49 protein-coding genes (1 of these 49 cut by a window edge) are annotated in these 57,048 nt (G+C 72.2%); 24 read left to right on the forward strand and 25 right to left on the reverse strand.

The features are described 5' to 3' along the window. Positions 1 to 469, forward strand: partial view of a polyphosphate kinase 2 gene (ppk2, locus tag ACBJ32_RS39495; RefSeq protein ID WP_375131106.1) — the 3' portion only. The gene continues 326 nt to the left of window position 1, outside the view; 469 of the gene's 795 nt are visible here — the last part of the coding sequence; its start codon lies off the left edge, out of view; it ends in the stop codon at positions 467 to 469. A gap of 13 nt (positions 470 to 482) precedes the next feature. Here the strand turns inward: ppk2 and ACBJ32_RS39500 are convergent, their stop codons facing one another. Together ACBJ32_RS39500 and ACBJ32_RS39505 are read right to left on the reverse strand one after the other, a co-directional pair. After that, the gene (locus tag ACBJ32_RS39500; RefSeq protein ID WP_375131107.1) at positions 483 to 1,772 is read right to left on the reverse strand and encodes an ArsB/NhaD family transporter; all 1,290 of its coding nucleotides are present in this window, start codon (positions 1,770 to 1,772) and stop codon (positions 483 to 485) included. Between the two features lie 103 nt (positions 1,773 to 1,875). Further along, the gene (locus tag ACBJ32_RS39505; protein WP_375131108.1) at positions 1,876 to 2,496 is read right to left on the reverse strand and encodes an L-threonylcarbamoyladenylate synthase; all 621 of its coding nucleotides are present in this window, start codon (positions 2,494 to 2,496) and stop codon (positions 1,876 to 1,878) included. 161 nt (positions 2,497 to 2,657) lie between these two features. Here ACBJ32_RS39505 and ACBJ32_RS39510 point away from each other — a divergent pair, with 161 nt between their 5' ends. Then, the gene (locus tag ACBJ32_RS39510; RefSeq protein ID WP_375131110.1) at positions 2,658 to 3,194 is read left to right on the forward strand and encodes a signal peptidase II; all 537 of its coding nucleotides are present in this window, start codon (positions 2,658 to 2,660) and stop codon (positions 3,192 to 3,194) included. A 13-nt stretch (positions 3,195 to 3,207) separates the two neighbouring features. On the opposite strand, the gene ACBJ32_RS39515 is transcribed toward ACBJ32_RS39510, so the two are convergent. Both ACBJ32_RS39515 and ACBJ32_RS39520 read right to left on the reverse strand, forming a co-directional pair. Further along, positions 3,208 to 4,380: a macrolide family glycosyltransferase gene (locus ACBJ32_RS39515; RefSeq protein WP_375131111.1), complete on the reverse strand. Its 1,173-nt coding sequence runs from the start codon at positions 4,378 to 4,380 to the stop codon at positions 3,208 to 3,210. Positions 4,381 to 4,433: 53 nt separating this feature from the next. Continuing rightward, positions 4,434 to 5,090, reverse strand: a complete 657-nt coding sequence (locus tag ACBJ32_RS39520) for a CatB-related O-acetyltransferase (protein ID WP_375131112.1) — start codon at positions 5,088 to 5,090, stop codon at positions 4,434 to 4,436. An 82-nt stretch (positions 5,091 to 5,172) separates the two neighbouring features. Here ACBJ32_RS39520 and ACBJ32_RS39525 point away from each other — a divergent pair, with 82 nt between their 5' ends. Continuing rightward, entirely contained in the window at positions 5,173 to 5,805 is a 633-nt protein-coding gene (locus ACBJ32_RS39525; protein WP_375131113.1) for a TetR/AcrR family transcriptional regulator, read from the forward strand. Here ACBJ32_RS39525 and ACBJ32_RS39530 read toward each other — a convergent pair. Further along, positions 5,779 to 6,405: a TetR/AcrR family transcriptional regulator gene (locus ACBJ32_RS39530; RefSeq protein ID WP_375131114.1), complete on the reverse strand. Its 627-nt coding sequence runs from the start codon at positions 6,403 to 6,405 to the stop codon at positions 5,779 to 5,781. The genes ACBJ32_RS39525 and ACBJ32_RS39530 overlap by 27 nt on opposite strands. A gap of 68 nt (positions 6,406 to 6,473) precedes the next feature. On the opposite strand from ACBJ32_RS39530, the gene ACBJ32_RS39535 reads away from it, so the two are divergent. From ACBJ32_RS39535 to ACBJ32_RS39565, 7 genes are all read left to right on the forward strand, one after another. Next, the gene (locus ACBJ32_RS39535; protein ID WP_375131115.1) at positions 6,474 to 7,244 is read left to right on the forward strand and encodes an SDR family oxidoreductase; all 771 of its coding nucleotides are present in this window, start codon (positions 6,474 to 6,476) and stop codon (positions 7,242 to 7,244) included. A gap of 103 nt (positions 7,245 to 7,347) precedes the next feature. Further along, positions 7,348 to 7,686, forward strand: coding sequence for a YciI family protein (locus tag ACBJ32_RS39540; RefSeq protein ID WP_375131116.1), 339 nt, complete (start codon positions 7,348 to 7,350; stop codon positions 7,684 to 7,686). A 38-nt stretch (positions 7,687 to 7,724) separates the two neighbouring features. Next, the gene (locus ACBJ32_RS39545) at positions 7,725 to 8,846 is read left to right on the forward strand and encodes an RNA polymerase sigma factor (RefSeq protein ID WP_375131117.1); all 1,122 of its coding nucleotides are present in this window, start codon (positions 7,725 to 7,727) and stop codon (positions 8,844 to 8,846) included. Between the two features lie 117 nt (positions 8,847 to 8,963). Then, the gene (locus ACBJ32_RS39550) at positions 8,964 to 9,092 is read left to right on the forward strand and encodes a hypothetical protein (RefSeq protein WP_375131118.1); all 129 of its coding nucleotides are present in this window, start codon (positions 8,964 to 8,966) and stop codon (positions 9,090 to 9,092) included. Continuing rightward, positions 9,080 to 9,223, forward strand: a complete 144-nt coding sequence (locus ACBJ32_RS39555) for a hypothetical protein (RefSeq protein WP_375131119.1) — start codon at positions 9,080 to 9,082, stop codon at positions 9,221 to 9,223. Before ACBJ32_RS39550 ends, ACBJ32_RS39555 begins: the two co-directional genes overlap by 13 nt. Positions 9,224 to 9,351: 128 nt before the next feature. Further along, positions 9,352 to 9,945 (forward strand): PadR family transcriptional regulator, encoded by a 594-nt coding sequence (locus tag ACBJ32_RS39560; RefSeq protein ID WP_375131120.1) that lies wholly within the window; start codon positions 9,352 to 9,354, stop codon positions 9,943 to 9,945. Continuing rightward, positions 9,942 to 11,417, forward strand: coding sequence for an FAD-dependent monooxygenase (locus ACBJ32_RS39565; protein ID WP_375131121.1), 1,476 nt, complete (start codon positions 9,942 to 9,944; stop codon positions 11,415 to 11,417). Before ACBJ32_RS39560 ends, ACBJ32_RS39565 begins: the two co-directional genes overlap by 4 nt. Positions 11,418 to 11,449: 32 nt before the next feature. Here the strand turns inward: ACBJ32_RS39565 and ACBJ32_RS39570 are convergent, their stop codons facing one another. The 3 genes from ACBJ32_RS39570 to ACBJ32_RS39580 form a co-directional block, all read right to left on the reverse strand. Then, a complete protein-coding gene (locus ACBJ32_RS39570) occupies positions 11,450 to 11,941 on the reverse strand; it encodes an extracellular solute-binding protein (RefSeq protein ID WP_375131122.1) in 492 nt (163 codons plus the stop codon). A gap of 394 nt (positions 11,942 to 12,335) precedes the next feature. Continuing rightward, complete coding sequence (locus ACBJ32_RS39575) at positions 12,336 to 13,361, reverse strand: glycoside hydrolase family 99 protein (RefSeq protein WP_375131123.1); 1,026 nt, start codon at positions 13,359 to 13,361, stop codon at positions 12,336 to 12,338. Positions 13,362 to 13,559: 198 nt separating this feature from the next. Next, the gene (locus ACBJ32_RS39580; RefSeq protein WP_375131124.1) at positions 13,560 to 15,506 is read right to left on the reverse strand and encodes a substrate-binding domain-containing protein; all 1,947 of its coding nucleotides are present in this window, start codon (positions 15,504 to 15,506) and stop codon (positions 13,560 to 13,562) included. Between the two features lie 780 nt (positions 15,507 to 16,286). Here ACBJ32_RS39580 and ACBJ32_RS39585 point away from each other — a divergent pair. From ACBJ32_RS39585 to ACBJ32_RS39620, 8 genes are all read left to right on the forward strand, one after another. After that, positions 16,287 to 20,015, forward strand: a complete 3,729-nt coding sequence (locus ACBJ32_RS39585) for a carbohydrate-binding protein (protein WP_375131125.1) — start codon at positions 16,287 to 16,289, stop codon at positions 20,013 to 20,015. Between the two features lie 74 nt (positions 20,016 to 20,089). Continuing rightward, positions 20,090 to 20,554, forward strand: coding sequence for a cupin domain-containing protein (locus ACBJ32_RS39590; RefSeq protein WP_375131126.1), 465 nt, complete (start codon positions 20,090 to 20,092; stop codon positions 20,552 to 20,554). Between the two features lie 48 nt (positions 20,555 to 20,602). Continuing rightward, entirely contained in the window at positions 20,603 to 21,076 is a 474-nt protein-coding gene (locus ACBJ32_RS39595) for a hypothetical protein (protein WP_375131127.1), read from the forward strand. Next, positions 21,073 to 21,939, forward strand: a complete 867-nt coding sequence (locus ACBJ32_RS39600; protein ID WP_375131128.1) for an alpha/beta fold hydrolase — start codon at positions 21,073 to 21,075, stop codon at positions 21,937 to 21,939. Before ACBJ32_RS39595 ends, ACBJ32_RS39600 begins: the two co-directional genes overlap by 4 nt. A 171-nt stretch (positions 21,940 to 22,110) precedes the next feature. Further along, positions 22,111 to 22,626: a DUF2243 domain-containing protein gene (locus ACBJ32_RS39605; protein ID WP_357893363.1), complete on the forward strand. Its 516-nt coding sequence runs from the start codon at positions 22,111 to 22,113 to the stop codon at positions 22,624 to 22,626. Further along, positions 22,623 to 23,531 (forward strand): cytochrome c oxidase assembly protein, encoded by a 909-nt coding sequence (locus ACBJ32_RS39610; RefSeq protein WP_375131129.1) that lies wholly within the window; start codon positions 22,623 to 22,625, stop codon positions 23,529 to 23,531. Before ACBJ32_RS39605 ends, ACBJ32_RS39610 begins: the two co-directional genes overlap by 4 nt. Positions 23,532 to 23,792: 261 nt before the next feature. After that, the gene (locus tag ACBJ32_RS39615) at positions 23,793 to 24,707 is read left to right on the forward strand and encodes an iron-containing redox enzyme family protein (RefSeq protein WP_375131130.1); all 915 of its coding nucleotides are present in this window, start codon (positions 23,793 to 23,795) and stop codon (positions 24,705 to 24,707) included. A 187-nt stretch (positions 24,708 to 24,894) separates the two neighbouring features. After that, positions 24,895 to 26,589, forward strand: coding sequence for an FAD-binding oxidoreductase (locus ACBJ32_RS39620; RefSeq protein ID WP_375131131.1), 1,695 nt, complete (start codon positions 24,895 to 24,897; stop codon positions 26,587 to 26,589). Positions 26,590 to 26,664: 75 nt separating this feature from the next. On the opposite strand, the gene ACBJ32_RS39625 is transcribed toward ACBJ32_RS39620, so the two are convergent. Then, positions 26,665 to 26,991, reverse strand: a complete 327-nt coding sequence (locus tag ACBJ32_RS39625; RefSeq protein WP_357893354.1) for a hypothetical protein — start codon at positions 26,989 to 26,991, stop codon at positions 26,665 to 26,667. Between the two features lie 95 nt (positions 26,992 to 27,086). Between ACBJ32_RS39625 and ACBJ32_RS39630 the strand changes: the two genes are divergently transcribed. Beyond that, positions 27,087 to 27,527 carry a hypothetical protein gene (locus ACBJ32_RS39630; RefSeq protein WP_375131132.1) on the forward strand — a complete coding sequence of 147 codons (441 nt, stop codon included), beginning with the start codon at positions 27,087 to 27,089 and terminating at the stop codon, positions 27,525 to 27,527. An 11-nt stretch (positions 27,528 to 27,538) separates the two neighbouring features. On the opposite strand, the gene ACBJ32_RS39635 is transcribed toward ACBJ32_RS39630, so the two are convergent. The 3 genes from ACBJ32_RS39635 to ACBJ32_RS39645 all read right to left on the reverse strand — a co-directional run bounded on the left by ACBJ32_RS39635 (position 27,539) and on the right by ACBJ32_RS39645 (position 31,694). Continuing rightward, entirely contained in the window at positions 27,539 to 27,910 is a 372-nt protein-coding gene (locus tag ACBJ32_RS39635) for a hypothetical protein (RefSeq protein WP_375131133.1), read from the reverse strand. Further along, positions 27,882 to 29,522, reverse strand: a complete 1,641-nt coding sequence (locus tag ACBJ32_RS39640) for a hypothetical protein (RefSeq protein WP_375131134.1) — start codon at positions 29,520 to 29,522, stop codon at positions 27,882 to 27,884. The genes ACBJ32_RS39635 and ACBJ32_RS39640 overlap by 29 nt, the downstream gene beginning before the upstream one ends. 228 nt (positions 29,523 to 29,750) lie before the next feature. Then, entirely contained in the window at positions 29,751 to 31,694 is a 1,944-nt protein-coding gene (locus ACBJ32_RS39645; RefSeq protein WP_375131135.1) for a hypothetical protein, read from the reverse strand. Positions 31,695 to 31,896: 202 nt separating this feature from the next. On the opposite strand from ACBJ32_RS39645, the gene lgt reads away from it, so the two are divergent. Continuing rightward, complete coding sequence (gene lgt / locus ACBJ32_RS39650) at positions 31,897 to 32,736, forward strand: prolipoprotein diacylglyceryl transferase (protein ID WP_375131136.1); 840 nt, start codon at positions 31,897 to 31,899, stop codon at positions 32,734 to 32,736. Positions 32,737 to 32,950: 214 nt separating this feature from the next. Here the strand turns inward: lgt and ACBJ32_RS39655 are convergent, their stop codons facing one another. From ACBJ32_RS39655 to ACBJ32_RS39710, 12 genes are all read right to left on the reverse strand, one after another. Next, positions 32,951 to 33,337 (reverse strand): hypothetical protein, encoded by a 387-nt coding sequence (locus ACBJ32_RS39655; protein WP_375131137.1) that lies wholly within the window; start codon positions 33,335 to 33,337, stop codon positions 32,951 to 32,953. 143 nt (positions 33,338 to 33,480) lie between these two features. After that, a complete protein-coding gene (locus ACBJ32_RS39660) occupies positions 33,481 to 36,312 on the reverse strand; it encodes a TIM-barrel domain-containing protein (protein WP_375131138.1) in 2,832 nt (943 codons plus the stop codon). Then, on the reverse strand, positions 36,309 to 39,581 hold the full coding sequence (locus ACBJ32_RS39665) for a TIM-barrel domain-containing protein (RefSeq protein ID WP_375131139.1): 3,273 nt from the start codon (positions 39,579 to 39,581) through the stop codon (positions 36,309 to 36,311). Before ACBJ32_RS39665 ends, ACBJ32_RS39660 begins: the two co-directional genes overlap by 4 nt. A gap of 14 nt (positions 39,582 to 39,595) precedes the next feature. Next, positions 39,596 to 41,911, reverse strand: a complete 2,316-nt coding sequence (locus ACBJ32_RS39670) for a TIM-barrel domain-containing protein (protein ID WP_375131140.1) — start codon at positions 41,909 to 41,911, stop codon at positions 39,596 to 39,598. Then, complete coding sequence (locus ACBJ32_RS39675) at positions 41,908 to 43,083, reverse strand: glycoside hydrolase family 15 protein (RefSeq protein WP_375131141.1); 1,176 nt, start codon at positions 43,081 to 43,083, stop codon at positions 41,908 to 41,910. The genes ACBJ32_RS39670 and ACBJ32_RS39675 overlap by 4 nt, the downstream gene beginning before the upstream one ends. A gap of 42 nt (positions 43,084 to 43,125) precedes the next feature. Beyond that, a complete protein-coding gene (locus ACBJ32_RS39680) occupies positions 43,126 to 44,391 on the reverse strand; it encodes an ABC transporter substrate-binding protein (protein WP_375131142.1) in 1,266 nt (421 codons plus the stop codon). Between the two features lie 12 nt (positions 44,392 to 44,403). Next, complete coding sequence (locus tag ACBJ32_RS39685) at positions 44,404 to 45,210, reverse strand: carbohydrate ABC transporter permease (RefSeq protein WP_375131143.1); 807 nt, start codon at positions 45,208 to 45,210, stop codon at positions 44,404 to 44,406. Beyond that, entirely contained in the window at positions 45,203 to 46,144 is a 942-nt protein-coding gene (locus ACBJ32_RS39690; protein ID WP_375131144.1) for a carbohydrate ABC transporter permease, read from the reverse strand. Before ACBJ32_RS39690 ends, ACBJ32_RS39685 begins: the two co-directional genes overlap by 8 nt. A 70-nt stretch (positions 46,145 to 46,214) precedes the next feature. Then, positions 46,215 to 47,465 (reverse strand): ROK family protein, encoded by a 1,251-nt coding sequence (locus ACBJ32_RS39695; RefSeq protein ID WP_375131145.1) that lies wholly within the window; start codon positions 47,463 to 47,465, stop codon positions 46,215 to 46,217. A gap of 171 nt (positions 47,466 to 47,636) precedes the next feature. After that, positions 47,637 to 49,100, reverse strand: coding sequence for an MFS transporter (locus tag ACBJ32_RS39700; protein ID WP_375131146.1), 1,464 nt, complete (start codon positions 49,098 to 49,100; stop codon positions 47,637 to 47,639). Between the two features lie 72 nt (positions 49,101 to 49,172). After that, complete coding sequence (locus tag ACBJ32_RS39705; protein ID WP_357893324.1) at positions 49,173 to 49,661, reverse strand: MarR family winged helix-turn-helix transcriptional regulator; 489 nt, start codon at positions 49,659 to 49,661, stop codon at positions 49,173 to 49,175. 354 nt (positions 49,662 to 50,015) lie between these two features. Continuing rightward, the gene (locus ACBJ32_RS39710; protein WP_375131147.1) at positions 50,016 to 52,064 is read right to left on the reverse strand and encodes an ATP-binding protein; all 2,049 of its coding nucleotides are present in this window, start codon (positions 52,062 to 52,064) and stop codon (positions 50,016 to 50,018) included. Positions 52,065 to 52,567: 503 nt separating this feature from the next. Between ACBJ32_RS39710 and ACBJ32_RS39715 the strand changes: the two genes are divergently transcribed. From ACBJ32_RS39715 to ACBJ32_RS39730, 4 genes are all read left to right on the forward strand, one after another. Next, on the forward strand, positions 52,568 to 54,031 hold the full coding sequence (locus ACBJ32_RS39715) for an MFS transporter (protein ID WP_375131148.1): 1,464 nt from the start codon (positions 52,568 to 52,570) through the stop codon (positions 54,029 to 54,031). After that, positions 54,028 to 54,858: a carbohydrate deacetylase gene (locus ACBJ32_RS39720; protein ID WP_375131149.1), complete on the forward strand. Its 831-nt coding sequence runs from the start codon at positions 54,028 to 54,030 to the stop codon at positions 54,856 to 54,858. The genes ACBJ32_RS39715 and ACBJ32_RS39720 overlap by 4 nt, the downstream gene beginning before the upstream one ends. Positions 54,859 to 55,181: 323 nt before the next feature. Then, a complete protein-coding gene (locus ACBJ32_RS39725) occupies positions 55,182 to 55,574 on the forward strand; it encodes a hypothetical protein (protein ID WP_375131150.1) in 393 nt (130 codons plus the stop codon). A gap of 76 nt (positions 55,575 to 55,650) precedes the next feature. Further along, positions 55,651 to 56,379, forward strand: coding sequence for a PEMT/PEM2 family methyltransferase (locus ACBJ32_RS39730; protein ID WP_375131151.1), 729 nt, complete (start codon positions 55,651 to 55,653; stop codon positions 56,377 to 56,379). Here the strand turns inward: ACBJ32_RS39730 and ACBJ32_RS39735 are convergent. Further along, positions 56,369 to 56,935 (reverse strand): hypothetical protein, encoded by a 567-nt coding sequence (locus tag ACBJ32_RS39735; protein ID WP_375131152.1) that lies wholly within the window; start codon positions 56,933 to 56,935, stop codon positions 56,369 to 56,371. The genes ACBJ32_RS39730 and ACBJ32_RS39735 overlap by 11 nt on opposite strands. Between the last annotated feature and the right edge of the window lie 113 nt (positions 56,936 to 57,048).

Genomic DNA, 57,048 nt, shown 5'->3' on the forward strand with positions numbered 1-57,048 from the left:
GCGGGTGATGGGCTTCTGCACCCAGGAGGAGTACACCCGGTTCCTGCACCAGTGCCCGATCTTCGAGCGGTTGCTGGTGGAGGACGGGATCCTGCTGCGCAAGTACTGGTTCTCGGTCAGCGACGCCGAGCAGGAGCGCCGCTTCCGCGCCCGGCTGGAGGACCCGATGCGGCGCTGGAAGCTGTCGGAGATGGATCTGGAGTCGATCACCCGCTGGGAGGAGTACTCGCGGGCCAAGGACGAGATGATGATCCACACCCACATCCCCGAGGCGCCGTGGTACGAGGTGGAGAGCGAGGACAAGCGGCGGGCCAGGATCAACATGATCTCCCACCTGCTCTCCACGGTCCCGTACGGCGAGGTCGAGCGCGCGCCGCTGGAGATCCCGGACCGGCCCGCCCCGACGGGGTACCGGCGCCCGCCGAGGGTGGAGACACCGGTGCCCGACGTGACGGGCGACCTCGCCTGACCGCGTACCGGTCTCACAGGTAGCGCAGCCACAGGTACGGCGTGCACAGGGCGATCGTCACCACGGTGACGACCAGGCCGTACCTGGTGAACTGCCAGAAGCTGATCGGGGTGCCGTTGCGGGCGGCGATGCCCAGGACGACCACGTTGGCCGCGGCTCCGACGGCGGTGGCGTTGCCGCCGAGGTCGGCGCCGAAGGCCAGGGCCCACCAGAGCACCTGGGCGTGCTCGTTGCCGCCGTTGGCCTGGACGAGGTCGGCGACGATGGGGCTCATGGTGGCCACGTACGGGATGTTGTCCACGATCGCCGACAGCCCGCCCGAGGCCCACAGCAGCAGCATCGTGGTCAGGCCGAGCTGCCCCTGGGTGGCGTCGGCGGCGAGCCGGGACACCTGGCCGATCACGCCGGTGTGCACCAGCGCGCCGACCATGACGAACAGCCCGGCGAAGAACACCAGGGTCGGCCACTCGACCTCGCCGATGGCCTCCTCGGTGGTGACGCGGGTCGCGGCGACCAGCACCCCGGCGCCCAGCACGGCGACCACCGACGGCTCGTAGTGCAGCACCGGATGGAGCACGAACGCGGCCATGACCAGCGCCAGCACGGCCATCGACTGCCACAGCAGCCGCCGGTCGGCGATCGCCTCGCGCTCGTTGAGCGCCATCACCTCGGCCGCCCGCTCGGGGTCGTAGCGGAAGTGCTCGCGGAACAGCAGCCGGCACAGCCCGACGAAGACGACCATGAGCACGATGACCATGGGCGCCATGTGGGCGAGGAAGTCGTTGAAGCCGAGCCCGCCCCGGCTGGCGATGATGATGTTCGGCGGGTCGCCGACCAGGGTGGCGGTGCCGCCGATGTTGGAGGCCATGGCCTCGGCGATCAGGTACGGCGCCGCGGGCAGCGCCAGCCGCTCGCACACCAGGAACGTCACCGGCGCGATGAGCAGCACGGTGGTCACGTTGTCCAGCAGCGCCGACGCCGACGCGGTGATCACCACCAGCAGCACCATGAGCCGGTAGGGACGCCCGCGGGCGCGCTTGGCCGCCCAGATGGCCAGGAACTCGAAGACCCCCGTCTGCTTGAGCACCCCGACGATGACCATCATGCCGAGCAGCAGGAAGATGACGTTCCAGTCGATGCCGGTCTCTTCGGAGAAGAACGCGGCCCCGGCGTCGGTGGCGTGGATCAGCAGCATGATCCCGGCGCCGCCGAGCGCCGCCGCCACCCGGTGCACCTTCTCGCTGGCGATCAGCCCGTACGCGAGCAGGAAGACGGCCACCGCCACCCAGGAGAGCGCTGTCACGCCGGCACCCCCGGCGGTGCGCAGGCGGGGGAGGGGGTGTCCAGGTCGCGGGCGCGCATCGGTGGCCTTTCGTGATCGACGGCGACGACGTCGCCGACCGGCTCTACTCGAAGAGGGAGGGGTCGCCCGTCCCTCTCCGCAGGATCTCGGGCTCGTCCTGCGACAGGTCGATGACGGTCGTGGGGGTGGCGCCGCACTCGCCGGCGTCGATGACGGCGTCCACCACGTGGTCGAGCCTCTCCTTGATCTCCCAGCCCTGGGTCGGCGGATCGGTCTCGTCCGGCAGCAGCAGGGTGCTCGACAGCAGCGGCTCGCCGAGCTCGGCCAGCAGCGCCTGCGTCACGACGTGATCGGGGATCCGGACGCCGACCGTCTTCTTCCTGGGATGCAGCAGCCGGCGCGGCACCTCCTTGGTCGCGGGCAGGATGAACGTGTAACCGCCCGGGGTCGCCGCCTTGACCAGCCGGAACACGGCGTTGCTCACATGAACGAACTGTCCGAACTGGGCGAAGTCCCTGCAGATGAGGGTGAAGTGATGGTCGCTGCCGAGGCCGCGGATCTCCCTGATCCGGTCGAGGCCCTCCTTGTTGCCCAGCCGGCAGCCCAGGGCGTAACAGGAGTCCGTCGGGTACGCGATGAGCCCGTCCGAGTGCAACAGCTCGACGACCTGGCTGATCAGGCGGGGCTGCGGGTTGTCCGGGTGGAGGTCGAAGTACTTGGCCACACCTGGGATCCTAGAAGCGGCCCGCCTCGGCGCGGCACACCAGGTGCCGGATTCCCGCGATGGCCGATCATGCTTCAGTCGCGGCTGAGGGCGCCACCAGGCGGCTGATCCATCTGGCCGGTACATTCGACGCGAATCAGTCAGGGGAATGTGAGGTCGAGATGCCGGAGAACCGCAGCGCACGCGACACGGGCCGGAGCGTGCGGCCGTACGGGTGGATGCTGGTGCTGGCCGCGACGGTCCTGCTCGCCGACCAGGCGTCCAAGCTGTGGGCGGTCTCCGCGCTCTCGGACGGCCGGAACATCCCGGTGATCCCGGGCCTCATCGAGCTGCGGCTGCTGCTGAACTCCGGCGCCGCGTTCTCGATCGGCGAGGGGGTGACCTGGGTGTTCACTCTGACGACGGCCGCGGCGGTCGCGGGCATCCTGTACACCGGGCGGCGCCTGCGCTCCCCGGCCTGGGCGGTCGTGCTCGGCGGGCTGCTGGGCGGCGCCACCTCCCACCTGCTCGACCGCCTGTTCCGCCCGCCGGGCTTCGCCCAGGGCCACGTCGTCGACTTCATCGGCTACGGCGGCCTGTTCGTCGGCAACGTCGCCGACATCGCCCTCACCCTGAGCTGCGCCCTCCTCCTGCTCCTCACGCTGCGCGGCATCCCCCTGGGGGCCGCCGTCGCCAAGGAGGGACAGCCGTCGTCCTGACCGCCGCGGGCGGTCAGGGCAGCAGCTGCTCGACGAGGTCGGCGGCGCGGGTGGTGCCGCCCTCCGCGCGCGCGTCCGCCTGGAGCCGGGCCGAGCGGCGGGCCACCTCCGGGTCGCCGGTGAGGTCGAGCAGGGCGGCCCGCAGGGCGCCGGCCGTGGCCTCCGGGGTGTCGATGCGGCGGGCGACGCCCAGCTCCACGAGCCGGTCGGCGTTGACGAACTGCTCGGCGGCCTGCGGAACGGCGATCATCGGGACGCCCGCCAGCAGCCCCTCGCCGCAGCCGCCCATGCCCGCATGGGTGACGAAGGCGTCCGCCTGCTCCAGGATCGCCCGCTGCGGCACCCAGGGATGCACCTCGACGTTCGCCGGGATGGCGCCCAGCTCGCCCGCGTCGGTGTACTTGCCGATCTGCAGCACGACGTGCCAGCCCGGCAGGTCGCCGAAGGCGGCCAGGCACTGCCGGTAGAACTCGGGCTGCCGGGTGTAGGCCGAGCCCAGGGAGATCAGCAGGACCTTCCCGGCACCGGCGGGACGGGTCCACCCGCCCTCCTCGCGGCGCGGGGCGAAGCAGGGGCCGACGAAGGTCACCGTGCCGGTGTCGACCTGGTCGGCGTGCGGTTGCATGGCCCGGGTGATCAGGGCCAGGGCGCGGGCGGGGACGCCGGAGAAGCTGTCCACGTCGGTGGTGGACGCCCCGGTGCCGGCCAGCCACCGCGCGAACCTGGCCCGGTAGGCGTCGGCGCCCGGCAGCCGCCGCAGGTGCGCCGCCACGTCCTCGTCGTAGCCCTTCCAGGCCACGAACGTCGGCGACAGTTGCAGCAGGGGGCGGCCCTGGGCCTCCGCGAGGGCGCGTGCGGCGTAGGCGCCGATGTCGTACAGGTAGAGGTCGGCGGGGTCGTGGTCGTAGGCGGCGCGCAGCTGCGGGAGGGCCTGTACGGCGTCGTCGAGGAACAGGCCCATCGCGGCGATGGGGTCGTCGGGCCAGTTGTTGTCGGCGACCGGCAGCACCGAGGTGCAGGGGATGAGTTCGGCGCCGGTGGCGGTGATGAGGCCGGCGACGGCGGGGTCGTTGGCGTAGGTCACCCGGTGGCCGCGGGACACCAGCTCGCGGATGATCTCGAGGCTGGGCAGGACGTGGCTGACGATGGGGATGCCGACCATCGCGATGTGGGCACGGCGGGACATGGAAGATCACTCATTTCGGGTTCGCGGCGGCCGGCCACCGGTGCGGGCGGGCTTCACGGGCGGCGGATGCCCGGGGCGGCGGCCTCCAGGTCGGCGACGCTGCCCGACATGATCGTCCGGACGTGCTCGGTGATGTGCTCCACCGGCCAGTCCCACCAGGCCACGGCCAGCAGCCGGGCGACGTCCTCGGCGCTGTAGCGGGTGCGGATGAGCCGCGCCGGGTTGCCGCCGGCGATCCCGTAGTCGGGCACGTCGGCGGTGACCACGGCGCCGGCGCCGATGATCGCGCCGTGCCCGATCCGCACGCCCGGCATCACCGTCGCGCCGTACCCGAACCAGACGTCGTTGCCGACGACGGTGTCCCCCCGGTTCGGCAGGCCGGTCAGCAGGTCGAAGTGGTGTGCCCACGAGCCGCCCATGGTGGGGAAGGGGAAGGTCGAGGGGCCGTCCATGCGGTGGTTGGCGCCGTTCATGATGAACCGCACGCCCGTGCCCAGCGCGCAGAACTTGCCGATGACCAGCTTCTCCGGCCCGTAGTGGTAGAGCACGTTGCGCGTCTCGAACGCGGTCGCATCGTCCGGGTCGTCGTAGTAGGAGAACTCCCCGACCTCGATCAGCGGGGACTTCACCAGCGGACGGAGCAGCACCACCCGCGGCTGCTCCGGCATCGGGTGCAGCACGGCCGGATCGGCGGGAACGAGCGGGTTCATACAAGTGACTCCGTTAATGCGACAAGATGTACATTAAGATGGTGGCATGGCGCCGTCCGATGAGCAAGCCGGAGACCGAGCGATGACTTCCGAGAGTGCGCCGCCCAGGCGCCGCCCGGGCGGCCGCACCGGCCGCATCCGCGCGCAGGTGCTCGACGCGGTCCGCGCCGAGCTGGCCGAGCGCGGCTACGACGGGCTCAGCCTGGACGGCGTCGCGGCCCGCGCGGGCGTGCATCGCGCCACGGTGTACCGGCGCTGGCGGGACGTCGGCGGCCTGCTCGCCGACGTCCTGGAGGCGACGACGAGCGACGACGACTGGCAGCCGCAGGACACCGGCTCCCTGCTGGGAGACCTGTCCGCGCTGAACCACGAGAACCTGGCCGCCATGACCGCGCAGCCGTCGATCGCGGCCGCCCTGATCGCCGCCTCGTTCCGTTCGGAAGAGGCGGCCCGCGGCCTGCGGCGGCTCTGGGAGGACCGCTACGCCCGCTGCGAGATCATCGTCGGCAGGGCCGTGCGGCGCGGCGAGCTGCCGCCGGACACCGACGCGCGACAGCTGCTCGTCGCCGCCACCGCGCCGCTCTACCACCACCTGGTGCTGCTGCGCACGCCGCCGGACCCGGAGCTGCCCGGCCAGGCCGCCAGGGCCGCCGTCCTCGCCGCCTTCGCCGGCGCCTTCGTCGGGCGCTCACCGGCCGGCGACGTCCCCGGGTGAGAGCGGGCTCTCGCCGAACACGGCGGCGAGGGCCTTCGCGATCAGGCCGGGCAGGTCGCTCCGCCCGTCGTCCTCGGCCCAGCGCACCAGCGCCGTGTGCAGGGCGGCCAGGCAGGCGCTGGCCGCCGCCCGGGCGTGGAAGGCCGTCTCGGGATCGGCGGCCTCCTCCCCGAGGGCGTCGATGATCGCCTGCTGCAGGGCGTACTGGTTGTCCAGGTGCTTGGCCCGCAGGGCGGGCGTCGAGATCATCAGCCGCAGGCGGGTGAGCAGGAACGCCCTTCCCCGGTCGTCGCCGGTCAGCGCCGCGGCCGAGCCGATGAGCGCGCCGCCGATGCGGTGGACCAGCGGCAGGTCCGCGGCCGGCGCGGCGACGACGCGCTCGGCGACGAGCCGGCCATGCTGGTCGGCCAGCACCAGGTCCTCCTTCGTGGGGAAGTGCCGGTACACGGTCATGGGCGACACGCCCGCGGCTTCGGCGACGTCGTTCACGGTCGTCGCGTCGTATCCCCGCTCGGCGAACAGCCGCACCGCGTGCCCCTGGATCAATTGCTGGGTCTGGGCACGCCTGCGCGCTCGCAGCGTTGAGTGCTGATCCGCCATGTGATAGACACTACCGCAGTGATAGTGACTACCACTTCGGTAGTGACTAGCGGAATGGGGTGGTGGGTGTGAACGGCAGGACAGCTCTGGTGACCGGAGCGTCGCGCGGCATCGGGCAGGCGATCGCGATCCGGCTCGCGGCCGGGGGAGCGATGGTCATCGTGCATTTCGGGACGGACAAGGACGGCGCGCGTGCGACGGTCGAGGAGATCGAGCGCGGCGGCGGGCAGGCGGTCGCCGTCGGCGCGGAGCTGGGCGTGGACGGCGACGTCGAGACGCTCTTCACGGGGGTCGAGGCGGCCCTGGCGGGCAGGCCGCTCGACATCCTGGTCAACAACGCGGCGGCCCCGCCCGCGGGGCCGATGGGAGCCACGACGCGGGCCGAGTTCGACCAGCTCTACCGCGTGAACGTGCGCGCGCCCTACTTCATCGTCCAGCGGGCGCTGCCGCTGCTCCGCGACAGTGGCCGGATCATCACGATCTCGTCCGTGGCGACCCGGATGGCCAACCCCGCCCAGACGTCGTTCGCCATGACCAAGGGCGCGGTCGAGACGATGAGCATGACCCTGGCCAACGAGCTCGGAGCCCGCGGCATCACGGTGAACGCGGTCGCTCCCGGCGCCACCCGCACGGCCGCCAACGGGCCGGTCTTCGAGGCGCCCGGCGTGGCGGACCTCATCGCCGGGTCGACGGCGCTCGATCGCCTGGGGGAGGCCGGTGACGTGGCCGACGTCGTCGCGTTCCTCGCCTCCGACGCCGCGCGCTGGATCACCGGCCAGGTCATCGACGCCAGCGGCGGCCTGTTCCTGGGGCCGCGCCTCAGCACAGCCGGAGTCTGAGCAGCCCGGTCCGGCGCTCGGGGAAAATGCCGGCGGGTGTCCCCTGCGCGGCGGCCGGTTCGTCGTACAGGAGAGAGCCCGTGTTGTCCCCATGGAGGTCGCCTTGCAGTACGCCCTGATCATCTACGACGAGCCCGGTCACCTCGACGCCCTGCCGGAGGCGGACCGCGAGGCGGCGTACGCCGAGTACCACGCGCTGGCCGAGGACCCGCGCTACGCCGGCGGCGCGCAGTTGCAGCCGGTCGAGACGGCGACCAGCGTGCGCGTGGCCGGCGGCCGGACGTTGGTGACCGACGGGCCGTTCGCCGACACCAAGGAGGTGCTCGGCGGGTTCTGCCTGATCGAGGCGGCCGATCTGGACGAGGCGATCGAGCTGGCGGCGCGCGTCCCCGCCGTCAGGCTGGGCGGCGTGGTGGAGATCAGGCCGGTGGTGCGGCTCTGAGCGCGCTGGAGGAGGTCTTCCGGGACGAGTGGGGCCGGGTGCTGGCCTCGCTGGTCGGGTTCCTCGGTGACTTCGACCGGGCCGAGGAGGCCGTGCAGGAGGCGTTCGCGATCGCGGCGGAGCGCTGGCCCGCCACCGGCATGCCGGACAAGCCGGGCGCGTGGCTGGTGACGACGGCCCGGAACCGGGCGATCGACCGGGTGCGCCGGGAACGCGCCCTGGCCGGGAAGGTCCACCTGCTGCACGCACCCGAGGCCGTCATGGAGGAGTTCGACGACACAGTGATCAAGGACGAGCGGCTCGAGCTGATCTTCGCCTGTTGTCACCCGGCGCTGCCGCTGGACGGGCAGGTGGCGCTCACGCTGCGGGCGCTCGGCGGCCTGGACACCGCCGAGATCGCCCGGGCCTTCCTGGTCTCGGAGGAGACCATGAAGCGGCGGCTGTCCCGCGCCAAGGCCAAGATCAGGGCGACCGGGATCCCGTTCGCCGTTCCCGCCGCGCACCGGCTGCCCGACCGGCTCGACGCGGTGCTCGCCGTCGTCTACCTGATCTACAACGAGGGGTACCGCGGCCGGATCGACCTCGGCGCGGAAGCCCTGCGCCTGGGCCGGCTGCTGGCCGCGCTGCTGCCGGACCAGCCGGAGGCGCACGGCCTGCTGGCGCTGATGACGATCCACCACGCCCGGCGGCGGGCCCGCTTCCGCGATGAGGACCTCGTGCTGCTCGACGATCAGGACCGGTCGCTGTGGGACCAGCGCCAGATCGCCGAGGGCCGCGCGGTGCTCGACCGTGCCATCGCGCTCGGCGGGCGGGGCGCCTACGTCGTCCAGGCCGCGATCGCGTCGCTGCAGGCACGCGAGCGGATCGACTGGCCGCAGGTCGCCGCGCTGTACCGGCGGCTGGCCGGCCTCACCGGCTCCGCGGTGGTCGAGCTCAACCGCGCGGTGGCGCTCGCCCAGGCCGGCGACCCCGCCGCCGCGCTGGGGGTCGTCGACCGGCTCGACCTCGACGGCTACCTGTACTTCCACTCGACCCGCGGCGAGCTGCTGCGGCGGCTCGGCCGGGCCGCCGAGGCCAGGGCCGCCTACGGCAGGGCGCTGGAGCTGGCCACCTCGGCCCCCGAGCGGCGCTTCCTGGCCCGCCGGCTCGAACAGCTCTGAGAGCGTGGAAAGCTCGCCCCCGCGGCCGCCGGGCTCTGCGCCGCCGCCGCGCTGCTCGCCGTCCCGTCCACCGCGTCCGCGCAGTCGTCCGGCGTCACGGGGGCCCAGGCGCTGAGCGTGCACCGGAAGTCCGCCTCGTGCGCCTCGCCCCGCGGACAGAAGATCAACGTCTCGTGGGGCGACGGCAACGTCTCCACCACCGTGTACTTCAACAACCACTGCAACCAGAAGCGGTGGACCAGCTGAAGTCCGTCAAGCAGAACCACGACTACTTCTGGAAGTGCTTCCCGGTCAACCCGCGCACCAGCGGCAAGAAGAAGATCGGCAATTCCAACCTGGACCAGGTCGTCATCACCAGGAAGCGGACGAACTGCTAGCTGGCCGCCGCAACCGGAAGGGCCCCGCCGCCGGCGGGGCCCTTCCGGTTGACAGGCCTTCACGCCTCCCTAATACTCGGATCCGAGCAATAGGAGGCAATCGATTGGAAACGAGTAATCGACGTCCGGTGTCGAACGCGCTGGGCCTGGCCGTGCTCGGGCTGCTCATCGAGTCCCCGCTGCACCCGCACGCCATGGCGGCCACCTTGCGGGAACGCGGCCAGGACCGGGTGTTCAAGGTGACCACGGGCTCGCTGTACGACGTCGTCCGCGCGCTGGAGCGGGCCGGGTGGATCGAGGCCCGGGAGACCGTCAAGGTCGGCGCCCGGCCCGAGCGCACCGTCTACCAGCACACGGCGCTCGGGCGGGCCGAGTTCGCCCGCTGGGTGGAGGAGCTGATCCGCGTCCCGTCCGCCGAGTACCCGAAGTTCCTGTCCGCGGTCGGCTACCTGGGCGCGCTGGGCCCCGGCGGCGCCGTGGACGCGCTGCGGGACCGCGCCGCGCGGGTGCGCGCGACGCTGGAGGAGCACCGGCGCGAGCACGGCGAGCTGCTGGCCGGCGGCACGGTGCCGCGCCTGTTCGTGGTCGAGGTGGAGTACGCGATCCGCATGCAGGAGGCCGAGGTCGGCTGGATCGAGGAGATCGTGGCCGACATCGAGACGGGCCGGCTGGCCTGGCCGGACGCGTCCGGCTGGGTGCGCGCCGGGGAGGAGGATCGATGAGCGGCGACGGCACGATCATGGTGGCGGGCGCGGGGCCGGCCGGGCTGATGCTGGCGGCCGAGCTGACGCTCGCCGGGGCCGAGGTGACGGTGCTCGACGGGCTGCCGGAGCGCTCGCCGTACTGCAGGGGGTTCAACCTCAACGCCCGCAGCCTGGAGCTGCTCGACCGGCGCGGCATCGCCGGGCGGTTCCTGGCCGAGGGGCCGACCGTCCCGGCCGGCATGTTCGCCGACCCCGCCCGGCCGCTGGACCTGACGGTGATGGACACCGACCATCCGTACGTGCTGGGCATCGCGCAGACCCGCGTCGAGGAGCTGCTCGAGCAGTGGCTGGCCGAGCTGGGCGTGCCGGTGCGCTGGGGGCACGCGGTCGTCGATCTGGAGCAGGACGCCGACGGCGTCGAGGTGACCGTCGAGTCAGGCGGCCGGCGGCGGCGCACGCGGGTCGCCTACCTCGCCGGCTGCGACGGCAGCCGCAGCCTGGTGCGCAAGCGCGCCGGGATCGGCTTCCCCGGCACGCCCGCCACCGGTTACGGCGTGCTCGCGGACGTCGAGCTCGCCGACCCCGCCGCCCTGCCGTTCGGCATGACCAAGGGCGAGCGCGGCACGGTGTTCGTGATCCCGCGTCCCGGCTACGTCCGGATCGTGCTCGACGACCCCGAGCCGCCCGCCGACCGCGACGAACCCGTGACGCTGACCTACTTCCAGCGGCTGCTGGACGACCAGCTCGGCCGCCGGGTGGAGCTGCGCGAGCCGCGCTGGCTCACCCGCTTCGGCGACGCGGCCCGGCTGGCGGACCGCTACGTCGCCGGACGGGTGGTGCTGGCGGGCGACGCCGCGCACATCCACCCGCCGACCGGCGCCATCGGGGTGAACGTGGCGCTGGCCGACGCGGTCAACCTCGGCTGGAAGCTCGCCGCCACCGCGCTCGGGCACGCGCCCGACGGGCTGCTGCACAGCTACCACGACGAACGGCACGAGGCGGGCGAGCGCCTGCTGCGCACCATCCGCGCCCAGGCGGCCCTCGCCGGCCACGACCCCGCCCTCGCCCCGGTGCGCGACCTGTTCGGCGAGCTCGTCGACCGGGTGCCCGGCGCCGGCAAGTACCTCGCCGAGCTGGCGACCGGCGTGAGCACCCGCTACGACCCGAAGATCCCCGGCGACCACCCGTGGCTCGGCCGCCTGGCCCCCAACCTGGAGCTGACCCTCGACGGCCGCCGCACCAACGTCGCCGAGCTGCTGCACCCGGCCCGCCCGCTCCTGCTCCGCCTCGGCGACCGGCCCCTGCCGGCGGCCGGCGGCCGGGTGGACACCCACGACGCCCGCTGCCCCGGGCAGCCCGGGCTCGAAGGGCTGCTGATCCGCCCCGACGGGCACACCGCCTGGGTCTCCACCACCGCCGACCCCCAGCCCGACGCCACCCTCGCCACGGCCCTGTCCACCTGGTTCGGGGCCGCTTCCCGGGTGGGCTGAACAGGAGACAGCCCAGGGCCGCGGCCACCCGCTCACCCCTTGATCGCCCCCGCCAGCCCGTTGACGAAGTAGCGCTGCAGGAGCAGGAAGAGGGCGATCACCGGGAGCACGATGATCAGCGACGCCGCCGTCACCTCGTTGTAGCGCGGCACCTCGCTGGAGACGAGCGACTCCAGCGAACCCCCGCGTGGTGCCCTTGGCGAACAGCGCGTGGAACCGTTCCTTGCCGAGCAGGGCGAAGGCGAGCGGCTGGTAGATCCAGTTGAAGCCGGTCTGGGAGACCTTGAGCCCCGGCGACAGCCGCCCTGCCCCCTGGCGCTCGTGGTCTCCAGCGCCTTGACGAACTCCTCCCACGATCTCGGCGGCGTGGCGGGGTCGAGCCCGGCGGCGCGGAGCTTGTCCTTGTTGGCGTAGACGATGCCGAAGGCGCCCGCGGTGAACGGCACGCTGAAGCGCTGCCCGGCCTTGCCGTTCTTGATCGGCGAGTCGGCGGCCACCGAGTCGATCTTCTGCTGGGTGAGCACGCCGCTCTCCCTCGTGGTGGGCAGCAGGCGCTGCTCCCAGGCGTCGTGACGTCCGCCGAGAGATCCTGCAGCAGGCCGGACGCGCCCATCTCGTAGTCCTCGCCCGACGCGTGCACCTCGAGCACGTCCGGCAGGCCGCCGGTCTGCGCGGCGCTCTGCACCTTGCTGACGAACACGTCGCCGGGGTGACCGCCTCGACCGTGACGCGGATGCCGGTCTGCGCGGTGAACCGCGCCGCCGCCTTGTTCAGGGCGTCGGCGTGCGACTTCTTGAACGTCCACATCCGCAACGACTGCCCGCCCTGCTCCCCGCCCTGCTGCTGCCCGCCGGCTCCGCCCGAGCAGGCGGCCAGCCCCGGCACGACCGCCACGGCCAGGACGAGCGCGCACCCTGGTCACCGGCTCTGCCTCTCGAACGTCTCCACCCAGTGCCGCGTGCGGTCCAGGTAGGCCGTCTCCGCGGCCCTGCCCTGCTTGCCGTAGGCGCCGTGGAAGGTCTGGTAGCCGTGGCCGGCGGGCGGGGCGGCGTCGGCCGGCTCCAGCACCGAGCCCTCGTGCCACTCGTTGAAGGAGGTGACGGACACCCAGGCCGGCGAGCCGCCGATGGCCGGGTCGAGGGCGTTGGACCACTGCCGGTCGTAGGCGGCGCCGTCGTCGCGGGCGATCGTCGGCGTGGTGTTGCCGGGCACGGCGCGGTCGTCGACGTAGCCAGGGGCGACCGAGGGCGCCCAGATCAGCCCGTGGGCCCTGGCGTAGTCGCCGGCCTGCTTCCAGCCGGGCGCGGTGGCGCCGGCGATGCCGTCGTAGGTGTACATCCCGTTGAAGTGGGCGATCTTCGTGGTGTCGGTGGTCTGGGCCAGGATGACGTTGTCGTCGTTGACCGCGTCGAGCGCGGACCAGTCGGCGATCTGCAGGCTCCAGAAGACGTAGAAGACGTTGAGGAAGGCCGGGTGCGCGCCGTAGGTCCGGTTGAGGTAGCGGATGTCCTCCACGGTGGAGGCCGCCGTGCGGCCCTCGTACGGCTCCAGGTGCCAGGCGACCTTGATGCCCCTCTTCGCCGCGGCGTCCATGACCTTCGCCGCCAGGCCCTCCTCGTAGCTGCCCCGGCCCCACCAGCTGTGCACGATGACGCCCGCGCCGGTCCTGGCGATCCACTTCATGTGCTGGGCCAGGACGCGGGGGTCACCAGAGTCGTAGGGACCGAGGGCGGGGTAGAGGTCGGCGCCGACGTCGTCGGGCGGGGTGTGGCCGCCCTGCTGCCAGTGGCGCCAGCCGCCGCTGGCCTCGGGGGTGCCGTACCAGGGGTAGTAGAACAGGTGCACGTTGCTCGACAGCCTGGCGGCGGCCGATGGCGCCTGGGGGAGCCAGGCCAGGGCTGCCAGGAGGAGGACGAGGGCGAGGCTCCGACGTTTTGCGGTCATGGCGTCCCTTCGGGGAGAAGGATGGTCCACGGGCGGCCCTCGCCTCGTGGAGGCCGGACCTAGCGGCGCAAATCGTTAAGATGACTCCGAAATCTACACGCGACGCATGCGGTGTCAAGAGTCCGCCCCGGCCGGATCGGCGAGCTGTGAGGTTGCGGACACTCAGGCGGCTGGCGTGGCCGGTCCGGCGGTGAGGGCTCAAGCGGAGCGGCGGCGGACCAGGCGGGCGGGGACGACGAGCTCGGTGGACGGCACGTCGATGGCGCCGCGCAGCCGTTCGAGCAGCCGCGTGGCCGTGGCCCGGCCGATCTCACGGGCCGGGTTGGCCATGGTGGTCAGGCCGGGGGAGACCATGCCGGCGGCGTCGATGTCGTCGAAGCCCATCACGGCCAGGTCGTCCGGGACGCGCAGGCCGCGCCGCGCCGCCACGTCGAGGGCGCCGATCGCCATGACGTCGTTCGCGCACAGGACGGCGTCGGGCGGCTCGGGCAGCTCCAGCAGCCGCGCCACGCCCTCCGCGCCGCCCGCGCGGCTGAACTCGGTGTGCGCCACGAGCGCCTGGCCGGCCGGCACGCCGGCCTCGGCGAGGGCCGCGCGGTAGCCGGCGACGCGCTCGGCCGCCGGGCCCTCGGCCGCCGGGCCGCACACGAACGCGATCCTGCGATACCCCCGGTCGAGCAGGTGGCGCGTGGCCTCGGCGGCGCCGCCCTCGTCGTCGCTGTGGACCACGTCCACGCCCCGCTGGGCCAGCCGGCCGCCGAGCCGCACCACCGGGATGCCGGCCTCGATGACCGGCAGGAGGTCCTCGGCGTGGGTGTGGAAGACCGCGAAGGCCAGCCCGTCGACCTGGCGGGCGATCATCTGCTCGATCGCGGCCCGCTCCGCCCGCCGCACGCCGTCGGTGTTGCTGATGATCTGGTCGTAGCCGGCAGGGCCGAGTACGTCCTGCAGGCCGCGCGCCAGCGCCGGGTAGAAGGGGTTGGTGATGTCGGGGATGATCAGGCCGACGGTCTGGCTGCGGCTGGTGCGCAGGCCCCGGGCCAGGACGTTGGGCCGGTAGCCGAGCTCCTCGATGGCCCGCAGCACGCGCCGCCGCGTCTCCTCGGCCACCGGGCGGCGGCCGTTGAGCGTGTGCGACACGGTCGTCGCGCTCACCCCGGCCAGGTCGGCCACCCGCCTGATGCTCGGCCGCTCGCCCCTGACCGCACGCGGCTGCCCGCCGGGGCCTCGGAGGAGCCCTGCTGCGCCGGGGCCTTCGGCCACCTCGCGTCCCTCGGGGAGGCCCGCGGTCGCGCCGCCGTGCCGGGGGAGACCCGCGGGCGCTCCGCGTCCCTGGAGGAAGCCCTCGAAGGCGCCGCCCAGCACGGCGTAGGCCTCCTCGAGCGTGCGCACGCCCCGCGCGACGGCCTCGGCGGGCGGCACCCGGCCGGCTGCCTCCAGCAGGATCGACTCCCACACCTGTCGCAACGGCCCCAGCGCCGCCGCCGCCAGGATCCGCGCCCTGAGCCCGCTCGCCCCCTCGGCCACCGACCCGATCAGCGGCCCGGTCGCCGGCCCGGTCGCCGGCCCGGTCACCGGCCCAGTCACCGGCCCCGCCACTCGCGCTGCCACCGGCCCCGCCACTCGCGCTGCCACCGGCCCCGCCACTCGCGCTGCCACCGGCCCCGCCTCTGGCCCAGGCACCGGCTCGGCCAGTGGCCCTGTGGCCGGCTCGGTCAGCGGCTCGGTCAGGGACTTGGCCAGGAAATCGGCCAGTGCGTGCTCGCGGCCCGCGAACAGCTCGCGGCCGTACGCGCGCAAGGTGTCGCTGTCGCGGTACACCCGTCCGAAGAGCGCCAGGTCGCCGACGGGCTCGGCGCGCAGCAGCCCGCTGAGCGCGACCGCCGTCCGCCCGCCCCGCCGGTGCCGCACCACCTCGGCGGGGTCGCCCGCCAGCAGCGGCTCGTGCTCGTAGAAGAGCTGCTCCTTGACGGGGAAGTAGTTGAAGACGGTCTTGGCCGACACGTCCGCCGCCTCGGCGACCTCGTTGACCGTCACCGCGTCGAACCCCCGCAGCGCGAACAGGCGGAGCGCGGCGTCGGCGATGGCGCGCCGCATCTCGGCCTTCTTCCGCTCACGCCGGGCCGGGGGCTGCTGGGTGGGCATGCCGAGATCTTACATCGACACGATCCTTTCAGTCGCTAGAACTTTTTGGGTGCCTCCAGCCCTCCGTCCGGCGTGCGCACCCTGGCCACCTGCAGCGGGATCTCCTCGTCCACGGGCACGTACGCCGGGTGCAAACACCCTTCCCGCCCAGGCGTGCCCGAGTGCCGACAGGCTGCTGGCCAGGGCGGCGCGCCGCACTCCCGCCCGAGCGGCCTCCTCCAGCACCACGAACGTGGCCCGGGTGTTGTGGCCCGGCCGACGTTCCCGGCCGCACCCGTGACCAATACCCGACGCGGAGAGTCGGTCATGTGCTCCCCAGGGCACAAATCGATTTGTGAGCGCAGCATGCCGAGTCGGAGGGCGGATGTCAAGGTGCGTACAGCGACTGTAAGTTTCGCGCGGCAGCACAGATGCGCCCGCCCGGCACGGAGGACGGCACCCACATGCGGTGGCCCCCATGGTCGGCGGCAGGGGGCCGCCGCAACCATCCGTCGATGCCAGGCGGGCGTGCGTCTGGATTAAAGGCTCTCCGGCCCCGCCCGTGCAAGAGGGTGGAGCGCTCCAGCCGTCAATTTGCGCTAAATGATCGACATTTTGCATATCTCCGTCGCCTGTCACCGTTCAGTCGCTGAACGGTCAAGCTCTTGACAGCCATATTTCGTCGCGGTAAGCAACTCGTTAGATCCCGAATCGCCCGACAAATCGTCAAGCGCAACCCCACAGCAAAGCGCGGTCGGCGCGCGCCTTGCCTGACGTCCCCCCGGTCAGGAAAGGAAGCCCATGTCTGCGTGGCCGAGGCTGCTCGTCGCGGCGTCACTGGTGTTCACCGGTGCCGCGGCGATCGACATCCCACCCGGCGACTACCAGCACGTCCAGCTCGCCCTCGGACCGTCCGAACTGGGCGAGCCCATGTCGCTCACCGTCCTGCCCGACAGGTCCGTGCTGCACACCGCCCGCGACGGCACGGTCCGCCACACCGACGCCTCCGGCGCCACGAAGGTGGCGGGCAAGCTCGACGTCTACACCCACGACGAGGAGGGGCTGCAGGGCATCGCCGCCGACCCCGGCTTCGCCGCCAACCGCTTCGTCTACCTCTACTACTCGCCCAGGCTGAACACCCCGCCCGGCGACGCCCCCGTGACCGGCACCGAGGCCGACTTCGCGCCGTGGAAGGGGCACCTGAACCTGTCGCGCTTCACGCTCAAGGCCGACAACACCCTCGACCTGGCCAGCGAGCAGGTCGTGCTGGAAGTGCCCAACGACCGCGGCCAGTGCTGCCACGTGGGCGGGGATATCGACTTCGACGCCGCCGGCAACTTGTACCTGACCACCGGCGACGACACCAACCCCTTCGAGTCCGGCGGCTACTCCCCGCTCGACGAGCGCACCGGACGCAACCCGCAGTTCGACGCGCAGCGCTCCTCCGGCAACACCAACGACCTGCGCGGCAAGCTGCTGCGCATCAAGCCGCAGCCCGGCGGCGGCTACACCGTCCCGGCGGGCAACCTCTTCCCGCCCGGCACGGCGGGTACCCGGCCCGAGATCTACGCCATGGGCTTCCGCAACCCGTTCCGGATGTCGGTCGACAAGCAGACCGGCACGGTCTACCTGGGTGACTACGGCCCCGACGCGGGTGGCGCCGACCCCGGCCGCGGGCCCGGCGGCCAGGTGGAGTTCGACCGCATCACGGCGCCCGGCAACCACGGCTGGCCGTACTGCACCGGCACCAACACCGCCGCCGAGACCTACAACGAGTACACCTTCCCCAGCGGCCCCTCCGGCGCCAAGTACGACTGCGCGGGCGGCCCGGTCAACAACTCCTTCCGCAACACCGGCCTGGCCCGGCTGCCCGCCGCCCAGCCGAGCTGGATCAAGTACGGCGACGCCGGCTCGCCCCCGGAGTTCGGCGGCGGCTCGGAGTCGCCCATGGGCGGTGAGGTCTACCGCTACGACGCCGGCTCCTCCTCGACGGTCAAGTTCCCGCAGTCGCTGGACGGCCGCTACTTCGCCATGGAGTTCGGCCGCCAGTGGATCAAGGCGATCGAGGTGGACGGAGACGGCACGCCCGGCCTGATCGAGGACTTCCCGTGGGACGGCACGCAGATCATCGACTCGCAGTTCGGCCCCGACGGCGCCCTGTACGTGCTGGACTACGGCACCGGCGGCGGCAACCAGGCGCTGTACCGGATCGAGTACCTCGGCGGCGCGAACCGCAACCCCGTCGCCAGGGCCGGCGCCGACAGGACCTCCGGCAAGGCGCCGCTGACCGTGGCCTTCTCCTCCGCGGGCAGCTCCGACCCCGAGGGCGGCGCCCTCACCCACACGTGGGACCTCGGCGACGGCACCTCCTCCACGCAGGCGAACCCGACCCACACCTACACGGCCAACGGCACGTTCCGGCCGACCCTGACCGTACGCGACCCGCAGGGCCTGACCGGCACCGCCAGCCTGGTGATCACCGTCGGCAACACCGCGCCCACCGTGACGCTCACCACCCCGGCCGACGGGCAGCTCTTCTCCTACGGGCAGGCCGTGCCCTTCCGGGTCACCGTCACCGACCCCGAGGACGGCGCCGTGAACTGCGCCGCCGTCAAGGTGACGTACCTGGTGGGCCATGACAGCCACACCCACTCCATCACCTCGAAGAGCGGCTGCGAGGGGTCGATCACCATCCCGCCCGACGGCGAGCACGACGCGGCGGCCAACCTCTACGGGGTCTTCGACGCCGAGTACACCGACCAGGGCGGGCTGACCGGCCACAGCGTCCGCACCCTGCAGCCGGCGCACCGCCAGGCCGAGCACTTCAGCGCCCAGCAGGGCGTCCAGATCGCCAACCACGGCGGGGCCGAGGGCGGCGCGACCGTCGGCTTCACCGACGACGGCGACTGGATCTCCTTCGAGCCGTACCTGCTGGCGGGAGCCACCCGCGTGACCGCCCGGGTCTCCTCCGGCGGCCCCGGCGGGACGATCGAGGTGCGTGCCGGCTCCGCGACCGGGACCCTGCTGGGCACGCTCACCGTGGCCAACACGGGCGGCTGGGACACCTTCACCGACGTCTCGGCCGGCCTGAACGGCGCCGCCCCCACCGGCCCGACCAAGCTGTTCCTCGTCTTCAAGGGCGTGACGGGCCAGGGCAACCTGCTGGACGTGGACGCCTTCACCTTCTCCTCGGCGGCCACGACCGTCGAGGGCGAGGCGTACACCTCCAGCGCGGGCGTGCAGGTCGCCGACCACGCGCCGGCCAGCGGCGGCAAGACGCTCGGCTACGTGGACAACGGCGACTGGGCCGGCTACGCGAACGTCACGACCGCCGAAGCCACCCGCTTCTCCGCCCGCGTCTCGTCCGGCGGGGTGGGCGGCACGATCCAGGTCCGCTCGGGCTCGGCCACCGGCACCCTGCTCGGCTCGGTCACCGTGCCCGTCACCGGCGGCTGGGAGAATTTCCAGAACGTCTCCACCACGCTGACCGGCTCCGCCACCGGGCCGCTCTTCCTGGTCTTCACCGGCGGCAGCGGCAACCTCTTCGACATCGACACCATCACCCTGGACGGCGGCGGCACGGCGCCGCCGCCGTCGGACAAGGTGCACGTCTTCTACTACCCCTGGTACGGCTCCCCGCAGGTCAGCGGCGGCTGGCGGCACTGGCAGCAGGGCGGGCGCACCCCGCCCGACGACATCGGCGCCGACTTCTACCCCGCCCTGGGCGCGTACGACTCCGGGGACTTCGCCGGCGCGGTGGCCCAGCACATGAAGTGGATCAGGCAGTCGGCCGCCGGGGTGCTGGTGCTGAGCTGGTGGGGCCGAGGCAGCTACGAGGACGGCCTGGCCCGCGGCGTCCTGGACGCGGCGGCCAAGGAGGGGCTCAAGGTGGCCTGGCACCTGGAGCCCTACTCCGGCCGCACCGCCGCCTCCACCGTGGAGGACATCCGCTACATCAACCAGGCCTACGGCGCGCACCCGGCCTTCAGCGACGCCTTCTACGTCTTCGAGAGCCTGCGCATCACCGACTGGTCCGCGCTCGACGCGGTCAACGACGACAACGTCATCCTGGCCCAGACCACCGACACCACGAAGATCGCCCACTTCAACGGGATGTACACCTACGACGCGATCGCCGGCGCCACCGCGCCCGGCTGGCAGCAGGCCGCCGACCACGCGCGGCAGCACGGGCTCGTGTGGGCCCCGTCCGTGGGGCCCGGCTACCTCGACGACCGCGCGGTGCCCGGCAACACCACGCCCACCCTCGCCAGGGACAACGGCGCCACCTACGACAAGGAGTGGTCCAACGCCCTGGCGACGGGGCCCACGTGGGTGTCGATCACGTCGTTCAACGAGTGGCACGAGGGCAGCGTGATCGAGCCCGCGGTCGCGCGGGCCGGCTACCAGAGTTACGAGGGCGCCTACGGGCGTACGGGCGCCGCGGCGCAGACCGCGTACCTGGACCGGACGGCTTACTGGGTGGGCCGGTTCGCGGCGGCCGGCGCGCGCGCACCCCGCGGGAAGGGCTGACGGCCTGCACGAATCGTGAGCGGCCGGGCACGCGTCGGCAGGACGCCGGGCCCGGCCGCCGCGAGACTGGCGGTATGACACCACCTCCCGCATCGCGGATCCGGACGCCGGCGATCACCACTCCGGACACCCAGCAGACCGTGTCGTTCCTCGGCGAGCTCTACCGCCTGCGCGTCACCGGCCACGACACCGGCGGCGCGTTCGCGGTCGTGGAGACCACGGGCCGCCGCGGGCACGGCAGCCCGATGCACGTGCACCGGGCCGCCAGCGAGACGTTCGTCGTGCTCGAAGGCGAGCTGCGGGTGATCGTGGACGGCCGCGAGCACCCGGCCGGCGCCGGCTGCGCCGCCGTGCTGCCCGCCGGACGGCCCCACGGGTTCGTGGTGACCAGCGACTCCGCCCGGTACCTGACGCTGCACCACGGCCCGGCCTTCGCCGACTTCCTGGTCGAGGCCGGCGCGGACCCGGACCAGGCCGCGCTGGGAGAGATCGCGGCGCGGCACGGGATCGACATCGTCGGACCACCCCCTCTGCCGTGAACACGACTACTTGACGGACGATAGCAAGTACTTGCTATCGTCCGTCAAGTGACGACGACCGACGAACACGTCGAGCTGGTGGCCGCGCTGGTCCGGCTGCTGGAGACCCGGGTGCTCGACCCCCTGGAGATTCTGCTGGCCTCCGGCGAGCTGCTGGACCCGATCAAGGACCGCCTGCGCATCGAGGCCGAGGTCTGGGCGGCACAGCTGCTCGGCCGCGACCGCCGGCAGGCCACGCTGACCGCCGCGAGGCTGATCGCGGTGCTGTCCCCCGGCGACGAGCCCTTCGACCCGCCCGAGCAGTGGTGGCGAACCCCGCTGGGCCGCGCCGTGGCCCGGGGTGCCGGACACCCCTCCGCGGCGGCCGTCTCCTACTCCACGGCGGGCGCCATGCTCGGCATCACCCGCCAGGGCGTCCACGACCTCGTCAAACGCGGCAAGCTCGACAAACACCCCGAGGGCGGCGTCACGACCTCCTCCATCCACGCCCGGCTCAACCGCCCGAAGGAGAATGCCCAGTGACCCCCTCCGACCTCGTCCTCGGCGACCGCCCGGTCCGTCTGGCCGTCCGCGACCACGGCGGCGACGGCGCCCCCGTCCTGCTGCTCCACGGCCTCGGCGGCACCCTGCTGCACTGGGACGAGGTCGCGTCCCTGCTGACAGGCTCCCACCGCGTCGTCGCGATGGACCTGCGCGGCCACGGCCTGTCGGGCGATGGCCCGTGGGAATGGGAGGCCGTCCTGGACGACGTCCGCGCCGTCGTCGACCACCTCGGCCTCGATGAGCCCCTCGTGGTCGGCCACTCCCTCGGCGGCATGGTCGCCGTGCGGTGGGCGCTGCGCCACCCGGACGGGCCCGGCATCGTCAACCTCGACGGCCTGCGCTCGGCCGAGACCGAGCCGCGGCACTACGCCGGCCTCGGCCACGAGGACCTCCAGGCGCTGCTCGCCGAGCTGAAGGCCGTCTTCGACGCGCAGGCGGCGGCGATGGCGCAGCCGCTGCCGGAGGCGCACGCCGCCATGTACCCGCAGCGGGCGCTGCTCACCACGGACGAAGGTGTCTTCGTACGGCCGGGCGCCGCGCTGGCCGGGCAGGTCAGGCACGACCCGTACTTCCTGGACAGCGTCCCGCCCATCGCGCGGATCCGCTGCCCCGCCCTGTTCGTCCTGGCCACGCGGAACCTGCCCGGCCTGCCCGGCCGCGTCGGCGAGCTCATGCCCGCGCTGCGCGCGGGCATCCGCCGCGACCTGCTGCCCCTCCTCGCCGACCGGCCGCACCTGCGCGTGCTGGAGCTGGACGCCAGCCACAACATGCTGGCCGAGCAGCCGGGCGAGATCGCGCGGGCGGTGCTGGGGTTCCGCGCCGAGACCACCGGCCGTCCCTAGCCGGCACCGGCCCTTCCTGGCGGCATCGGCCCTTGCTGTCCGGCCGCCTCTCCCGCCAAGCAGGCCTGCGGAGTCGGCAAGGATCCCGGCTGGGCCTGAGGCACCCGGGCGTGTCGCGAACCTGGCGGGGTAGGCCACCGCCCGGACGCGAAGCACGCGAAAGGGAGCCTCATGGCCACGCGCAACGCCATCGCGCTGCCCGGGACGATACTCGGAGTCGGTCTCGGCGGCTTCGTCGACGGCATCCTGCTGCACCAGCTCCTGCAGTGGCACCACATGCTGAGCAGCACCGACACCGACAACCTCGGCATCAGGTACTACCCGGTGGACACCGTGCCAGGGCTGCGGATGAACACGCTCTGGGACGGCCTGTTCCACACCTTCACCTGGCTGGCGGTGCTGATCGGGCTCGGCCTGCTCTACTCCCGCGTCACCGCCTCCAGGGGCCGGATCTGGCGGTCGCGGAACCTCTGGGGCTGGATCCTGGCCGGCTGGGGCCTGTTCAACCTCGTCGAAGGCGTGATCGACCACCACCTGCTGGGCATCCACCACGTCCGCACCGGCCCCGGCCAGCTCTGGTGGGACCTGGGCTTCCTGCTCCTCGGCGCGCTGCTGGTGCTCGGCGGCTGGGCGCTGCAGCGCGGCGGCGGGGAGCTCGACCTGTGCCGGCGGGACGAGCGGACGTGACGGCGCACCACGCTCACGCCGGCGCGGTGACGCCTGCCCTGCTGCTCCTGGCCCTGGTGGCCTACCTGATACCGGCGGCCCGCGCCGCCTCCTGGAAGGGGTGGCGCTCGGCGATGTTCGCCGCCGGGCTCGCGCTGGTGGCGGCGGCCGTGACGGGGCCGATCGCCGCCTGGGCCGCGACCGACTTCCGCGGCCACATGGTGCAGCACCTGCTCATCGGCATGCTGGCGCCGCTCGGCCTGGTGCTCGGCGCGCCGATGACCCTGCTGCTGCGCTCCCTGCCCGCCGCCCACGCCCGCCGCCTGGCCCGGCTGCTGCGCCACCGCGCCGCGCACGCCGTCGCCAACCCGGTCACCGCGCTGGTGCTGAGCGCGGGCGGCATGATCGTCCTGTACTGCACGCCGCTCTACCGGCACGTCATGACGAACGGCCGGCTGCACGCGGCCGTGCACGTGCACTTCCTGCTGTCGGGCTGCCTGTTCGCCTGGGTGATCGCCGGGCCCGACCCGGCCCCGCGCCGCCCGTCCGTGGTGGCCCGGCTGGTGGTGCTGGGGGTGGCGATCGCGGCGCACAGCGGGCTGTCCCAGCTCATGTACGCCGGGATCGCCGTGGACCTGCCCGTGCCCGAGGAGCAGCGGCGCGGCGCCGCCGAGATCATGTACTACGGCGGCGACCTCGCCGAGCTACTCCTGGCCCTCGCCCTGGTGGCCGGGTGGCGCCCCCACCCCGCGGCACGACGGCGGGTGGCCGGCACCGGCAGGCCCGGCCAGGACAGCCCGTTCTTCCGCGACGCGGACACGGTCGCCGCCGCCCTGCTCGCCGCCCCTGACCAGGCGAAGCAGCCGCGGTGGCCGTCGTTCGCGCAGAGGAGGCGAGGCGGCCGCGGTGCCGGCGTCCGGCCCTGAGAGCACCACGCTGAGGCGGTGGCCGTCGCCCTGCCCTGAGAGCACGGTGGGGAGGCGGCGGGCGCCACCTCGTCCGGCCGGGCCTCCCCGACCGGCCGTCTTCGACCGGCCCTGCAAGGTGGGCCGTTTGAGCGGGCAGGAAGGTGGGCCGTTTGAGCGGGCAGGGGCAGGGCAGATGACCGCGACCAGCAGGTGAGCTGCCGGCGCTGGACGCACATGCCCGTTGCGGCACAGCCGGGACCCGAGCGGAGGAGGTTCGTGATGCGTCTGCCCGTCGCCCGCGGCCCGATCACGGCCGAGCTCTTCGCCCGCCTCGGCGGCCCGCCGGGAGAGCTGGACCCGCCGCTGGTCACCCCGCCACCGGCCGCGGCACTCGACGACGGCGACCTCCAGCTCGCCCTGTTCGCCTGCTACGAGCTGCACTCGCGCGGCTTCGACGACGTGGACGACCTCTGGGAGTGGCAGCCGTCGCTGCTGGCCACCCGCCGCGAGCTGGAGCGCTCCCTGGAATCCGCGCTCGCGCTCGCCGTCGCGCGCCCGCCGGCCGTTCCGCCGCAGGACGTCCGCCACGCGCTGGCCGAGCTGGTGGCCAAGGACGAGGCGAGCGCCCCCTCGCCGGCGGCCCAGCTCCAGCGCGAGGCCGACCTGGGACGGTACCGCGAGCTCGTCGTACACCGCTCGATCCACCACCTGAAGGACCCGCACACGTGGGCGCTCCCGCGCCTGCCCGGTGACGCCGAGGCGGCCCTGCCCGTCGACCACGGCGGCGGGGCGCAACTGTTCAGAGCCACCATGAGAGGGCTCGGCCTGGACGACACCTACGGCGCCTACCTGCCCGACGTGCCCGGGATCACGCTGGCCGTCTCGAACGTCATGTCGTTGTTCGGGCTCCACCGGCGGCTGCGCGGCGCGCTGTCGGGACACCTCGCGGCGCTGGAGCTGACCTCCTCACCGCCCGGCCACCACACCGCCCTCGACCTCTGCGCCGGCCTGGCCGCCCAGGAGCCGTCGCTGGCCGGCGACATCCTGCACGGCGCCGCCTGCGCCCTGGCCCTCGAACGCCGCTGGGCGGAGCACGTCATGGATTGCTGGCGGCACGGCCTCAGCTCCCTGGAGATCCGGGAACCGGTGAGGCACGACGACCCCGAAGGGGAGACGGTGGCGGCGACGAGCTGAGGCCGGTTCCCCGGCGTTCGGCGGGGTGGACCAGCCGTTCCGGGGGAGGGGATCAGCCGTTCGGCGGAGGGGATCAGCCGTTCGGTGGGGCCGGGATCTCAGCCGCCGATTCATGACATCGGCTGATGTGCGCTCTGATGCCGGATTGCGAGGCTGGCGACCTCCGATCCGAAGGGGAGCGAACCACATGCCAGAAGCGAACCAGCCCGCCACGAACCCCGCGATGAGCCGCCGCGGGATGCTGACCGCCGCGGGCGCCACCGTTCTGGGCGCGGGGATGACAGGCGACGCGTCGGCGGAATCAGCGGGCACGGCAGGAACCGCGGGAACAGCGGGAACGGGCGCGGCGGGGGCGACCGGCGTAGCAGGGGAGACGGGATTCGGGCCGGTGACCGTACGTCCCGGCGACCCCCGCTACGACAACCTCCTGCGCGGCAACAACTTCCGCTTCGCCGGCACGCCGGACGAGATCCGCGTGGTCGCATCGACCGACCAGGTGGTGCGCGCCGTGTCGGACGCCATCCGGTCCGGCCGGCGGATAGCGGCGCGCAGCGGCGGGCACTGCTTCGAGAACCTCACCGCCGACCCGGCGATACGGATGCTCCTGGACCTCTCCCCGATGAACGAGGTCGGCTACGACGCCCGCCGCAGAGCGTTCACCGTGCAGCCCGGAGCCACCCTCGGCGAGGTGTACCGGACGCTGCTGAAGGGCTGGGGCGTGACGATCCCCGGCGGCGGCTGCCCGGAGGTGGGCGCCGGCGGCCACTTCGCGGGCGGCGGGTACGGGCCGCTGTCCCGCCGGTACGGCTCAGTGGTGGACCACCTGTACGGCGTGGAGGTCGTGGTGGCCGGCCGCGACGGCACCGCCCGCGCGGTGGTCGCCACCCGCGAGCCCGACGACCCCAACCGCGACCTGTGGTGGGCCCACACCGGCGGTGGCGGCGGCAACTTCGGTGTGGTCACCCGGTACTGGCTGCGCTCGCCCGGCGCCGGCGGCGCCGACCCGTCCCGGCTGCTGCCGCCGGCGCCGCGGCACATGCTGCAGCACGTGGTCATCTGGCCCTGGGAGCACATGACCGAGCAGGCCCTCACGGGGCTGCTGCGCAACTTCGGGACCTGGCACGAGCGCAACAGCGCGCCCGGCTCCCCGTACGCCGGTCTGTACGGGGTCCTCCAGCCGTCGCACCGCGCGGGTGGAACCGTCATGCTGGTCGCGCAGATCGACGCGGACCTCCCCGGCGCCGGCGGCATGGTGGACGACTTCATCTCCGCGGTGACCGCCGGCGTCGACCTCACACCCGCGCTCGACCTCCGGCGGACGATGCCGTGGCTGCACCGGATGACCTGGCCGGGCAGCGGCGAGCCAGGCGACGTGATCGTCCGCCGCTACAAGATCAAGGCCGGCTACCTGCGCCGCTCGTTCACCGAGACCCAGCTCGCCGCCGTCTACCGCAACCTGACGAACCCCACCGGCGGGCAGGGCTCCGGCATGCTGCTCGTCGGCTACGGCGGCCAGGTACGCGCGGTGGAGCCGGGCGCCACCGCGATCGCCCAGCGGGACGTGATCATGAAAGCGGTCTACCAGACCGTCTGGGCCGACGAGGCCGACGACGCGGCCAACCTCGCCTGGGTGCGGGGCTTCTACCGCGACGTGTACGCCGGCACCGGCGGCGTGCCCGTGCCCGGCGAGGTCGACGACGGCTCCTACATCAACTACCCCGACACCGACCTGGCCGACCCGGCGTGGAACACCTCGGGCGTGCCCGCGCACACGCTCTACTACAAGGACAACTACCCCCGCCTCCAACGGGTGAAGGCCCGCTGGGACCCGCGCAACGTCTTCCGCCACGCGCTGTCCATCGAACCGCCCCGGGCAGGCTGACCGGGCGGCGGGCGCGTGGCGGCTGGACCGGCAGGCGGAGACGTCCAGCGGGGCAGAGCGGCACGAACGGCCCTGCTAGAAGGCGGTGAACATGCGCGGCCCGCCGGACAGCCGCGCGGCCTCCTCCCGCGCCACAGCAGGAGACACCTTCGGCGGCGTCCGCCTGATCTCCGCCTCCAGCTCCGCCACCACCGTCTCGGCCTGCTGCCTGAGCCGCCGCCTGTAGTGCCCCAGGTCCTCGCCGAACCTCCTGGCGACCGGCCCGATCCACACCGCGTCGCCGGAGAAGAGCTCGAACGGCTCGTCCAGCGCCGCCCGGAGCGTGGCGAGGTGCTGCTCGACCTTGACCAGTGCCTGTTGCAGGGCGGTATAGCGGGGATTGTCCACCGGGACCTCGGTCATCGTGGCCAACCCATCCTGGCGTTACGGGTACGGCGGGGGCCTGGTGATGGAGTATGGGGGCGGCGGGGCAGACGTTCGGAACGGAGACGATCGCGATGGCATCGGTGTGGCGTTGCGCGATTGCCGTGGGCGGTGTGGTTGTTCTGGCCGGTTGCTCGACGGCCGATCGGGGGCCGACGGTGGAGCAGGCGGGGCGTACGCTTCAGGAGCACATCACCGAGTTGATGGAGTCGGTGGATCCGGAGGAGACGGTGGTGACCGATTCTGGGGGGAAGGATGTGGCTTGCGGGGCGGACGGGGTGAAGCGTACCTATGGAGTTAAGTCCACTTTCTCCAGATTTGATGACAACCTCATCGCCGAGATGGCCGGAAGGCTCGGCACGAGGTGGGGCTACGAGGTGCACGACCCCTACAAGCCGGGTCTGCCCAAGACAACGCTCAAGCTCGCCTCGTCCCGCACCAGTATCACTGTGGAGACGCTCAGCGACCACGAGGCAGTGGCTACGGGCGAAACGGACTGCATCCCGCGCGGATAGTTCGGACACGATCACTCTCCGATCAGAACCTCTTTAAGGTCGGGATCGATCGTGGCCAGGTAGTTCTCCACGTTCTCCCGATCTCCGGAAAACCTCGTGGACGCCGCTGCGGTCACCTTTCCCAGCGTGCGGCGGTCGGCTTGATCATCGACACTGCCGTTCTCCTTCAGCCAGGTCAAGAACGCCGTCATCGCCTGTGGGTTCTCGTCGATCTCCGAGGACGGCCGCAGCCGCCCCTGCTCAGCGGCGATGAGCGGGTCGGTCGGAGGCTTGAACTCCACGGGTGGGTCCTTCAAGGTGTAGCCCTGCGCGACGAGCCCGGCAGCGATCTCGTAGAGGGCTGCACGCGCCTGCTCAAACTCCTGTCTCTTGACGTCCGGCATCCGGAGCTCGGATTCCATCGCGGCTGCGACGCCGTCCTTGAGTCCCCAGCTGAGGAACATCCATCCCCGCCGCCGCAGGCAGTCCTCCTGCGGAGGGAAGGAACAGCATCCCCGTATCCATTCCCTTGTCCAGCACTTGGCCGAAGCGTTCGACTTCCTCCTGGTCCCTGAGGTCCGCGGTACCACGGACGGCTTTCATCGCGGCGAACTGAATGCCCGCGACCGTGCCCAGCCGCGCGAAGACCTGCTCGACCGCAGTCTGCTGCTGCCGCTGGTTCGGAGGAGGGAAGGCCAGCAGATGCCGATCCGCGCGCACGCCCGCCTCGAAGAGCCGCTGAGTAAGCGCCGCCATGCCCTTGTTGAACGGCTCCATGTGAGCGTTGGTGTCCGTGAACGTCTTCATGAATCGATAGCTGTCCGTCAGAGACAGGCGGAACCTCGGAGTCGTTCCAACAAGTTTGTCGTCGAACCCGCCGAACCGGCTCGGAAGTTGCGAGTTGGGATCCAGAAAGGCTGCGCCCGCGGCGAACTCCGTGGCATACGCCCCGGCGATCTCCGCGAAATACCTCCGCATAGCATCGTTCTTCATCAGCCCAGGCCCTTGCGTGATCACCTGGAACGCGAACGCCGCAGCCCCCTCACCATGCGCCCCGTCCCTCTCGTCATACACCCCCGAAGCCGCCGCCAGCACCCGCCCGAACGCATCGCCGGCATCCGGATCGCCCGACACCAGCGCGCTCAACCCGGCGAGGTCCGTCACCGCGGCCCGGGCCGCCGTGGGGTCGTGCGACAGGGCGGCGAGGAACCGCCCGGTGACGTCCGCCCGCCCGGTGGCCGTCAGGTGACGCCGGGCCACGGCGGTGAGCCACTGCGTCGGAAAGGCGCCCGCGCTGACGAGCCAGGACAGCGACTCGGAGTCGATGCCCTCTCCGCCCCGCTCGAGGTCGCTCATGACCTTGGGGAAGCGGGGATCGGGGGGAGAGGCGGTGGTGGCGGCGGCGAACAGCCGGCTGAAGTCGCCGAGGAGCTGCTTCTCCTCCGGCCCCGTGCGGAGGCCGGGGGCGGCGGGCCCGAACAGGTCGAGGATGTCCTTGGGCAGTGCCATGGTCCCGGATGTCCCGAGCCGGCCGAAGAAGGCCGCGGCGAAGTCGGGGTCGTCCTTGTGCGCCAGCACGCGCTCCATCAGCTCCCTGAGGCGCTGCACGGCCTCGTTCGGCAGCGGGCTGCTCATGCCGTGCTCGGCCGCCTGGACGTACTGCAGGTGGAGCGCGCCCAGGGCGGCGCCTTCGCGCCGGGACTCCTCCGGGGTGGCGTACGGCATCGTGGCCTCGTCGTAGGTCACGATGCCCGGCGTCCAGCCGGGGACACGCCTGCGGATGGCGGCGTTGCGGGCCCGCAGCTTCGGCACCTGCCCGCGCACCCAGCGCTCGACCTCCACGAACGGCGTCAACGTCAGCGTGCCGACCCCCAGGCGCGTCAGCTCGGCCCTGATCGCCTGGGTCTGCTCGGCGACGTCGATGCAGGCGCGGTCCATGGCGGCGACGAAGCCGTCCATGCGCGCGGGGTCGATCCCCGACACCTCGGGGTTCCACGGGCCATGCGGATGAGCCACGCGTCGCTACCTCCCTCGGCCCCGGAGACGCGGGCCCGGGCCGGACCGTACGAGGTCCCAACTTTCCCACAGGTACGCCCGACGCACGCCGCCTTACGACTTTCCGGGCGGTGTCCTGGAGGGTGGCGGCAGTCTGTGAGAGATGGCTCGATCGACGAGGCGGGCGCACCCGGCCACGGCCTGGCGCCGAGGGCGGCCGTGGCCGGGCGCTGCCGCGTGGCCCCGATCTCAGCCGCGCGGACCGGCGTACCTGATGCTCGGCTGTGGCGGCGTGGTCATGCCGTGGCCCAGGAAGTAGTCCACGTTGCTGGACTGCAGGTATCCCTTGAGGGTCAGCCCGTTCCGGTAGGCCGGGTTGTGCGCCAGGGTGTAGAGGCGGGTGCCGGTCGGCCTGTCGGTGGTGAGGATGACCAGTTCGTCGAAGGCGGCGCTGGTCAGCACCACTTCCTCGCGCCAGTCGCCCAGGATGTCGCCCACCAGGTGCGGGTAGACGGAGTTGCCCAGCGCGGTGACCGCGCCGTGGCCGGAGGCGGTCACCACGCGGGGCAGCGCCCAGGGCTGGGCCGGGGCGGACGGGTCCCACTTCTCGATGCGGGCGTCGCGCCGGTCGGGGAAGGGGTCGGCGTTGAACAGTTCGCGCAGCGGGTCGCCGTCCCACCACACGCCCATGTGCGGCCAGGGCTGCTTGGTGGTGTCCGGCTCGGCGAGCCGGTTCGTGGCGGCGTTGTGGAGGCCGTTGGGCCTGCCCTGCTCGTAGTTGACCTTGCCGTTGATCGACCAGGTCTCCATGCCGGGGAAGCGGGGGTCGATGTCGGCGACCATGCCGCGGCCCGCGTCGGCGCCGGGAGTGTCGGTGCCGTGCTTCCAGATCATGGCGCCGGTGGCGGCGTCGTAGTAGTAGTCGAGCAGCCCGCCGGGGTGGTCCTGCTGGATGCCGTACCCCTCCAGCCCCGGCCGGGCGGGGTCGATGTCGGCGACGAACCAGCGGTCGCCGTGGATGATCCCCTGCGGGGCGAGGCTGTAGCGCAGGGTGCCGTCGCCGTTGAGCAGGAACCCGATCTCGCCGACCTCGTCCTTGCCGTCGCCGTCCACGTCCACGATGCGGGTGTTGTGGCCGTCCGGGAGGTCCTGGTCGCCGCGCAGGAACTTCCACTGGTTCGTCAGCGAGCGGCCGTCGTACTTCCAGGCGGAGTACATGAGGTTGAAGCCGCCGTTGCCGATGCGGTTCTTCATGTACGCGACCAGGCTGGGGGTGGTGCCGTCGAGGTGGCCGACGCCGAAGCGGGCGTACATCGGCCCGTCGGAGAGGTAGTCGTCCGGCACCGGGGCGACCGCCTTGGGGGCGCCGGTCCGGCCGTCGAGGACGGCGATGGACTGGCGGACGGCGTCGCTCTCGGCGTGCTTGCTGCCGTCCCCGAACGTGACGCCGTCGGCGACGCGCACGGCGACCTCGGCCCGGCCGTCGCTGTCGAGGTCGTAGACCGTGACCCCGTCGTTGTGGCCGACGTCGATGGTGGCCGAGCCGCCTTCGATGTTGTTCTGGTTCGTGCTGTTGGGTCCCAGGTCCATCTCCCACAGGAACGTGCCGTCGCCGCGGTAGGCCTCCAGCTTCTGCGGCGCGGTCTGGCGGTCCAGCACGTAGTCGTAGGCGCCGTCGCCGTCCAGGTCACCGACCCAGACGAACTTGATCGGCCCGCCCGGGCGCAGCGGCACCCGCACCACCGGCTCGACCGCGTGGCCGGCCGCCAGGGTGAACGCCCTGCTCGGGGCCTGCGGCCGGCGGTCGAGCACCGGCCGTACCCGGTAGCGGTTGGTCCTGCTCAGGTCGGCGGTGGCGTCGACGTGGTTGGTGCCGCCGGTCAGGGGCTTGCGGTTGAGCTTGCGGTACGGCCCGCCGTCGGTGGACCGCTCGACGTCGAAGCCGATGCCCTCCGGATCGAGCCCGAGCAGGCGCCAGCTCACCAGCACCTCCCGCTCGCCCGACCGCACGGCCACCACACCGCGATCGAGCCGCTCCATGACCCGCGCGTCCGGGCCTCTGCCGGTGGCCCCGGCCTGCGCCAGGGCCGGCGCGGACGCCGTCGCGCCCAGGGCCAGGCCGGTGAGGACGCAGAGCGTCAGCGCCTTCAGGCGGCGGGTCCTGCCGCGTCGATCTCGTGCCGTCATCGCCATGGGGGACTCCCGTCGGATAGGCGGAATCTCAACGAAACGGCCCGGAGTTGAACCGTTTACTATCAGACGGAATAGCAGCATGAGCCTAGATGCCTGTCAATAGGGCTCCAAGCGATGGAAACGGTTTATCAGCGATGCGCGACATGAACCTGTTGCACGAAGGGATCTCAATCGTTAGCCCGCCGTGGCTAGGCTCTCCGCCATGGGCCTCGCCTCGATTCCGAGCCCCGCCCAAGGGGCCTGGGACATCGGATTCATCCCGATCCGGGCCTACGCCCTGTGCTTCATCGTCGCGATCGGCTTCGGCATCTGGCTGAGCGAGCGCCGCTGGCGCGCCCGCGGCGGCGAGCAGGGCCTGATCAACGACATCGCGTTCCCCGCGGTGATCTTCGGGCTGATCGGCGCCCGCCTCTACCACGTCATGACCGACTGGCAGACCTACTTCGGCCCGCGCGCGATCAAGGAGCCCCACCAGGCGCTGTTCATCTGGGAGGGCGGGCTCAGCATCTGGGGTGCGGTCGCCCTGGGAGGCGTGGGCGTGTGGCTGGCCTGCCGCCGCCGGGGGCTGTCCCTGGGCGCCGTGGCCGACACGGTCGCGCCCGGCATCGCGTTCGGGCAGGCGATCGCCCGCTGGGGCAACTGGTTCAACCAGGAGCTGTACGGCAGCCCCACCACCCTGCCGTGGGGCCTGGAAATCGACCGGGCGCACGGCGGCGAGCCGGGCGTGCTCTACCACCCGACGTTCCTGTACGAGTCGCTGTGGGCCACGGCGCTCGGCTTCGCGCTGGTCCTGGCCGGCCGGCGGTTCACGCTGCGCCACGGCCGGCTGTTCGCCCTCTATGTCGCCGGCTACACGTTCGGGCGGTTCTGGATCGAGGGGCTGCGGATCGACCCGGTCGGCGGGGTGGACCACGCGGTGCTGTTCCTGGGGCTGCGGATCAACCAGTGGACCTCGATCCTGCTGTTCGCCGGCGCGCTGGTCTACCTCTGGGCGACCCGCGACAAGGACAGCGAGGAGGTCGTGGTGGCGCGGGCGGGCTGACGCCGCCCGCTCCTGTGGTAGCCCGTCACCGACGGCTCCCGGCGCCGGCGTGCGCTCCAACATGATCACCCAGCACACGAGGACGCCCCCGGCCGCTTCCCGCGGCAGGGGCGCCCTCATGGGGTGGGCAATCGATCCCCTGGATCCGTACTCCTACCCAGCGGATCCAGTTTGTATGCATTTGTCCGTTTTGGGTTATTTGGGTCGGCCGCTGTCACCCGTCGCGGTGGTCCTCGCCGGGGCAGAAGGTCGGGCGGCTGTTCTTGACCGAGCGCAGGTTGTCCAGGCTCATCCAGCCGTGGGTGTTGGTGCCCTTGACGCGGGCGAACACCCAGTGCTTGCCGTACCTGTTCAAGGTCCAGCAGTGGAAGTAGAGGACCTGGCCGGCGCGTAGCCTGGCGACGTTCCCGCAGGCGGCGTACGGGGCGGTCTTGAGGTTGAAGGAGCCCTTCATGACGCCCGAGCCGTGGTCGACGTTCACCGTTCGCGGCGCCGGGCAGCCGGGCATGGTGGCGGCCGATGCGGCCGGAGCGCTCAGCAGGGTCGCCGTCAGCGCGCCCCCCAGCGCCAGCGCCCCGATGGTCTTCGACGAGAGTTTCATGCTTTCTCCCCGTTCGCATGATCCAGTTGTTGCGAGGACCGTAGGGGGGAGCCCTTGCCGATCTCTTGCATCCGGCTTTCCGGCACGGCCGGCGAACGGGCCGGAGGGGCGGCGCCGCCCCCCGGCCCGTCGCGAGCCGTCGGTCAGAACGTGCCGGTCGTGGTGCCGGCGCTGCCGCTCGCCGGCGTCGTGAGCACGGAGTTGCCGCCGGGCTGCCACTGGTCGGCGGTGTCGGGGAAATTCGCCTCCTGTCGCCTGACGCACTTCCACTCGACCGTGGTGCCCGGCGGGAGCTTGCCGATCGTGCCCGTCCAGGTGGGGTAGGCGGCCGGTGACAGCTTGACCGCCGAGGCCACCGACCACGCCCCGAGCTGCGGGGCGCTGCCGACCGCGTAGACCGACTGGCCGGGTGTGGTGGTGCCGTTGTGGCAGGTGAACGTGGCCGACACGGGCGCCTGGCCGAGCGTGAACGCGAACGTCTTGGCCGTCGTGACGGCCGTGCCCGCCGACTTGGCGACGACGAGGTTGCCGCCCGCATTGTACCAGCCGCTGGCCGCCGCGTCGAAGGCGGCCTTGGTGGCGTGCTGGGTGAGCGGGGCGCCGTTCAGCGTGACGGCCGAGGCCTGGGTGTCGGTGACGAGCTCGACGACGTTCTGCCTGCTGGCCGGAGCGCCGGGGTAGGCGCCGCTGGAGGCGGCCACCGTGACGGTCGCGGTGCCGCCGGTGAGCTGCTGGCTGATCTGCGTCGTCCGGACGGCACCGGTCCGGTACCCCGTCGAGGCCCCGTCGTCCTCGTAGAGCGTGAAGCTGGTGGCGGCGGCGTCGGGGTGGACGCGGGCGATCAGCTCGTTCCTGGTGGTGGCGTCCGTCCGCTTGCCCGTGACGTTCATGGTCCTGTCGTCCACGTGCATCTTGGGCAGGATCGCGCCCGCCCGGGCGAAGGCCGGCAGCCGGAAGACGCCGTTCACCCACAGCGGCCGGCCGGTGAACCACTGGCCGGTGCTGGTCAGCTTCTCGCCCGTGGCGTAGTCGTACCAGGTGCCGGCGGGGAGGTAGACGTCCCGCTCGCGCTCGCCCGCGCCCGCCACCACCGCGACCAGCAGGTCGCGGCCGATGAGCTTCTCGTGGCCGGCCTCGCGCAGGTTCGGGTCGTTCTGGTGGTAGTACGCGGGCGGCGGGACGACGGGCTCGCCGAACAGGTGGGCCCGGTGGGCCAGCGAGTAGTAGTAGGGCGTCAGCTCGTAGCGCTGCCGGAGGTTGGCGAGGTTGCTGGCCGTATGGCCGATCTTGTCCGGTGAGGTCTGCGCGCAGTTGCACAGGTTCTCGGTGTGCGGGCGGATGGGGACCTCGAACCAGGCGCCGTTGGCGAACCACTGCGTGTAGAGCTCGTTCAGGTCGGAGTTCAGCATCTCCCTGCGGAAGCCGCCGATGTCGGAGCCGTAGTAGTCGATGCCCGACATCGACATGTGCAGCTGCGCGTTCTGCTGCTGGGCCAGCGCGGTCAGCCTGGAGCCGATGTCGGCCGACCACATGGCCACGCCGTGCCGCTGCATGCCCGCCGCGCCGGAGCGGGCCAGCATGAACGGGCGCTTGGAGCCGGAGGCGTAGCCGCGGGCGATGCTCTCGGCCCATTTGAGGTTGTAGACGTTGTGGTAGTCGGCGTGGGCGTGCTTGCCGGGCAGCACGCCGGCGGTCCAGTCGCCGGCGTCGTACATCTCCGGCTCGCCGAGGTCCAGCCAGTGGCCCTGCACCCCGGCGTCGATCAGCGGCCGGCGCTTGACGGCGTGCCAGTGGTCGCCGGCGGCGTCCTGGGTCCAGTCGATCATGCCGCCCCGGCCCCACCAGTCGTTGGTGGTCAGGTACGCGGGCGCGCACGCCGCGCACCCGGCCCGGACGAGATACCCGCGGGAGGCCAGGTCGGCGTGCTCGGGCAGGTTCCTGCCGACGTAGGACTCCTCGATCGTCATCAGGCCGACGCCCTTGTTCGCCTGGAAGTCGGCGATGGTGGCCGACGGGTCGGGGAAGGCGGCGGTGTCCCAGGTGAGGGAGCCCATCCTGGTGTTGTCGGAGCCGGCCGTCACCCCGCCGAACCACGGCAGGTCGAGGACGAAGCCGTCCACCGGGAACTTCGCCGCGCGCAGCCCGGAGAGCCGGTTGTCGATCTCGGCCCAGTTGTCGTAGCCGAACTCCGACACCCACATCCCGAACGCCTTCTTCGGCGGCACCGGCGGCCGGCCCGTCAGCTCCATGTAGTCCTTGCGCAGGTCGGGCAGGTCGGGGCCGGTCATCGTGTACCACCTGAGCTGGTCGCCCCAGGTGTCGACCGTCCACAGGTCGCCGGTCAGGTTCCACTCCTGCTTGTAGACCTGGTCGAGCAGCAGCCCGTAGTTGAGGTTCGCGGCGCCGACCGCGAACAGGACCGGGATCTGGGCGTTGCCCACCGGGCCGTTGTCGCCGTCGTAGACCATGGCGTTGCCGTACGGGCCGCCCGGGGTGCGGGTGCGGCCCACCCAGTCGCCGTCGGCGCTGCCGCCCGTGAAGAACTGCTCGCCCAGCCCGTACGCGTGCTGCATCGAGCCCTTGGTGATCGTCAGGCCCTTCCACGCCTGGGCCAGGTTGCGCGGGCACGCCTCGTACAGCAGCCGGGCCGGGTCGGACACCTTCACGCACAGCGTCCCGGCCGTCACCTCGACCTTCATAGCCGCCGTGGTGAGGGTGTGGCCCGACTGGTTGAAGCTGGAAGGCCCGGTGTAGTCCGTCTTGGCCACCTGCGGCGTGGTGAACAGGGGCGAGCCGGTGCCCGGGGACGTGCCGCCGGCCAGCTCGAAGTGCACCAGGTCGTCGTCCAGGAACTCGACGATCAGGTAGGTGGAGCCGCTGGTGAACTGCACCCGCTGGACCGCCGCCACGGCGGGCGGCGCGACCAGCAGCGGCAGGAACAGGGCGGTCAGGAGGACGATCGCACGTGTTGTCATGGCCGGGCCACCACCAGGTTGTCGAGGTTGATCCCACCGGTGTTCGAGGCGTCGTACGCGATCTTGACGGTGTGGGCGCCGGCGGTGAGCGAGGTGGTCAGCGTGGCCGTGCCCCAGGTGTCCCAGTCGGGCAGGGCGGGCAGCGAGAGCGTGCCCGCGGCGACGCCGTCCACGTAGACCGTCCGGGTGGCGGCCACCGTGGTGGAGTAGCGGAACGCGAGCCGGTGGCTGCCCGCCGCGTCCGCCTTGACGTGGAACGTCACCGCGTCCCCGGAGGTGGCGAAGCCGTCGGTGAAGCCGGTTCCGGTGTAGCCGGCGTGGTCGGTGTTGGTCGAGGTGCCGGTGCCGGTGGCGAACTCGGACTCGTAGGCCGCCTTGTCCACGCCGTTGAGCGTGACGGTGCGGCCGGCGGCGGCGCTCGCCAGCTTGACGTGGGTGAGCTGCTGCACCGGGTCCCACCACCAGCCCTCGGCCGCGGCCTTGAGCGCGGCGAGGCTCGCCCGCGCGGTCGCGCCGGTCACCGAGGCCGGCTTCGTGCTCGCGACCTGCAGCGTGCTGGTCGTGGTGAGCGCGGGCACCGTGACGGCCACCGTGTGCGCGGCCCAGTTCTCGGCCGAGGTGATCGTGCGGGTGGCGTTCGCGGAGTCCTCGAAGTAGGCGTACGACGTCGAGCCCGAGGGATAGATGCGGAAGGTCAGGTTCGGGTACGTGTCCACGCTGTTGCCGATCTCGCCGCCGAGCTGGTAGTCGGCGTTGAGGTTGAGCGGCACGATCGCGCCCGGCCTGGCGTGGACCGGGATGGTGTCGAGGGCGGCGTGGTAGGTCTTGGTGCCGGGCCCGGTGAAGCGGCCCCCGTTCCACAGGTCGTACCACTCGCCCGCCGGCAGGTAGACGTTCTTGGCGGTGGCGCCCTGCGTGGTGATCGGCGCCACGAGGAGCTGCGAGCCGAACAGGTACTGCTGGTCGTTCCCCGCCGCCGCCGCGTCGCCGGGGAAGGCGAAGCTCATGGCCCGCATCATCGGCACGCCCGTCGTGGAGCTCGCCTTGGCCTCGGTGTAGAGGTACGGGATCAGGTTCATCCGCACGTTGGCGAACTTGCGGAAGGTGGGCACCACACTCGTGTTCCCGGTGCGGGCCTGGACGTTCCACGGCGTGCGGGCCTCCGAGACGCCGGGGCTGGCCTTCTCCGAGTGGTACTGCATGATCGGCGAGAACGTGGCCTGCGCCGCCGAGCGCAGGTACAGCTCGGCGCCGGGGAAGTCGCCGGTGAACCCCGCCAGGTCCCACGCCGTGTACGGCACCCCCGACTGCCCCGCGCTGAGCTGGGCCCGCACCGCCTCCTGGAAGGCGGTGAAGCTGGAGTTCTGGTCACCCGCCCAGAAGATGGACGTGGTCTGGGCGCCCGTCGTGCCCGCCCGGCTGAAGATCGTGCCGCCGGGCTTCTTGCCCTTGACGTAGGCGTTGTAGGCGCCGGTATAGCTGCCCGGGTAGGCGTTGTGCATCTCGTCGCCCTTGCGGCCGTCGGCGAACTGCACGCCCCTGCCGAACACGGCCTCGCTGCCGTCGGTCTTGAAGCCGTCCACGCCGACCTCGTCGAGGAGGTAGTCGCGCTTGCTCATCCACCAGTTCGCCGCGGCCGCGCTGGTGAAGTCGGGGATCATGCTGTCGCCGAACCACTGGCCGGTCGGGATGCGGTAGGGGCCGTTGGTCGCGTTCCTGGCGACGTATCCCTGCGCCTGCGCGTACGCCTTGTCGTTGAGGTGCTGCTGCGGCGCGGTGGGCGGGTTGCTGTCGAAGTTCTCCTTGAACACCGGGATCTGCCAGAGGATCATCCTGATGCCCTTGCTGTGCGCGTTCGCGACCATGGCCTTCGGGTCCTGCCACGCGCTGCCCGCCGGGAACGTCAGGTCCGCGTACGCCAGCTTGCCGCTGCCCGGCTTGGCCGTGTACGTGGCGCCGTGCCAGACGTAGAACGTGGCCTCGTCGCTCCACTGCTCCAGCACCATCGCGGTGTGCGGGATCTTGTACGTCTCCACGTTCGCCAGCTCGGCGGTCACCTCGGCCTGGGTGTTCCACTCGTTGGCCGACATCCACACCCCGAACGCCCACTTCGGCGGGAGCTGGGGCCGCCCGGTGACCGCCGTGTGGTCGTCCACGATCTCGGCCGGGGTGCCGGCGAAGAAGTGGTAGTCGAGCGTCGAGTCCAGCCCGCCGCCGGTGTCCACGGTGAAGCCGGCCAGGTCGCTCAGGTGCGTGCCCAGATTGAAGATCGCGTAGCGGGTGCCGGTGACGTGCACGCCGTACCCGGCCGAGTTCAGGAAGAACGGCACGCTCAGGTACGTGCGCCGGGTGGCGCCCTGGTCCCGGTACTGGTTGTAGACGTAGTTGTGCACGTCGGTGCCGCGCTGGTCGAGCCGGTCGTAACGCTCGCCGAAGCCCTCGAAGCGCTCGCCGGGCGGCGACAGGAAGTGGTCCTCGATCTTCGTGATCGTGGTGGCGCCGTCGCTGGCCCAGCCGATGTTGCGGAACGTGGCGGGGTCGTACTGGCGGGTGATCAGCGTCGTGCCGTCGCCCTTGTAGACCGACAGCCGGTACGGCGACTTCTGGATCTTCAGGACGAGCGAGCTCGTGGCGATCGTCACCGTGCTCGCCGAGTTCGTCACCGTGTATCCGGAGACACCGGAGATGTTCAGACCTGAGCCGCTGGGGGCGATCTGCGTGCGGAACCGGTCGAGCGCGGGGAAGGCGAAGCGGATCTTCGGCGTGAAGCTCCCCGCGCTGTCACCGGTCGTCACGTCCACCGACGTGCCGTTGTTCACGAACCCCGTCACGTCCGTCACCGTGCTCCACGAGGTGACCGTGAACGCGAACGGGCCGGTGCTCTTCTGCCCGCCCCCGTTCACGTCGGCGTGGACCGTGTAGGAGATCCGGTCGCCGCGGGCGAACGGGCCGAGACCGATCCTCCAGTAGCTGTTGTTGCCGCTGTTGTGGTCCCAGGCGGCGCCCACCGGGGTCTGGGCCACCCCGTTCCTGGTCCAGGTGACCCAGACGGTCTGGCCGGGCTCGACCGGCCAGGTCGTCGCGTTGATCTGGACCGGCTCCCCGGCCATCGGGTCGCGCGGGATCCGTTCGGTGGGCTCGCTGGAGTAGAGGTCGTCGATTCCGGTCGGGTTGTGGTGAACGCCGTCCAGGGCGTACGCGGGGGCGGTGACCAGGGACGCGAGCAGGACGAGCGCCATGACGGTGGCGACCGACCGTAACCGGCTCATGGGGTGGGCTCCTCTCAAACGGTGAACACGGGGGAGAGACGGGTCCAGTGCTCCGCCGCGCACAACACGGGCGGGCGGTCGAGCGGTGCGGGCAGGCTCGCCGTCCGCCCGCCGGCCAGCTCGCGCCCGGTCCAGACGTCGACCCAGCCGCCCTCCCTCCCAGGGAGGTAGACGGACGCCTCGGTGATACCGGGCTCCGTCACGGGCGCGACCAGCAGCGCGTCGCCGAGCTGGTACTGCAGCGGATGCCGCCACACCTCCGGGTCGTCCGGATGGTCGAAGAACAGGCCGCGCATCAGCGGCGCCCCGCCGGCCGTCGCCGCCCGCGCCTGCTCGGCCAGGTACGGCACCAGCCGCTCCCGCAGCTCGGCCAGCCGCCGGAACACCGGGACGACCCGCTCGTCCCCGGTCTGGGCGGCCACGTTCCAGGGCGTGCGATCCCTGATGGGCGTGCGGTGGTGGTTGAACTCGGAGTGGTACTGCATGATCGGCATGAAGGCCGAGGCTCCCGCCGCCCGCAGGTACAGCTCGGCGTCCGGCACCGGCCCCGAGAAGCCGGCCAGGTCCCACCCCCAGTAGACGATCCCGCAGGCCGAGGCCGTGATCCCGGCCCTGATCGAGGAGCGGAACGCCTCCCAGGTCGAGTCCTCGTCGCCCGCCCAGAAGGCGCCGTGCGGCTGCGAGCCCGCGAACCCGGCCCGGCTGAACGTCACCGGCGCCTTGCCGCAGGCACGCAGCAGGTCGCCGAACGCGCGGGCGTAGTGCACGGGGAACAGCCCGTTGCCCGCCGCGCCGTCACGCCCGTCGGCGTACCGCAGGTCGTGGCCCCAGGCGTGCTCGCCGCCGTCGGTCTTGAACCCGTCGATGCCGACCTCCTCGACCAGGTAGCGGCGCTTGGCCGTCCACCAGTCGCGGACCTCCTGGGAGGACAGGTCGGGCATGAGCGCCAGCGGGAACCACCAGCCCCGGTTGCGGTAGGGCCGGCCGTCGGCCTCGCGCACGCCGTACCCGCGCTCGACGAGCTGCCGGGCGTCCACGGCCGCCTGGTGGCGGGGGTGCGGGCGCATCTTCTGCAGCGGGATCTGCCAGAGCAGCACCTTGACGCCCCTGCGGTGCAGCTCGTCCACCATGCCCTTGGGGTCCGGCCACGGCCCGCCGGCGGGGAAGGTGTAGTCGGCCAGCCGGTGCGGCTCCTGCGACGGCTCGTACTCGGCCCCGCGGAACGCCGTGAACGTCGTCTCGTCGCTCCACGCCTCGATGACCACCGCGCCCACCGGGATGCCGTGCTCGCGGTGCCGGTCCATCTCGGCCAGCACGCGTTCCTGGGTGTTCCACTCGTTGCCGCTGGCCCACAGCCGGAACACCCACTCCGGCAGCTCGGCCGGGCGGCCCACGTCGCCGAGGAAGGCGCCCAGCACGTCCGCCGGGCGCTCGCCGTCGTAGAAGCGCACGCCCAGCTCGCCGTCCGGGCCGGTCTCGGCCTCCACCACGATCCTGCCGGGCCGCGACGCGCCCACGTCGTACCAGGTGCGCCGTGAGGTGCGCACGTGCCAGCCCCAGCTCGCCGGGCCGCCGGCCACCATGGCGTACGGCATCGGCAGGTACGTGCGGCCGTGCCGGCCCTGCGCCTTGTACTGCTCGAACACCACCGCGTCCAGGGCGCGGCCCCGCTGGTCCACGGTGTCGAACCGCTCGCCGAAGCCCACCACGTGCTCGTCCTGGCCGAGCGCCAGCTCGAAACGGACCCGCAGCGGGCCGTCGCCGTCGGCGAGCCAGCGCACGCTGCCCGGCACCACCCGGTCGGTGCCCGTCACCTCCAGCTTGCCGCCCGCGTCCGACCAGCTCGCCGCCGTCACCTCGAACCACCTGGTGGCACGGGTCGCGCCGTCGGCCGCCGTCGCCCGGAAACGGTAGGCGTAGCGGCTGCCGGCCCGCAGGGAGGGGGTGCGCACGGCCCAGGAGCCGGCGGCGGCGCGGGCGGCGCGCGCCTGGGCGGCGGCCAGGTGCCCGCCGTCCACGGCTCCTGCCGCGCCGGTTCCTTCCGCCGCGACAGCCTCTCCCGCCGCGCCGCCCTCTTCTGCTGCGCCGCCCTCTTCTACCGCGCCGGTTCCTTCTGCCGGGCCGGTCCGCGCTGGGGCGTCCCGCCTGGACAGGGGGAGTTCGGTGGGCGCGGCCCCGTCCACGGACCAGTCGCACACGACGGAGACGACCCGCGCCGACGCGCGCACCCGCAGCTCCACGCTCTCGCCGTCCAGCGGCCTGGCCGGGACGCGCTGGTCCTCCGTCTCCGCGTACGGATGCCCCGAACCATGGGGCCGGTGCCGGATCACGCCGTCACCCCCAGCTCGTCGGCGAGGATCAGGTACATGCCGTGCGACCACAGCAGCGGCGTGGCCACCGGGCCCCACCGCTCCAGCCACTCCTGCCGCCGGTGGGGGGCCAGCAGCAGGTCCGACACCTGCTCGGGCAGGTCGCCCCCGGGTGTCGCCTGCGCCGCCATCCACTCCAGGTAACGCCCGGCCTCGTCCCGCCGCCCGGCGCGGGCGTGGTTCCAGCCGAGGAACCCGGCCAGCAGCAGCCACCGCCCGCCGCCGTAGAAGGTGTCGTCGAGGTAGCGGTACACGCCGCCGTCGCGGGCGAGTTGCCGCTCGACCTCGGCGACCGTGGCCTCGCCCACCGGGTGCCCGGCCGGGTACAGCCCGAACGGCTCGACACAGGCCAGCAGGCTGCCGTCCACGGCGTCGCTGCCGAGCCACTTGCGCAGGTGCCGCCTTCCACCGTCGCCCGGCCCACCGGCGCTGGGCGTTCTGGCGGTCTGCCCGCCGTCGCCTTGACCACCGTTGCCTTGACCACCGTCGCCCTGACCGCTGATGCCCTCGCGCGCCACGAGCCCGGCGATGCCCTCGACGGCCTCGGCCGCCGCCGCCGACTCCGCCGCGCTCAGCACGCCGAGCGCGACGGCGGCCCGCAGGCCCGCGTGGATGGAGCCGAGCGTCGCCACGTGGCGGTGCTCGACGTGCTCCTCCCACCAGTCGTAGCAGGGCACCTGCCAGAACGCGGTCAGGTAGCGGGCCGCCGTCCTGACGCCCTTCTCGGCCCCGGGCACCGCCCTGCCGTGCCGTACGACGTGCTCGCGCAGCGCCCAGAGCCACGTGCCGTAGCCGTCGAGCTGGAAGTCCCACCAGTCGTCGTCGCCGTCCACGCCGTCCAGCGTGAAGCGGGTCGGCAACATCTCGGCCGCCGTGACCGCCTCGCCGCGCTCGGCGCGGGACACCAGCACGTCCACCTGGCCCGCGCGGTCACCGACCACCCGGGCGCACCAGGCGTGGAAGGCGTCCGCGCCGGCCACGTCGCCGTGCCTGCTCACCCCCTCGGCGATGAACGCGCCGTCGCGCAGCCAGGAGTAGCCGCGGTAGGCGGAGAAGGTGGGCGAGGCCGGATAGGCCCCTGAAGGCGCCTGCAAACTCTTGATCACGTCGAGGCTGTGCGCGACGAGGGACAACGAATCTCTCCTGAATGCGTAGAAAGCGAAGAAAGGGAACGGCTAGCCGAGCAGCGCGTCGACTTCGGTGGCGGCCGCCTTGAGCGCGTCCTCGACACTCTTGCGCCCGGCCGCGGCCTCGCTGAGCTCCTTGGTCACCGCGTCCTGCATCTCCTGCTGGCGCTTGATCACGGGCGGCAGCGCGATGGACTTGAGCGAGTCGAAGACCGCCTGCCGGTTGGCCGGCTTCGGATCCTTGAGGTAGCCGGACAGCACCTGCTGGTCGGAGATCGGCGGCAGCTCCCACGACGACTGGATGCGCGTGGTGGCCGCGGTGCCGGACGCCGACAGGAACCGGGCCCAGGCCCACGCCTGCTTGCCGTGCTTGGTGGTGGAGGAGGCCGCCACCGCGTTGTGGAAGACCGCGCTGGCCTTGGCCGAGTCACCCGGCTCGACGACGACGTCCCACTCGAAGGGCACGTCCTTCAGCCCGGCGAACTGCCAGATGCCGTTGTGCCACATGGCGAGCTTGCCGGACTTGAACAGGTTGGTGTCGTAGTCGGCGGTGCCGCCGATCTCGGCCTCGGTCGGCATCGTCCTGCCCACCTTGGACACCAGCCAGGTGGCGGCCTTGACGCCCTGCGGGCTGTTGAAGGCGGACTTCTTGCCGTCGGCCGACAGGAACTCGCCGCCCGCCTGCTTGAGCGTCTTGTAGAACTCGAAGAACTGCACCGGCTGGAAGTCGCCGTACACGCCCTTCTTCTTGTCGGTCAGCTTCTCGGCGGCCGCCTGCTCGTCCTGCCACGTCCAGTCCGCCGTCGGGACGGGCACGCCGGCCTTGTCGAACAGGTCCTTGTTGTAGAAGAGCACGACCGTGGAGAACGAGGCGGGCAGCGCGTACTGCTTGCCGTCCCGCTTGAAGGCGTTGAGCGACTCCTGGGCGTACACCGAGGTGTCCATGTCGCCCGCCACCGTGCCGAGGTCGAGCAGGGAGCCGGCGCTGGCGTAGGTGACGAAGTTCTCGTAGTTGAGCTCGAACGTGTCGGGCGCGGTGCCGCCGGCGATGCTGGTCTGCAGCTTGGTGAAGTACTGGTCGAAGGGCGCGGTCTCGACGACCACGTCCACGTCCGGGTTCTCCTTCTCGAAGGCCTTCTCGATCGTGTCGAGGTCCTTCACATGGTCGGGCGCGGCGGAGAAGGTGAAGTACCGCAGCGTCACCTTGCCGCCGGCCTCGGCGGTGGTGCCCCTGGTGGCCGATCCCTGCGAGCAGGCGGTGGCGAGCAACGAGGCCGCCGCGACCGCAGCGGCGATCTTGATGTGTCGTGACATGGGGGGATTCCTTTACTTGAGCCCGCTCTGCGCGACGCTGGCGATGACATGCTTCTGCGCGAAGACGTACAGGATGAGGATCGGGACGACGCTGACGACCGAGCCCGCCATCACCACGTCCCACTGCGTGGTGAACTGGCCGTGCAGGGTCGCCAGGCCCAGCGGCAGGGTCATGAACTCCGGCGACTTGATGATGATCAGCGGCCAGAGGTAGCTGTTCCAGCTCGCCATGAAGCCGAAGATGGCGAACGTGGCCAGGGCCGGGCGGATCAGCGGCAGCACCACGTACAGGAAGATGCGCACATGCCCGGCGCCGTCGAGCACGGCCGCCTCGTCGAACTCCCTGGGCACCTGGTTGATGGCCTGCCGCAGCAGGAACACGCCGAACGCCGAGGCGATCGTCGGCGCCAGCAGCGCGAAGTACGTGTCGACCAGGTTGAACGCGCGCATCTCGATGAACAGCGGCACGACCAGCACCGGCAGCGGCATCATCAGCGTCGCGAGGTAGACCGCGAACAGCGCGCCCCGCCCGGGGAAGGGCAGCCTGGCGAACGCGTAGGCCGCCATCGCGCTGGTGAGGAGCTGCAACGTGGTGGAGGCGGCGCCGATCCAGGCGCTGTTGAGCACGATCCGCCAGAACGGCAGCGTCTCCAGCAGCCGCCCGTACGCGTCGAGGCTCGCACCTTCGGGGGTGAAGTCGGGTGGAACGGACAACACGGCGTCGCTCGGCGTGATCGAGGTGATCACCGCCCAGCCGAACGGGAACAGCATGACGAGCGCGCCGATCCCCACCAGCAGGTACCGCAGGACCTTACCCATAGGTCACCCACCTCTTCTGGCCGCGGATCTGCACGATCGTCACCAGCAGCACCAGCGCGAACAGCAGCCACGACAGCGCCGAGGCGGCGCCGGCCCGGCCGTAGCGGAAGGTCAGGTCGTAGATCTGCGAGACCACCACCTGCGTCGCGCCGCCCGGCCCGCCGCCCGTCATGATCTGGACCTGGTCGAACACCTGGAAGCCGTTGATCAGCGAGATCACCACCACGAAGAACGTCGAGGGCGACAGCAGCGGCAGCGTGATGTGCCGGAACCTGCGCCAGGCCGTCGCGCCGTCCACCATGGCGGCCTCCTGGTACTCCCGGGGGATCGCCTGCAGCCCGGCCAGCAGGATGATCATCACGAACCCCAGGTCCTTCCAGGCCGAGGCGAGGATGATCGACGGCATCGCCCAGTCGGGATCGGTCCACCAGCCGGGCCCGCTCACGCCCACCAGGCCGAGCGCCCAGTTGACGATGCCGCTGGCCGGGTTGAGCAGCCACTTCCACATCAGCGCGACCACGACCCAGCTTGTGATCACGGGCAGGAAGTACACGCCGCGCAGCAGTCCGCGCGCGGGCATCGCCCGGTTGAGCAGCACCGCCAGGCCCAGGCCGCCGAGGTAGACCAGCGGCAGGTAACCGGCGATGAAGTAGAGCGTGTGCAGGAACGCGGCCCGGGTGTCGGGATCGCCGATGAGCTCGACGTAGTTGCCGAGGCCCACCCAGCGCATCTCGGTGATGAGGTCCCACTCGTGCAGGCTGGTCCAGAACGAGCCGACCATCGGGATCAGCGTGTAGAGAATCAGCGGCACCAGGCTCGGCAGCAGGAACAGCGCGACCGTGCCGGCGTAACGCCACCCGCCGCGCCGCTTCGGGCGCGCGTGGCCGGCCGGCGCCTCGGGCGGCGCCTGGGGCATGGCCTGCCGGACGCTCACGAGCCGCCTCCGATCAGGGGGGACCGGACCGGGCGGGGGAGGACCGAGCGGGCCCGGGTCGGGTGGGCGTTCATGAGCCGGCCCCGATCAGGCGGGCGCGGACCAGACGGCCCTGCTCGCCCGCCGCTCCGGCGGAGTCGAACGGGGTGGCCAGCACCAGGGCCGCCGCGCCCTGCGCCCAGCTCGTGTCGTCCCAGCTCTCCACCTCGACGGAGATGTCGCGCCGCCCGGGGTACAGCTGCGCGCGCAGGGCCGGCTCGAAGCCGGTCCGCCACAGCGGCCACTCGGCCGTGCCCTCGCCGAGCACCACCACGACCTCCGGGTCCACCACGTTGATCAGCCCCGCCGTGGCGCGGCCCAGGATCGCCCCGGCCTCGGCGAACACCTCCCGCGCGGCCACGTCGCCGCCCGCCGCGGCCAGGCCGAGCGCGGCCACCGCGCCGAGCGGGTCACGCACCTCCGCCCGTGCCGGGTCCGCGCCCGGCCGGCCGGCCTCCTGGGCCAGGGCGTTCCTGGCGCGGGCGGTGGCCAGCAGCCCGGCCGAGCCGACGAACGCCTCCAGGCATCCCCGGGCGCCGCACCCGCAGGGCGGTCCTTCGGGGTCCACCTGCAGGTGGCCGAACTCGCCCGCGCCGCCCCGCGCGCCCCGGTAGACCCGGCCGCCGGCGACGATCGCCGCGCCGACGCCGCGCCCGATCGTCAGCACGAGGAAGTCGCTGTGCGTACGCCCCCGGCCGTACAGGCGCTCGGCCGCGGCCAGCGCGTTCACGTCGTTCTCGACCAGGACGGGCAGGTTGAGCCGGCGGCGCAGCCGCTCTCCCACCGGCATGGCCTGCCAGCCGAGCGTCGGCGCGTTGACGGTGCCGACGGCCTGGTCGTCCACGCTGCCCGGCACCCCGACCCCGACACCCAGCAGCGGCGGCACGCCGGAGATCTCGCGGACCACGGACTCCACCGCGTCCGCCAGGTGCTCCAGCGCGTCGGGCGCCGACGGGTCGTGGGGTCTTTCCCAGGAGCCGAGCACCTCGCCGTCGAGCCGTACGTCCACCAGCACCAGGTGGTCGGCCGTCACCTTCACCCCGAGCGCCCGGCCGGCGCTGCCCACCAGCCCCAGCCGCTGGGCCGGACGGCCGCCGCGTGACGGCTTCAGGTCCAGCTCCTCCAGCATGCCGTGCCCGATGAGCTCCTTGGTGAGCTGCGTGACGGTGGCGGGGCTGAGGTCGAGCTCGCGGGCTATCTCGCTGCGGCTCAGCGGGCCGACCGTGCCCAGGAGGGCGAGGATGGCCGTCCTGGTGAGGTCGCCGCGGTCCGTGCCTGCCATGTGAGAGGACTTTCTTTAGGAATAAAGTTAGTGGTGAAGATACTGAGGCGCGGCCCCTCTCCTGTCAAGAGTCGGAAACCTTGCTGAAACCTGGGGGCGCATCCGGGAGGAGACTCCGGAAAAGCTCAGGCCCGGCGCGCCAGGGGCGTGCCGGGCCTGAGGGGGCGGCGTTCAGGAGGTCGCGGAGGTCTCCAGCGACGGCGACTGCGACTGCGTGCCGGCGGGCAGGTCGCCGCCGGCGGCGGGCCGGCGCAGGACGATGAGCGCCACCGCGAAGGCCGCCAGCAGCAGCCCGGCGGAGATGGCGAACGCGAGCCGGTACCCGCCGGTGAGCGCGGCGGCCTCGCCCGCTCCGGCCGCCAGCAGCTCGCCGGTGCGCGAGGCGGCCATGGTGGACAGCACCGCCACGCCGATGGCCATGCCCACCTGCTGCGTGGTGTTGAACAGGCCGGAGGCCAGTCCCGCGTCGCTGTCCCTGGCGCCGGACATGCCCAGCGTGGCCAGCGCGGGCAGCACCAGCCCGCCGCCCGAGATCAGCAGCATGGGCGGGAGCAGGTGGGTGAGGTAACCGGCGTCCACCGTGACCCGGGTGAGCAGCAGCATCGCCGCCACCAGCAGCACCAGGCCGGCGAGCAGCACCGTACGGGCGCCGAAGCGGGCGCTGAGCCGGGCGGAGACGAACAGCGAGATCGTGCCGATGCCCACCGCGGCGGGCAGCATCGCCAGGCCGGTCTCCAGGGCGCCGTACCCCAGGACCCGCTGCATGTAGAGCGCGACGAGCACCTGGAAGGCGAACATCCCGGACAGGCTCAGCATCTGGGCGAGGTTCGCGCCGGCGACGTTGCGCGAGCGCAGGATCCGCAGCGGCATCAGCGGGGTCTTCGCGGTGGCCTGCCGGGCCACGAAGGCGCCGAGCAGGGCGAGCGAGAGCGCGCCGAGCCCGAGGGTGTGGCCGGCGAGCCAGCCGTGCTCCTCGACCTTGACGACCGTGTAGATGCCCAGCATCAGCCCGGAGGTCACCAGCAGGGCGCCGATGACGTCGGCGCCGGCGGACAGGCCGGCCCCGCGGTCGGCGGGCAGCGCCGGCAGCGCGAGCAGGATCGTGACCAGCCCGATCGGCACGTTGATGAAGAAGATCCACGGCCAGCTCAGCACGTCGGTGAGCACGCCGCCCACGACCTGGCCGATGGACGCGCCGGCCGCCCCGGTGAAGCTGAAGATCGCGATCGCCTTGCCTCGCTCGGCCTGGTCGGTGAACAGCGTCACCAGGATGCCCAGGACCACGGCCGAGGCCAGCGCGCTGCCCACCCCCTGCAGGAACCGGGCGGCGATCAACAGGCTCGCATCGGTGGCCGCGCCCGCCAGCACGGAGGCGGCGGTGAAGATCGCGTTCCCGGCCAGGAACATCGCCCGCCGCCCGATCAGGTCGCCCAGCCGGCCCGCCAGGAGCAGCAGGCCGCCGAAGGGGATCAGGTACGCGTTGACGATCCAGCTCAGCCCGGCGGCCGAGAAGTCCAGATCCCGCTGGATGGCCGGCATCGCCACGGTCACGATGCTGCCGTCCAGGATCGTCATCAATCCCGTCGCGGACAGCACGCCCAGCGCGGTCCAGCGCGATTTGAGCACATTAGACATGGTCTCTCCCGTTCTCAGGTCGACAGGAGAGACCGTAGCAGATAGTTCCGTAATAGACGATCCTTTGCGGACCTACTTTGCGCGCTCCCGTGCCCTGCGGGCCTGCTGCGGGCCCTCGGCCGGGGTCGCGAGATGCCCGCTCACCAGGCGGTTCAGGGCGCGGACCAGCACCTCCCGCTCGTCGTCCGGCAGCGCTCCGAGCGCGGCCCGATGCACGCCGTCCACGATCTGCTGGCTGCGCCTGGCGATCTCGGCGCCCGCCTCGGTGACCGCGATGATCCGGGCCCGCCGGTCGGTGCTGGACGGGCGGCGCTCGGCGTAACCCGCCTCCTCCAGGGCGTCCACGGTGACCACCATCGTGGTCTTGTCCATGTCGCCCAGCTCGGCGAGCTGGATCTGGGTGCGTTCCTCCTCCAGGGCGTGCACCAGCACGCAGTGCATGCGGGCCGTCAGCCCGATCTCGGCCAGCGCCGCCGACATCTGGGTGCGCAGCACATGGCTGGTGTGGTCGAGGAGGAAGGACAGGTCGGTTTCTGTACGTGCGGGAGCCATCGCTGTCATGCCTGCCAGCCTACCCAAACCATCCCGCCGCAGATTATCTGCCAAGGGATGATCGATGCTCGTCCGGGTTCGAGGCCGTGGCCGGAGGGTTGCCTCACGCTGTAGGGCGGCCCTGTCGAAGCTCCCCGGCCGCATTCGCCGTCAATCACGAAATGCAATCTGCAATTCCGTCGTGAATTCCGGAAGACCTCACATTCTGGGAGACCGCCGATGCTTCGCGAACGGCGACACGGTGCGAAATCGTCTCCGCAGGCATCGGGGGATCGGTGACGGAATGCAAATGGTTCACCGGGCCGAAATCATCAGGTCGCATCGTCCCGGCGAGACGATCCGCGAAGCCGGGGATCGCGCCCTTCATGACGCGTCGGCCCCGTAGAGCTCCCGGTGCCACAGGTCGGCGCAGATGCGTTCGACGCCGGCCGTCAGATGGCGGCGGTAGGTGGTGAACGGCAGGCCGAGCTGTTCCGCGGCCAGCTCCTGGGTGGGCGTGCCGTGCAGGAACGTGACGGACAGCGCCCGGTGGAACTTGACCGAGCGCGGGTCCTCGCGCAGGTCGTCGATCGCCCGGCGGAGCAGGTCGCCCAGCGCCGTGCCCGGATCCTGACCGGCCCGATCGGCGATCAGCCTGGTGCGCGTCAGCGGGGAAGCGGCCAGCGCGCCTGGCCGTGACAGCTGGCGTAACGCCTTGCGAACCGCCTCCGCGAACTGCGCCTGGGACAGCACCGCCAGTTCCGCGGTGGTGATGCTCGGGCCGTCGGCGGAGCCGTCGAGGAGCAGGCGGTTCATCCGCTCCAGCCACGCCTGCGCCGGCAGCGCGCGCCAGTCGTGAACGAAGAGGGTGTAGGAGTCGTCGCCCAGCCGCGGCTGGTCGGAGATGATGCGCATCCCGTAGCGTCCGAGATGTTCGACCCATGCGTGGTTCGGGCGCCGTATCGCGATATATGACCATGCCATGCGCTCGGCCCGCAGGCAGTTGCCGATCATTCGCCACTGGATCAAGTCCAGCACCGGCGAATTGCCGCGGTACTGCGGCAGCACCCAGAGCCGGCTGACCGCCAGATGTTCACCGGCGCGCAACGGCGTGGTGGCGCGGGCATGCGCCCACGCCGCGGCCACGACGGGATCGGCCGCCAGCTCCCGCTCATCGAGCTCCGCCAGGCGCAGCCAGGCGGAGAAGGCCACGAGCTCGCCGGTTTCCGTCCGCCGATACAGGCGGAACGCCTCCGGCCGGCGTTCGGCCCAGAAGGCGGCGCAGCGCGCGGACGCCGTGCCCTCCGCTGCCGCGGCCACCCGCGGCAACGTGCCGACGTCCTCCCGGCGCAGCACCTCTTCCTGGAACTCGCCCTCGTCGCGGCGGCGGTCGAAACCGGTCAGCGCCCCGTTGTCCCGATGCAGGTAGAGCAGCGCCGCCACCGCGCCGAGCACGTCCGCGTCACTCGCCGTGCGCACCTTCTCCGCCAGATGCGCGTAGATGCGGTCGTGCATCACCGCGTACCCGTCGGGGTCCCGCCACCGCAGGTCCGCCTCCAGCAGCTCGCGCACCACATCATGCGGAAACAGCCCGAGACTGCTCGACTCCACGAACGGCAACCGCCGCAACCACCGGAACAACCTCCCGGCGTCCTGCGGCAACGCGGCCCGCAGCAGGGCCTCCGTCGTCATGTGCGCGTGCGCGCAGATCTCCAGCGCATGCTGGTGCGCCGCCGAAGGCAGCTCGCCCACCAGCTGGTCCAGCAGCGTGGCCACCACGTCCTGGTGCGGCACCCACCGCCTGCAGGCCCCGCCGTCCTTCACCGCCACCGCCGCGCCCAGCAGCAACGCCAGCGGGTGGCCGCCGGCGAACGCCAGCAGCGGCTCGCGCAGCTCGGCCGGCACCCCGCAGGAGTCCATCAGGGCCTGCGCGTCCACCGCCGGCAGGTCCCGCAGCGCCAGCACCTCCAGCGCCTGCGCCCATCCCGGATCGGCCTGCCAGCGCATGTCCGGCGGGTACCGTCCGGCGATCACCACCAGCGCTCCCACGGGCACCCGCGGCAGGAACCGTTCGCGCAGCCAGCCCTCCAGGCCCTGAACGCGTTCGAAGTTGTCGACCAGCAGCACCGCGTCGGCATCGTCCAGCACCAGCCCGGCCTCGGCCCCGAACGCCGCCGGCGACGGCTCCAGGGTGCGCCCGTCCACCGTGGACACCGGCCTGCCCGCCAGCGCGGCCTCGTGGGCGAACCGCCGCAACAGGGCCGACTTCCCGATGCCGCCGGGACCGTGCACGTACAGCACGCTGCAGCCGCCGCCGTACAACGCCGCCTTGAAGACCGCGACCTCTTCCTCCCGCCCCACGAACGCCAGCTCACGCGCCGCTTCGAGGCGCGATCCCAGCAGCCCGGACCTGTTGCTACTCCCCGATGACATATCCCCGATCCCTCTCCGAACACCCGGCGGATCTGCTCCTGAGCGCCTGTCCGACCTCTCGGACACGCCGGCCGGATTCTCGGTGAACCATCCACTGGTTCGGTCGGCCAAGAATTCAACAGGACACACCATGGCATATCGCCATGGTGTTCTCCTCACCCTATAAAAGGGCCACGCGTCGTGACGATACCGCCCACTGCCCGCCTCCGGTACAGCAGGCTGTACTTCTGCCTCCTTTCCTGCTGCGTAAAACGAGAAATCAATACGTCCAATGCGCGGATCGTTCATCTGATGAATTCGGCATTCCGGCGCGCGCCCCCATCGGGTGCCGGTCGCGGTGCGAAGACGCCTTCCCGGCAGCCGGGATCCAGGCATCGCGTCGCGGGGCTGAGGGCGCGGCGTGGAACGAGATTCGGCCACCGGACGATCAGGTGGATGGGGGCAACTCCCTACCTCGAGCCCACGACGTACGGCATCGGCGCCCCCGCAGGAAAGGTGATCGCGTGTCCCAGCCTGTCACGGTCTCCGACCCGGGCCGGACTCCCGCGTGGCGCTACGCCATCGGGATGTTCGGCACCTCGATCCCGATCAACATGATCAAGGGGTCGATGATCCTCTACTACGTCGATATCCTCGGGCTCGACGTCCGGGCCTACGGCGCGGTCATGGTGATCTACGCGGTCATCGACGCCCTCGACAACCCGCTGCTCGGCCACCTGTCCGACCGCACCCGCACCCGCTTCGGCCGCCGCCGCCCGTGGCTGCTCGCCGGCGCGCCGATGCTGGCCGCCTGCATGATCGCGTTCTTCTCCGCGCCCGCCTCCCTGGAGGGCATCGGCCTCGTGCTCTGGTTCGCGGTGTTCGCGATCCTGTGCGAGGCTTTCGACTCGATGCTCAACGCCAACTACGGCGCGCTGCTGCCCGAGCTGTACCCGCGCGAGCGCGACCGCGCCGTCGCCAACAGCCTGCGGCAGGGCTTCCAGCTCGTGGCGCTGGTGATCTCGCTCGCGGTCACCCCGCTGCTCACGACGAGGGTGTTCGGCACCGAGGAGTCCACCCAGGGCTTCCGGACCACCGCGATCGTCTATGGCGCGGTCGCGCTCGCCGTGATCGTGTTCATGGCGCTCGGCGCGCGGGAGAGGCCCCGCTACTCGACCCGCGAGCGGCCCCGGCTGCTGCGCAGCGTCTGGTCGATCGTGCGCAACCCGATGTTCTGGACGGTCGGCCTCACGGGCGCCTGCTACGGGATCGCCATGGCGCTCGTGCTGTCGGGCATCCAGCTCTACGTGCGCTACTCCCTCGGACTCCCGGTCGGGGACGCGCTCTACCTCCAGGGCGTCGTCATCCTCGTCTCGGCGGCCGGCCTCGCGGTGTGGACGCGCGTCGTGGCCCGCCGCGGCGCCCTGTGGACCTGGCGGCTCGCCTTCGCCGTCCTCGCGATCAGCTTCGCCGCCCTGTTCTTCGCCACCGACCTGGTCACCGCGATCGCCGCGGGGATGCTCGTCGGGGCCGGCTGGTCGGGCATGCTCGCGACCAACGACCTCATCGTCGCGCGGGTGCTGGACGCCGACGCGACGCGCAACGGGGAACACCGGGAAGGGCTCTTCCTGTCCGCCTTCGGGTTCTTCACCCGGCTCAACGGGATCGTGACGGGGCTCGCGCTCACCTCGCTCGGCGTGTTCCTCGGCTACAACTCGGGGGCCGACCCCGGCGCGGACCCGGGGCTGGCGTTCCGGGTGTACCTGTGCGTGTACCCGTTCGTGCTGACGGCGATCGGCGCGGTCGCGGCGCGGTTCGTCTCAGTGCCGATCGAGACGCCGCCCGAGGCGGGCGAGCCGGCCTCGCCGGAGCCTCCCGGGCCGGGCGGCGAGCCGGCCCCGCCGCCGGCCGCCGGGTCCGGTGACGAGCCGGTCGTGCCGCGGGCTCCCGGCGCCGACGGCGAGACCGCCGCGGAGCGTCCGCGATGACCCGCCGCGTCGTGATCACGGCCGACGACCTCGGCAGGGAGCCCGGCACCACGGAGGTCATCGTCGCGCTGCTCGCCGAGGGGCACGTGTCCGCGACGACGCTCATCTGCGTCTCGCCGGAGTCGGAGCGGGCCGCGGGCCGGGTGGCGGAGACCGGCGTCGTGCCGCGGGTGCACGTGACGCTCACCAGCGAGCGCGGGCTGCCGCGCTGGCGTCCGCTCGACGGCGCGGCGAGCCTCGCCGACCCGGACGGGACGCTCAGCGACGACCCGTTCGTGCTCGGCGCCCGCGGCGAGGCCGGGGACGTCGTCCGGGAGGCGGACGCGCAGCTCCGATGGATGCGCGGGCGCGGCCTGGCGCCCGTGGCCGCCGACTCCCACGCCGGCACCCTGTACGGCCTGCACGGCAGATCCTGGCTGGCCGAGTCGCTCGCCTGGTGCGCCCGCCACGGCCTGGCCTTCCGGCTGCCCCGCGACCCGGAGCCGTACTTCGGCGGCCCCCTCCCGCCCCACCTCGCCGCGGCCCACGAGCGCGCCGTCGCCCACGCCGACGCGCTCGGCGTCGCCATCCCGCGGACGATCGCCACCAACCGGCGCACGGCCCGCGAGCTCGGCGCCTACGAGCGGCTGCGGGACGACTACCTGCGCCGGCTCGCCGCCCTGCCCGAGGGCACCAGCGAGCTGTTCCTGCACCCGTCGCGCGAGGACGCGGTCACGGGTCCCGACGGCGTCGTGCGGGTCTGGGAGGCGCGGCTGCTGCGCGACCCCGTGTGGCACAAGGCCCTCGACAGCGAGGGCGTCGAGGTCGTGGGAGGCTGGTGGGCCTGACGCCCCGCCGCGTCCGAGGCCGCCCATCCGCAGGTTCACCACGTCGGGGCGGTCCACGCCGAGCGGGCGCGGGATGGCCTCGACGCCTCGACGCAGGCCGTCCGGTGTCAGGCGGGTCAGGCGGGGAAGCGGCGGCGCTCTCGCGCCCGGCCGCGCGGGGCAGCCGGAGCGAAGCAATCGCGTGCGGACAAACTTGATCAATTTCTTAACGGCGTACGTCGCGTCACAAGTGATCATCTATTGGCGCATCGGCGACGCTGGACGGCAGACCCGTCTTTCAGCGCCACGCACCCGATCCTGACCTTTCGCCGCAAGGAGCCATCGTGCGCATCCGCGTCCTCGCCGCCGCCCTCGGCAGTCTCCTGCTCGCCGGGCCCGCCGTCGCCGACACTCCCGACCCGGCCATCGCACCGGCCGCCGCGCCCGGCGATGACCCGGGCAAGCTGTGCATCAGCATCCCGGTGGCCGCCATGGCCGATGCCTTCAAAACGTTCGTGTCCGGCTTCGCCGCGAGCACCACGCCCGCAAGCGGTGCGGCGCCCAGCACCGCCGCACCTGCCGGTGGCGTCGCGCCGAGCACCGGTGCGCCCGCCGATGCCGCGGTGCCCAGCGCCCCGGCACCCGCCCAGGACCAGTCGGGCACGGCGGCGGCACCTCGACCGGCCGGTCCCGCCCTGCCCGACAAGATGCTCGTCCTGCAGGCCGCACCCTGCTGAGGCCGCCCCCTCAGCCGATCCAGACCACCGGCGAGCCGCGCCGGCGCCACCCGTCAAGCGACCGGAAGACCCGCACATGCACACCATCACCGCCACGCCGACCAGCACCTGGCGGCTGCCCATCATCCTGCTCGGCATCTCCGGCCTGCGACTGGACCGCGGCACCCGCTACCGCCCCGCGCGCGTGCTCCTGTTCGCCCTGATGACCGCCCTGTACTACCTGCTCACCCCGGTCCTGACGACCCCGGCCGTCGCCACCGCCTACGCCGCGGCGGTGTGGCTGCTCTACTACGGCGGCCTGTGCCTGACGCTCGGCGGCCCCGGCCGCACCGCCCTCATCGCCCGCTTCGGCGAGGACCGCGCCTACGCCCTGTACGAGGTCGTCCTGGGCCTGCTCTTCATGAACCAGGTCTTCGCCCAGGCCGTCGTCATCCACGCCTACGGCGACAGCCTTCCCGCCGCCGTCCCGTCCTGGGCCGCCTGCACCACCGGGGCGGTCCTCGTGGCGGTGGGCACGTTCTACAAGGTGTGGGCGGCCCACACCGTCGGCCTGGACACCTACTACTGCCGCGACATGTTCACGGGCCGCCCCCTCACGGACGCGAGCGAGCTGGTCGCCGCCGGCCCCTACCGGCACCTGCGCAACCCCATGTACGGCGCCGGCAACCTGCACGCCTACGGCTGGGCCGTCTGGTCGGGCTCCCCGGCCGGCCTGGCGTTCGCGGCCGCCTTCCAGGCCGGCATCTACCTCTTCTACCACCTGTGCGAGCGCCCCTTCATCCAGCGCGCCTACGTCAGGAGGTGAAGATGATCCTGCCGGTGCCGTGGACGGCGCCGAGCCCCCTGGTGGCGCAGGCGCTGACGATGGAGGTCGGGGTGGCGGTGCCGGCCAGGCTCGACCCGGCCAGCGACCCCTTGGTGACCCGCCCGCCGAGGAGCATGTCGCCGGGATTGTGACCGGACACCTGCTCCACCGAGGGCCGCACCGTGGACACGCCCGTCTGGGTGCCGTCGGCCCCGTACCAGGTGATCGTCCCCTTGCCGCGGACGTCCCGCACGCCGGCGCACGAGGCGCGCCCGGTGCTGTGCACGGTCATCACGCCCGAGCGCAGGCTGGCGGCCGACGGCGCCGAGGAGGCGCAGCCGGTCAGCACGATGGTGGCCCGGGCCGTCACGTTGCGGGGCAGCAACCTGACCGGCGGCTCGAACGTGATCGGCCGTTCCGAGGTGGTGGAGACCTGGCAGGTGAGCAGCGTCTGCTGGACGGTCGCGGCCGCGACCGGGGTGGCGCTCAGGGCGGCCACCACGGCCGCGGCTGCGGGCATGAGCGGGTGAACGGGCATGAGCGGGTGCAAGGGCATGTCATCTCCTCGTACGGGCCGTGATCGTGCGCGGCCGATCCCTCCCGGGGCCGCGCCCGCGACAGAAGCGAGCATGATCTGCGGCAGCACGGGCGAACCGCCTCGCGGCAAAA

Source organism: Nonomuraea sp. GTA35 (genome assembly GCF_041950525.1).
GTDB lineage: Bacteria > Actinomycetota > Actinomycetes > Streptosporangiales > Streptosporangiaceae > Nonomuraea.

Coding starts and splice junctions, on each gene's coding strand:
- ACBJ32_RS39510 (WP_375131110.1), top strand. CDS start 2,658: ATGCCGGAGAACCGCAGCGCACGCGACACGGGCCGGAGCGTGCGGCCG.
- ACBJ32_RS39515 (WP_375131111.1), bottom strand. CDS start 4,380: ATGTCCCGCCGTGCCCACATCGCGATGGTCGGCATCCCCATCGTCAGC.
- ACBJ32_RS39520 (WP_375131112.1), bottom strand. CDS start 5,090: ATGAACCCGCTCGTTCCCGCCGATCCGGCCGTGCTGCACCCGATGCCG.
- ACBJ32_RS39525 (WP_375131113.1), top strand. CDS start 5,173: ATGACTTCCGAGAGTGCGCCGCCCAGGCGCCGCCCGGGCGGCCGCACC.
- ACBJ32_RS39530 (WP_375131114.1), bottom strand. CDS start 6,405: ATGGCGGATCAGCACTCAACGCTGCGAGCGCGCAGGCGTGCCCAGACC.
- ACBJ32_RS39565 (WP_375131121.1), top strand. CDS start 9,942: ATGAGCGGCGACGGCACGATCATGGTGGCGGGCGCGGGGCCGGCCGGG.
- ACBJ32_RS39575 (WP_375131123.1), bottom strand. CDS start 13,361: ATGACCGCAAAACGTCGGAGCCTCGCCCTCGTCCTCCTCCTGGCAGCC.
- ACBJ32_RS39580 (WP_375131124.1), bottom strand. CDS start 15,506: ATGCCCACCCAGCAGCCCCCGGCCCGGCGTGAGCGGAAGAAGGCCGAG.
- ACBJ32_RS39585 (WP_375131125.1), top strand. CDS start 16,287: ATGTCTGCGTGGCCGAGGCTGCTCGTCGCGGCGTCACTGGTGTTCACC.
- ACBJ32_RS39590 (WP_375131126.1), top strand. CDS start 20,090: ATGACACCACCTCCCGCATCGCGGATCCGGACGCCGGCGATCACCACT.
- ACBJ32_RS39605 (WP_357893363.1), top strand. CDS start 22,111: ATGGCCACGCGCAACGCCATCGCGCTGCCCGGGACGATACTCGGAGTC.
- ACBJ32_RS39615 (WP_375131130.1), top strand. CDS start 23,793: ATGCGTCTGCCCGTCGCCCGCGGCCCGATCACGGCCGAGCTCTTCGCC.
- ACBJ32_RS39620 (WP_375131131.1), top strand. CDS start 24,895: ATGCCAGAAGCGAACCAGCCCGCCACGAACCCCGCGATGAGCCGCCGC.
- ACBJ32_RS39625 (WP_357893354.1), bottom strand. CDS start 26,991: ATGACCGAGGTCCCGGTGGACAATCCCCGCTATACCGCCCTGCAACAG.
- ACBJ32_RS39630 (WP_375131132.1), top strand. CDS start 27,087: ATGGCATCGGTGTGGCGTTGCGCGATTGCCGTGGGCGGTGTGGTTGTT.
- ACBJ32_RS39635 (WP_375131133.1), bottom strand. CDS start 27,910: ATGCCGGACGTCAAGAGACAGGAGTTTGAGCAGGCGCGTGCAGCCCTC.
- ACBJ32_RS39645 (WP_375131135.1), bottom strand. CDS start 31,694: ATGGCGATGACGGCACGAGATCGACGCGGCAGGACCCGCCGCCTGAAG.
- lgt (WP_375131136.1), top strand. CDS start 31,897: ATGGGCCTCGCCTCGATTCCGAGCCCCGCCCAAGGGGCCTGGGACATC.
- ACBJ32_RS39655 (WP_375131137.1), bottom strand. CDS start 33,337: ATGAAACTCTCGTCGAAGACCATCGGGGCGCTGGCGCTGGGGGGCGCG.
- ACBJ32_RS39660 (WP_375131138.1), bottom strand. CDS start 36,312: ATGACAACACGTGCGATCGTCCTCCTGACCGCCCTGTTCCTGCCGCTG.
- ACBJ32_RS39665 (WP_375131139.1), bottom strand. CDS start 39,581: ATGAGCCGGTTACGGTCGGTCGCCACCGTCATGGCGCTCGTCCTGCTC.
- ACBJ32_RS39680 (WP_375131142.1), bottom strand. CDS start 44,391: ATGTCACGACACATCAAGATCGCCGCTGCGGTCGCGGCGGCCTCGTTG.
- ACBJ32_RS39685 (WP_375131143.1), bottom strand. CDS start 45,210: ATGGGTAAGGTCCTGCGGTACCTGCTGGTGGGGATCGGCGCGCTCGTC.
- ACBJ32_RS39695 (WP_375131145.1), bottom strand. CDS start 47,465: ATGGCAGGCACGGACCGCGGCGACCTCACCAGGACGGCCATCCTCGCC.
- ACBJ32_RS39700 (WP_375131146.1), bottom strand. CDS start 49,100: ATGTCTAATGTGCTCAAATCGCGCTGGACCGCGCTGGGCGTGCTGTCC.
- ACBJ32_RS39705 (WP_357893324.1), bottom strand. CDS start 49,661: ATGACAGCGATGGCTCCCGCACGTACAGAAACCGACCTGTCCTTCCTC.
- ACBJ32_RS39710 (WP_375131147.1), bottom strand. CDS start 52,064: ATGTCATCGGGGAGTAGCAACAGGTCCGGGCTGCTGGGATCGCGCCTC.
- ACBJ32_RS39720 (WP_375131149.1), top strand. CDS start 54,028: ATGACCCGCCGCGTCGTGATCACGGCCGACGACCTCGGCAGGGAGCCC.
- ACBJ32_RS39730 (WP_375131151.1), top strand. CDS start 55,651: ATGCACACCATCACCGCCACGCCGACCAGCACCTGGCGGCTGCCCATC.
- ACBJ32_RS39735 (WP_375131152.1), bottom strand. CDS start 56,935: ATGCCCTTGCACCCGCTCATGCCCGTTCACCCGCTCATGCCCGCAGCC.